This window comes from Lentzea alba, assembly GCF_047445655.1.
GTDB classification, from domain to species: Bacteria; Actinomycetota; Actinomycetes; order Mycobacteriales; family Pseudonocardiaceae; genus Lentzea; species Lentzea alba_A.
The window spans coordinates 57,078-113,398 of record NZ_JAJAEG010000028.1; the positions used below are offsets into that span (position 1 = coordinate 57,078).

The 56,321-nt window shown below is 68.2% G+C and carries 56 protein-coding genes, 1 tRNA gene and 1 pseudogene (2 of these 58 cut by a window edge); 23 read left to right on the forward strand and 35 right to left on the reverse strand.

Going from position 1 to position 56,321, the window contains the following annotated elements; genetic code table 11:
- From LFM09_RS36885 to LFM09_RS36900, 4 genes are all read right to left on the reverse strand, one after another.
- Window positions 1–169: the 5' portion of a hypothetical protein gene (locus LFM09_RS36885; protein ID WP_414101239.1), read on the reverse strand. It extends 152 nt beyond the left edge of the window; only the first 169 of its 321 coding nucleotides appear in the window; the start codon lies at window positions 167–169; its stop codon lies off the left edge, out of view.
- Window positions 160–816, reverse strand: coding sequence for a hypothetical protein (locus LFM09_RS36890; protein WP_414101240.1), 657 nt, complete (start codon window positions 814–816; stop codon window positions 160–162). The genes LFM09_RS36885 and LFM09_RS36890 overlap by 10 nt, the downstream gene beginning before the upstream one ends.
- A complete protein-coding gene (locus LFM09_RS36895; protein WP_414101241.1) occupies window positions 813–1,394 on the reverse strand; it encodes a hypothetical protein in 582 nt (193 codons plus the stop codon). Before LFM09_RS36895 ends, LFM09_RS36890 begins: the two co-directional genes overlap by 4 nt.
- A 447-nt stretch (window positions 1,395–1,841) precedes the next feature.
- Complete coding sequence (locus LFM09_RS36900; protein ID WP_414101242.1) at window positions 1,842–4,775, reverse strand: ATP-binding protein; 2,934 nt, start codon at window positions 4,773–4,775, stop codon at window positions 1,842–1,844.
- Window positions 4,776–5,014: 239 nt separating this feature from the next.
- On the opposite strand from LFM09_RS36900, the gene LFM09_RS36905 reads away from it, so the two are divergent.
- Window positions 5,015–5,176, forward strand: a complete 162-nt coding sequence (locus tag LFM09_RS36905; RefSeq protein WP_414101243.1) for a hypothetical protein — start codon at window positions 5,015–5,017, stop codon at window positions 5,174–5,176.
- Between the two features lie 115 nt (window positions 5,177–5,291).
- Here the strand turns inward: LFM09_RS36905 and LFM09_RS36910 are convergent, their stop codons facing one another.
- The 3 genes from LFM09_RS36910 to LFM09_RS36920 form a co-directional block, all read right to left on the reverse strand.
- Entirely contained in the window at window positions 5,292–6,203 is a 912-nt protein-coding gene (locus tag LFM09_RS36910) for a tyrosine-type recombinase/integrase (RefSeq protein ID WP_414101244.1), read from the reverse strand.
- Window positions 6,204–6,322: 119 nt separating this feature from the next.
- Entirely contained in the window at window positions 6,323–6,802 is a 480-nt protein-coding gene (locus LFM09_RS36915; RefSeq protein WP_414101245.1) for a hypothetical protein, read from the reverse strand.
- Window positions 6,803–6,915: 113 nt separating this feature from the next.
- Window positions 6,916–7,001: transfer RNA gene (locus LFM09_RS36920), tRNA-Leu, on the reverse strand.
- Between the two features lie 204 nt (window positions 7,002–7,205).
- Between LFM09_RS36920 and LFM09_RS36925 the strand changes: the two genes are divergently transcribed.
- The gene (locus LFM09_RS36925; protein WP_414101323.1) at window positions 7,206–8,126 is read left to right on the forward strand and encodes a squalene cyclase; all 921 of its coding nucleotides are present in this window, start codon (window positions 7,206–7,208) and stop codon (window positions 8,124–8,126) included.
- On the opposite strand, the gene LFM09_RS36930 is transcribed toward LFM09_RS36925, so the two are convergent.
- From LFM09_RS36930 to LFM09_RS36945, 4 genes are read right to left on the reverse strand one after another with little or no spacing between them, the layout of a single operon-like run.
- Entirely contained in the window at window positions 8,123–8,728 is a 606-nt protein-coding gene (locus tag LFM09_RS36930; RefSeq protein WP_414101246.1) for a response regulator, read from the reverse strand. The genes LFM09_RS36925 and LFM09_RS36930 overlap by 4 nt on opposite strands.
- On the reverse strand, window positions 8,725–9,888 hold the full coding sequence (locus LFM09_RS36935) for a sensor histidine kinase (RefSeq protein WP_414101247.1): 1,164 nt from the start codon (window positions 9,886–9,888) through the stop codon (window positions 8,725–8,727). Before LFM09_RS36935 ends, LFM09_RS36930 begins: the two co-directional genes overlap by 4 nt.
- Complete coding sequence (locus LFM09_RS36940; protein ID WP_414101248.1) at window positions 9,861–10,571, reverse strand: ABC transporter permease; 711 nt, start codon at window positions 10,569–10,571, stop codon at window positions 9,861–9,863. The genes LFM09_RS36935 and LFM09_RS36940 overlap by 28 nt, the downstream gene beginning before the upstream one ends.
- Window positions 10,568–11,452, reverse strand: a complete 885-nt coding sequence (locus LFM09_RS36945) for an ABC transporter ATP-binding protein (protein ID WP_414101249.1) — start codon at window positions 11,450–11,452, stop codon at window positions 10,568–10,570. The genes LFM09_RS36940 and LFM09_RS36945 overlap by 4 nt, the downstream gene beginning before the upstream one ends.
- A 251-nt stretch (window positions 11,453–11,703) precedes the next feature.
- Here LFM09_RS36945 and LFM09_RS36950 point away from each other — a divergent pair, with 251 nt between their 5' ends.
- Both LFM09_RS36950 and LFM09_RS36955 read left to right on the forward strand, forming a co-directional pair.
- The gene (locus LFM09_RS36950) at window positions 11,704–14,049 is read left to right on the forward strand and encodes a helix-turn-helix transcriptional regulator (protein WP_414101250.1); all 2,346 of its coding nucleotides are present in this window, start codon (window positions 11,704–11,706) and stop codon (window positions 14,047–14,049) included.
- Window positions 14,046–16,622, forward strand: a complete 2,577-nt coding sequence (locus LFM09_RS36955; protein WP_414101251.1) for a hypothetical protein — start codon at window positions 14,046–14,048, stop codon at window positions 16,620–16,622. Before LFM09_RS36950 ends, LFM09_RS36955 begins: the two co-directional genes overlap by 4 nt.
- Here the strand turns inward: LFM09_RS36955 and LFM09_RS36960 are convergent.
- Both LFM09_RS36960 and LFM09_RS36965 read right to left on the reverse strand, forming a co-directional pair.
- Window positions 16,603–17,490, reverse strand: a complete 888-nt coding sequence (locus LFM09_RS36960; protein ID WP_414101252.1) for a LysR family transcriptional regulator — start codon at window positions 17,488–17,490, stop codon at window positions 16,603–16,605. The two genes, LFM09_RS36955 and LFM09_RS36960, sit on opposite strands and share 20 nt — an antisense overlap.
- 15 nt (window positions 17,491–17,505) lie before the next feature.
- Complete coding sequence (locus tag LFM09_RS36965; protein ID WP_414101253.1) at window positions 17,506–19,044, reverse strand: serine hydrolase; 1,539 nt, start codon at window positions 19,042–19,044, stop codon at window positions 17,506–17,508.
- A gap of 58 nt (window positions 19,045–19,102) precedes the next feature.
- Here LFM09_RS36965 and LFM09_RS36970 point away from each other — a divergent pair, with 58 nt between their 5' ends.
- The 10 genes from LFM09_RS36970 (at window position 19,103) to LFM09_RS37015 (ending at window position 28,018) form a co-directional block, all read left to right on the forward strand.
- On the forward strand, window positions 19,103–19,666 hold the full coding sequence (locus LFM09_RS36970) for a TetR/AcrR family transcriptional regulator (RefSeq protein WP_414101254.1): 564 nt from the start codon (window positions 19,103–19,105) through the stop codon (window positions 19,664–19,666).
- Window positions 19,666–20,328 carry a GAP family protein gene (locus LFM09_RS36975; RefSeq protein WP_414101255.1) on the forward strand — a complete coding sequence of 221 codons (663 nt, stop codon included), beginning with the start codon at window positions 19,666–19,668 and terminating at the stop codon, window positions 20,326–20,328. Before LFM09_RS36970 ends, LFM09_RS36975 begins: the two co-directional genes overlap by 1 nt.
- Window positions 20,329–20,441: 113 nt before the next feature.
- Entirely contained in the window at window positions 20,442–21,539 is a 1,098-nt protein-coding gene (locus LFM09_RS36980) for a PucR family transcriptional regulator (protein WP_414101256.1), read from the forward strand.
- A 141-nt stretch (window positions 21,540–21,680) separates the two neighbouring features.
- The gene (locus LFM09_RS36985; protein WP_414101257.1) at window positions 21,681–22,274 is read left to right on the forward strand and encodes a DUF6801 domain-containing protein; all 594 of its coding nucleotides are present in this window, start codon (window positions 21,681–21,683) and stop codon (window positions 22,272–22,274) included.
- Window positions 22,275–22,304: 30 nt separating this feature from the next.
- Window positions 22,305–23,195, forward strand: coding sequence for a glutaminase (locus tag LFM09_RS36990; RefSeq protein WP_414101258.1), 891 nt, complete (start codon window positions 22,305–22,307; stop codon window positions 23,193–23,195).
- Between the two features lie 28 nt (window positions 23,196–23,223).
- Window positions 23,224–24,540 carry a M20/M25/M40 family metallo-hydrolase gene (locus LFM09_RS36995; RefSeq protein WP_414101324.1) on the forward strand — a complete coding sequence of 439 codons (1,317 nt, stop codon included), beginning with the start codon at window positions 23,224–23,226 and terminating at the stop codon, window positions 24,538–24,540.
- Between the two features lie 10 nt (window positions 24,541–24,550).
- Entirely contained in the window at window positions 24,551–25,336 is a 786-nt protein-coding gene (locus tag LFM09_RS37000; protein WP_414101259.1) for an SDR family oxidoreductase, read from the forward strand.
- A gap of 20 nt (window positions 25,337–25,356) precedes the next feature.
- Window positions 25,357–26,025, forward strand: a complete 669-nt coding sequence (locus tag LFM09_RS37005; protein WP_414101260.1) for a hypothetical protein — start codon at window positions 25,357–25,359, stop codon at window positions 26,023–26,025.
- Window positions 26,026–26,080: 55 nt separating this feature from the next.
- Complete coding sequence (locus tag LFM09_RS37010) at window positions 26,081–26,914, forward strand: alpha/beta fold hydrolase (protein ID WP_414101261.1); 834 nt, start codon at window positions 26,081–26,083, stop codon at window positions 26,912–26,914.
- Between the two features lie 15 nt (window positions 26,915–26,929).
- Window positions 26,930–28,018, forward strand: a complete 1,089-nt coding sequence (locus LFM09_RS37015; protein ID WP_414101262.1) for a hypothetical protein — start codon at window positions 26,930–26,932, stop codon at window positions 28,016–28,018.
- Here the strand turns inward: LFM09_RS37015 and LFM09_RS37020 are convergent.
- The 3 genes from LFM09_RS37020 to LFM09_RS37030 all read right to left on the reverse strand — a co-directional run bounded on the left by LFM09_RS37020 (window position 28,015) and on the right by LFM09_RS37030 (window position 33,044).
- Window positions 28,015–28,449 (reverse strand): hypothetical protein, encoded by a 435-nt coding sequence (locus tag LFM09_RS37020; RefSeq protein WP_414101263.1) that lies wholly within the window; start codon window positions 28,447–28,449, stop codon window positions 28,015–28,017. The two genes, LFM09_RS37015 and LFM09_RS37020, sit on opposite strands and share 4 nt — an antisense overlap.
- 187 nt (window positions 28,450–28,636) lie before the next feature.
- The gene (locus LFM09_RS37025) at window positions 28,637–32,287 is read right to left on the reverse strand and encodes a helix-turn-helix domain-containing protein (RefSeq protein WP_414101264.1); all 3,651 of its coding nucleotides are present in this window, start codon (window positions 32,285–32,287) and stop codon (window positions 28,637–28,639) included.
- A gap of 46 nt (window positions 32,288–32,333) precedes the next feature.
- On the reverse strand, window positions 32,334–33,044 hold the full coding sequence (locus tag LFM09_RS37030) for a helix-turn-helix domain-containing protein (protein ID WP_414101265.1): 711 nt from the start codon (window positions 33,042–33,044) through the stop codon (window positions 32,334–32,336).
- Between the two features lie 70 nt (window positions 33,045–33,114).
- Between LFM09_RS37030 and LFM09_RS37035 the strand changes: the two genes are divergently transcribed.
- Window positions 33,115–34,080 (forward strand): aldo/keto reductase, encoded by a 966-nt coding sequence (locus tag LFM09_RS37035; protein ID WP_414101266.1) that lies wholly within the window; start codon window positions 33,115–33,117, stop codon window positions 34,078–34,080.
- Here the strand turns inward: LFM09_RS37035 and LFM09_RS37040 are convergent.
- From LFM09_RS37040 to LFM09_RS37055, 4 genes are all read right to left on the reverse strand, one after another.
- Entirely contained in the window at window positions 34,047–34,259 is a 213-nt protein-coding gene (locus tag LFM09_RS37040) for a DUF5703 family protein (protein ID WP_030465938.1), read from the reverse strand. The genes LFM09_RS37035 and LFM09_RS37040 overlap by 34 nt on opposite strands.
- Entirely contained in the window at window positions 34,256–34,915 is a 660-nt protein-coding gene (locus LFM09_RS37045) for a YncE family protein (protein WP_414101267.1), read from the reverse strand. The genes LFM09_RS37040 and LFM09_RS37045 overlap by 4 nt, the downstream gene beginning before the upstream one ends.
- Before the next feature lie 133 nt (window positions 34,916–35,048).
- On the reverse strand, window positions 35,049–35,732 hold the full coding sequence (locus LFM09_RS37050) for a carbonic anhydrase (RefSeq protein ID WP_414101268.1): 684 nt from the start codon (window positions 35,730–35,732) through the stop codon (window positions 35,049–35,051).
- Window positions 35,733–35,782: 50 nt separating this feature from the next.
- Window positions 35,783–36,748 carry an aldo/keto reductase gene (locus LFM09_RS37055; RefSeq protein WP_414101269.1) on the reverse strand — a complete coding sequence of 322 codons (966 nt, stop codon included), beginning with the start codon at window positions 36,746–36,748 and terminating at the stop codon, window positions 35,783–35,785.
- Window positions 36,749–36,819: 71 nt separating this feature from the next.
- Here LFM09_RS37055 and LFM09_RS37060 point away from each other — a divergent pair, with 71 nt between their 5' ends.
- The 3 genes from LFM09_RS37060 to LFM09_RS37070 are packed head-to-tail and all read left to right on the forward strand — an operon-like array spanning window position 36,820 to window position 39,396.
- Entirely contained in the window at window positions 36,820–37,869 is a 1,050-nt protein-coding gene (locus LFM09_RS37060; protein WP_414101270.1) for an LLM class F420-dependent oxidoreductase, read from the forward strand.
- On the forward strand, window positions 37,866–38,693 hold the full coding sequence (locus LFM09_RS37065; RefSeq protein ID WP_414101271.1) for an undecaprenyl-diphosphate phosphatase: 828 nt from the start codon (window positions 37,866–37,868) through the stop codon (window positions 38,691–38,693). Before LFM09_RS37060 ends, LFM09_RS37065 begins: the two co-directional genes overlap by 4 nt.
- Before the next feature lie 10 nt (window positions 38,694–38,703).
- Entirely contained in the window at window positions 38,704–39,396 is a 693-nt protein-coding gene (locus LFM09_RS37070) for a histidine phosphatase family protein (protein ID WP_414101272.1), read from the forward strand.
- Here the strand turns inward: LFM09_RS37070 and LFM09_RS37075 are convergent.
- On the reverse strand, window positions 39,368–40,546 hold the full coding sequence (locus tag LFM09_RS37075; protein WP_414101273.1) for an RNA polymerase sigma factor: 1,179 nt from the start codon (window positions 40,544–40,546) through the stop codon (window positions 39,368–39,370). The two genes, LFM09_RS37070 and LFM09_RS37075, sit on opposite strands and share 29 nt — an antisense overlap.
- Window positions 40,543–40,917, reverse strand: coding sequence for a YciI family protein (locus LFM09_RS37080; protein ID WP_414101274.1), 375 nt, complete (start codon window positions 40,915–40,917; stop codon window positions 40,543–40,545). Before LFM09_RS37080 ends, LFM09_RS37075 begins: the two co-directional genes overlap by 4 nt.
- Before the next feature lie 105 nt (window positions 40,918–41,022).
- Here LFM09_RS37080 and LFM09_RS37085 point away from each other — a divergent pair, with 105 nt between their 5' ends.
- On the forward strand, window positions 41,023–41,472 hold the full coding sequence (locus LFM09_RS37085) for a YybH family protein (protein WP_414101275.1): 450 nt from the start codon (window positions 41,023–41,025) through the stop codon (window positions 41,470–41,472).
- 71 nt (window positions 41,473–41,543) lie between these two features.
- On the opposite strand, the gene LFM09_RS37090 is transcribed toward LFM09_RS37085, so the two are convergent.
- The 5 genes from LFM09_RS37090 to LFM09_RS37110 form a co-directional block, all read right to left on the reverse strand.
- Window positions 41,544–43,019, reverse strand: a complete 1,476-nt coding sequence (locus LFM09_RS37090; RefSeq protein WP_414101276.1) for a M4 family metallopeptidase — start codon at window positions 43,017–43,019, stop codon at window positions 41,544–41,546.
- A 366-nt stretch (window positions 43,020–43,385) separates the two neighbouring features.
- Entirely contained in the window at window positions 43,386–44,504 is a 1,119-nt protein-coding gene (locus LFM09_RS37095) for a site-specific integrase (RefSeq protein WP_414101277.1), read from the reverse strand.
- Window positions 44,501–45,538, reverse strand: a complete 1,038-nt coding sequence (locus LFM09_RS37100; protein ID WP_414101278.1) for a threonine aldolase family protein — start codon at window positions 45,536–45,538, stop codon at window positions 44,501–44,503. The genes LFM09_RS37095 and LFM09_RS37100 overlap by 4 nt, the downstream gene beginning before the upstream one ends.
- Before the next feature lie 83 nt (window positions 45,539–45,621).
- Window positions 45,622–45,993, reverse strand: coding sequence for a DUF4180 domain-containing protein (locus LFM09_RS37105; protein WP_414101279.1), 372 nt, complete (start codon window positions 45,991–45,993; stop codon window positions 45,622–45,624).
- Between the two features lie 92 nt (window positions 45,994–46,085).
- Window positions 46,086–46,316, reverse strand: a complete 231-nt coding sequence (locus LFM09_RS37110; protein WP_414101280.1) for a hypothetical protein — start codon at window positions 46,314–46,316, stop codon at window positions 46,086–46,088.
- 229 nt (window positions 46,317–46,545) lie between these two features.
- Between LFM09_RS37110 and add the strand changes: the two genes are divergently transcribed.
- Window positions 46,546–47,520, forward strand: a complete 975-nt coding sequence (gene add / locus LFM09_RS37115; protein WP_414101281.1) for an adenosine deaminase — start codon at window positions 46,546–46,548, stop codon at window positions 47,518–47,520.
- Here add and LFM09_RS37120 read toward each other — a convergent pair.
- The 5 genes and pseudogenes from LFM09_RS37120 to LFM09_RS37140 all read right to left on the reverse strand — a co-directional run bounded on the left by LFM09_RS37120 (window position 47,487) and on the right by LFM09_RS37140 (window position 49,539).
- Window positions 47,487–47,813, reverse strand: coding sequence for a hypothetical protein (locus LFM09_RS37120; RefSeq protein WP_414101327.1), 327 nt, complete (start codon window positions 47,811–47,813; stop codon window positions 47,487–47,489). The genes add and LFM09_RS37120 overlap by 34 nt on opposite strands.
- Window positions 47,813–48,022, reverse strand: a complete 210-nt coding sequence (locus LFM09_RS37125) for a hypothetical protein (RefSeq protein ID WP_414101328.1) — start codon at window positions 48,020–48,022, stop codon at window positions 47,813–47,815. Before LFM09_RS37125 ends, LFM09_RS37120 begins: the two co-directional genes overlap by 1 nt.
- Window positions 48,023–48,039: 17 nt before the next feature.
- Window positions 48,040–48,414: pseudogene (locus LFM09_RS37130) on the reverse strand (DUF4240 domain-containing protein); the annotation flags it as partial.
- 202 nt (window positions 48,415–48,616) lie between these two features.
- Complete coding sequence (locus LFM09_RS37135; protein ID WP_414101325.1) at window positions 48,617–49,255, reverse strand: DUF4240 domain-containing protein; 639 nt, start codon at window positions 49,253–49,255, stop codon at window positions 48,617–48,619.
- On the reverse strand, window positions 49,255–49,539 hold the full coding sequence (locus LFM09_RS37140) for a hypothetical protein (protein WP_414101282.1): 285 nt from the start codon (window positions 49,537–49,539) through the stop codon (window positions 49,255–49,257). The genes LFM09_RS37135 and LFM09_RS37140 overlap by 1 nt, the downstream gene beginning before the upstream one ends.
- Window positions 49,540–49,615: 76 nt before the next feature.
- Between LFM09_RS37140 and hrpA the strand changes: the two genes are divergently transcribed.
- Window positions 49,616–53,482 carry an ATP-dependent RNA helicase HrpA gene (gene hrpA, locus LFM09_RS37145; protein ID WP_414101283.1) on the forward strand — a complete coding sequence of 1,289 codons (3,867 nt, stop codon included), beginning with the start codon at window positions 49,616–49,618 and terminating at the stop codon, window positions 53,480–53,482.
- 18 nt (window positions 53,483–53,500) lie between these two features.
- A complete protein-coding gene (locus LFM09_RS37150) occupies window positions 53,501–54,055 on the forward strand; it encodes a hypothetical protein (RefSeq protein ID WP_414101284.1) in 555 nt (184 codons plus the stop codon).
- Window positions 54,056–54,310: 255 nt separating this feature from the next.
- On the opposite strand, the gene LFM09_RS37155 is transcribed toward LFM09_RS37150, so the two are convergent.
- Window positions 54,311–54,646 carry a winged helix-turn-helix transcriptional regulator gene (locus tag LFM09_RS37155; RefSeq protein ID WP_414101285.1) on the reverse strand — a complete coding sequence of 112 codons (336 nt, stop codon included), beginning with the start codon at window positions 54,644–54,646 and terminating at the stop codon, window positions 54,311–54,313.
- Window positions 54,647–54,670: 24 nt separating this feature from the next.
- Between LFM09_RS37155 and LFM09_RS37160 the strand changes: the two genes are divergently transcribed.
- Window positions 54,671–55,030, forward strand: a complete 360-nt coding sequence (locus LFM09_RS37160) for a YybH family protein (RefSeq protein WP_414101286.1) — start codon at window positions 54,671–54,673, stop codon at window positions 55,028–55,030.
- Here LFM09_RS37160 and LFM09_RS37165 read toward each other — a convergent pair.
- Complete coding sequence (locus LFM09_RS37165; RefSeq protein ID WP_414101287.1) at window positions 54,999–55,763, reverse strand: ATP-binding cassette domain-containing protein; 765 nt, start codon at window positions 55,761–55,763, stop codon at window positions 54,999–55,001. The two genes, LFM09_RS37160 and LFM09_RS37165, sit on opposite strands and share 32 nt — an antisense overlap.
- Window positions 55,760–56,321 carry the 3' portion of an ABC transporter permease gene (locus tag LFM09_RS37170; protein ID WP_414101288.1) on the reverse strand. The gene runs 440 nt beyond the window's last position, so only the last 562 of its 1,002 coding nucleotides appear in the window; the start codon falls outside the window, past its right edge — the gene reads right to left on this strand; it ends in the stop codon at window positions 55,760–55,762. The genes LFM09_RS37165 and LFM09_RS37170 overlap by 4 nt, the downstream gene beginning before the upstream one ends.

The window sequence follows — 56,321 nt, forward strand, 5'->3', positions numbered from 1 at the left end:
TCCGCAGCTCGTCGACCTCAGCGCGGTCTTGGTAGATGACCAACACGTCCAAGTCGTTCGGCTGGCTGGACCTCAAAGTGGAGCCGAACACCCACACCTGCAGGCCCGGAAACGTTGCAGCGCAACGGATCAGTTCGCCGAGCACCGGCCATCGCTCGGTCAGGTCCACGGTTCGCGGATCCTGTGGAGAAAGTCGTCGAGCGTGTAGAGCGGGACTCTGGCTTGCTGTGCACTATTCAATACGCGGGTGCCGAATCCCTGGGCGGAGGGGTTCGTGATGACGAACGCGTCCAGGTCGAGCTTCGGGTACTCTGCGAGCACCCTGCCGAAGTCGTCGTCGGTCAGCTCGTAGCGGTCGTGGATGACAATGGTCAGCGGTCTGAGTGGGGCAGTGCGGATGATCTGCCACGCCCGGTGACCACAGCGTTTGAGCTGGGTGACGACTCTGGTGGCGTAGAGCCTGCGGTGAAGATAGTCCTCGTCTGGGTGCGTGTACCTGCTGATGTCGTCGAAGTCCTCCACCGCTCGGCGGAAACCACCGAAAGTGTCCACGGCGACGCCGAGTTCGCGCGCTTCCTCGTATACATCGGGGTCGACGAGTCGACGAGTGATGATCACCATCTGGGTATCGGGCAGTTCGTCGACCGCTGCGTGCAGTGCCTCCGTGGTGAAAGGTGTCTGCGAGTCTGGCTCGACGCAGTAGCCGATGGCGTCGGATCGGCCTGGCCGACGTACGAGCAGGCCGTGTTCGCCAAGACGCTCCGCTGGCTTGGAGTCCTCCCGGAGCTTGCCGATCATCCAGTCGCGGATGCTCATTGGTCGTCCTTCAGAATCGTCGCCATCCGGCTTGGGAACTTCGTCGATCCTGGTGTCCAGTCGCCTCGTAGGTGCCTGTCCTCAAGCTCCTTGACGTGCACTGCGAACTCGTCGACCGTGCTTCTCTCGTCGGTGGTCAACAAGGCGCGGTTGGCACGGAGGAAGCGCAGGAGTTGCTGGTTGTTGGGGATGATCGACTCCCTGAGGTGCCGGCGCCATTGGTCGGCCCGCGCGTCATCGAAGAGGTCGTCGACCGGGCCGTACAAGCGGAACACCGCGTTGTTGGTGTCGAGGAGATCTTGGACCAGTGCTCGGGCAGCGGCTCTGGTTGCAAGAACCGGAGTTCCGTGGGCGAGCGCTCGGGCATCCTTGCTGCGCTGCTTCCACTCCTGCAGGACCTCGGACGGGTACTGCTCGGGGGCCTTGTCGATCATCGTGTGGCAGGTCGGGCAGAGCACGAGCACGTTGTCGGCTAGGGCCCGGTCGTCCCTGGAAAGGTTGGGGTCCTCGGCGGCGCGTGGCCCGTCAGGGCTTGCTGGAATGATGTGCGCCAGTTCGCCAACGTTCTTGTTCTCCATGAGTCCGTGCAGGTCGGTGCGGCAAGACGGGTTCTGACAGTGCCCGCCTGACTCCGACCACAAGAGGTCCTTTGTGGGTTGTGAGAACCTCACCCGGTTTGCTGCCACGTGACTCCCTCTGCTGTCTCGTGAAACTTACTGGCAGTACTTCCAGCGTGAACGGGATCTGTAAGTTTGTCTGGGTGGCATCGCCCCTCACGCATACGGGTGATCTTCACCGGCACCTACTCACAGGCCATGCAGGTCCAGCTGTCCGGATGTGGGTTGTGACCTGATGATCGAGGTGTGACTGGCGGGTGGACTTCGGAGTTGCAGCACGTAGGCGGTTGCGTTGCTTGCACATGACTCTCGCGATGTTCGTCGTCGGTATTGGTACGTTCGTCTGCGGGGACGAGGCATTCCAGGAGCGCTGCGAAGCGGCGTTCCGTCGCCTTCCACCCATCGACTTCATCGACCGGTGGTTCGGCTGATGTTGGCCGATCGGGACTCCGCGATGGCGCGCAGCGACTGGTCGGTCTGCGAACGCCAGCGCTGTGCCTGTTCCTTGTCGCCGACGGCCTCACAAGCTTTGGCTAGTGATGCGAAGACGAGTGCTCGATCGGCGAACTCGTCGCGGGGGAGCAGGAGTTCTGCGGCCGCGGTGAGACCGATGAGAGCTTGCCTGGCGTTTTTTCGCGCAAGGTGACCACGTCCGATGGCGAAGTGGGCCATTGCTTCTGCGTGCCAGTCATGCTCTTGCTGGAACAGCTTGACAGCACTTGCGAAGGCCTCGTCCGCCTCGTCGAATCGATCGAGGCGGTCAGCGACAGCGCCGAACTGTGTGAGGGCCTGGCCGAAGTCGACCGGATCGCGCTCGGGCGACAGCATCGCCATAGCCGCCTCGACACGCCACAGGGCCTCGTCGATCTTGGGATTCCTCAACTGGATCAACACACGGGAGATGGCCACCTGCGCCAGCGCGGTGCCGCGGTCGTCTGCGAGTGATCGGCAGATCTCCAGGTCCTGTGTGAAGTTGTGGAGGGCCTGGTCGTACTCCTTGAGTTCGTTGTGGACATTTCCGAGGTCGAAGAGAGCGTTGCCCTTGTTCTTGACGTCGTCGAACTCGTCGAAGTACTCGATCGCGAGTGCGATCTGTTCCTTGGCCTCGGCGCACAGACCGAGACCCTTGTAGGTGATCCCGAGGGTGTTGCGGGTGATCGCTTCGCTCCACCGGTTCCCGTTTGCGTGGCAGAAGTCCGCTTCTTCGGTCAGGGGTGGGATCGCTTCTCGGAGCCTGCCGAGGGCGCGAAGTACGTTTCCGATGTTGTATTGCACGGTCCGATAGCCGGTAGTGCCGTCGGAGCGGTCGCACAGGTCCGCCGCGCGCAGGTAGTGGTGGAGAGCTTCGTCGAAGCGGTTCTGCGCGCGGAGCACGTTGCCTCGCATGTTCTCCACGTCGGCGACCACGGACTGTGTGACCGCCGTGGCCGACAGCTCTGTGGCCTGGTCGCAGTAGCCGATCGCGGCCTTGAAATGCCTCAGTGAGCTCGCGGCTTCGGCACGGAGGACCAGCATCTGGGTTTCGATGTCGGTGAGCTTCGCTCGTTCGATTCCGGGATGCTTCATCGCGCGAAGCTCTCCGACTGAATCGAGGCCTAGGACTGCGAGATCGTCCATGGTGAGCCAGGCGTTGCGCATCTTGAGGTACTCGTGGAGCCACTGCACGGTGCCAACTGCGTCGAGGTGCCACTTGAGCTTCCGAGTCGCGATGTAGGTCGCACCCAAGATGTTGTCGAACCGGAGGTCAAGCCACTTCAACCTGGACCTGCGATGAGGAGATTCGAGGGTGACGTCGCACTGCCGCGTGCGGCGGAAGAGATCCCTCACGACCTCCTTCTGTATCTGATCGCAGACCGCACTGCCGTCATCAAGCAGAGCGCGTTCGTTGCTGTACAACCGGATCAGGTCGTGGAAGCCGTAACAACCAGGCGCGGCGGCGACTTCGATGAGGTTGGCCGTGGCAAGCCTTCTCAACATCTTCCTGGCCTTGCGCTGCGTGAGATCGACGACGACCTGCTCGGCAAGTTCGTCGTCGAAGACCTGGCCGGGGATGAGGCTGAGCCGCCGGAACAGCTGTCGATGGCCTGGCTTCAACCTGCGGTAGGACAATGCAAAACTGGCTCGAACGGCACGATCGCCTGCTTCGAGCGTGTCGAGCCGATCGTGCTCGTTGCGCAGCATGAATTCCAAATAGGCCAGACCCCACCCTCCGGAACTGGACGCGAGCGTCCCAGCGATCCGGATCGCCAGCGGCAACTCGCCGCACAGCCGGACGATCGAGGTTGTTGCCTCGACATCTGCCCGAACCCGTGCTTCCCCCGCAATCGAGACCATCAGGGCGATCGCCTCGTCCTGGCTAAACGTGTCGAGACGAAGGTGGTGAGCGCCCTCGAGGCCGAGCAGAGAGGTTCGGCTGGTAACCAGAACGGTGCAACCGGCGGAGCCGGGCAGCAACGGGCGAACCTGTTCCTCGTCGGCGGCATTGTCGAGGACCAGGAGCATTCTCTTGCCATGAAATGCGGTCCGGTACAGGCTGGTCAGGTAATCGTGATCGTCGGGGGCCTTGCCGTGGAACGCGTGCATGGCCTCAAGGAACCGAGACTGGATTACCGACGGGTCCACGGGCTTGCGTGCGGTGCCCTGGAGGTTCGCGTACAGCACGCCGTCGGTGAACTCTTCGCTGAGGGAGCGCGCGTGCCGAACCGCAAGCGATGTCTTGCCGACGCCTGGCTTGCCCGCGATCGCGACAACATGGGAACCAGTCTGGTCGGCTGAGGTGAAGCTGTGTAGTTCCCGCAGGTCGGCCTCTCGCCCAACAAAGTCGACGAGGACGGGTGGAAGCTGTGCGGGGGCGGGAGGTCTGGGCGCTGGGCGCAGCTTGTTGGTGAGCCATCGCCAAACCTGCGGCGTGTCCTCGAGCCACCTCTCCAAGGCCTGCGCGTCAATGGTGACGACCTTGTGCCAAACGCCGTCCTTCTGTTTCTGCGTTCGCCAGTCCTCCATACCTGGCCACCGGTGCATCGTGACGATGACCAGGGTGGTCTCGGCTGGAATGACTCCTTGCGGATCCGCAGACCGAGCCTTGTAGACGGCGTTGGCCTTCTGCCGCGGGTCGTTCTTCGTGCTGAGTTCCCAGCGAGCCTCGCCTTGGGGCACGTGCGCGGAACCTGGGGTCGCGCTGGTCGCACCGTCCCAGCCGTTGAACCGAAGTCCTTCTCGGGTGTCGAACCCGCGAGTTTCGGTGCATTCGGGAGTTTCGCGGAGCAGCCGATACACGAGATCGTGCAGCAAACTCGGTGCGTCGTCGTTCGAGCTGAAGACGTCGAGTTCGTAGGCGTCCACCAGATCTGGCCGCAACGACATGCAGGTGCTCCTCGCGAGACAAGGTGCGGTACAGAATGCCACAAGTACGTCGATGAGAATTCATCGGTGCGGGTCGGCGGGTGATGTCCACGAATTGTCAATGAATTGGTTGATCCACTCGGGTGCCTTGATGTCGGACAGATGCCATCCGCGTAGTGAGGCGCCGCTACGGCGTACATTGAGGGAGCTGCCGCAACCTGTGGTACGGCTGCCGAGGTGTGGGGATCCTGGGCATCGTGCAGGACCGCGTGTCGCGCGACCAGGGCCAGCGCGACCGAGTGGTACGGCACTACCTACAGCTGGTCAGGTACATCGTCGGCCGGTCGGCACCGTCCTGGCAGCCGACGTGGATCGACATAGGTCTTGTCGCGTACTCGTAGGGGGAATGACGTAGCCGACAGGCAGCATTTTCATAACGGGGAGGCCCCAGACTTGAAAGTCCGGGGCCTTGTACTCGTGCATGGCATAAGAAGCGCAGGGTTACGTTCGTGCCGATCACGAGGCTAGTGGATGCGGCTCGCCGGTCAGAGCCGCCAGGGCCGCAGCGACCTCGTTGATGCCGGCGCGTACATAGGTGGTGGTTGTGACGGCGTCGTTCTTGGTCTCGTGTCCTGCGTAAGCCTGTGCGACGGCGAGGCCGAACCTGCGCTCGACAAAGGTGAGCGTGGTGTATCGCAGCCAGTGAGTGGCGACCTGCTGTCGATCGGCCCACGGAATGTACTTGCGGCACCGCTCCCACAGTCCGTCGTATCGCCGTGTGGTGATGGGCTTGCCGTTGAGGTTGCGCAGCACGCGGCTGTCCGGCTCGAGGCACCCGCGCCGCTGCGCGTGATCGAGAAGATGCGCGATGAGTGTCGGCGAGGCTGGTTGCCAGCGGAATACGCCGCCCTTCTCCTGAAGTAGCAACAGGCACTGCTCCTCATCGATATCCCGGAGCCTGAGCTTCAGGGCGGCAGCACGCCGGGCGGCTGTCTCGAGGTGGAACCGCACGATCAGCGCGTCCAGGGCGGGGTCGTTTCCGGTCGAGTTGGCCACGTCCACGAGCTCGTTGATCTGCTTGGCCGGCAGGCCTCGGCGGTTGGAGGGCAGTCGGCGAGGTTTGGCGACCTTGGCGGCTGGGTTGCTCGCGGCGGTGATGTACTCGTCGATGACGGCGAACTTGTAGAGGCAGCGGAAGGCGGCGACCATGTGCTCGCCTGCGCAGTTGCCACCGCGCCCGTTCCTCCGCTGGACGCGGTTCTGCTTGGTGAGTTCGACGAGACCGGCGATCTCGGTCGCCGTGGGCTCGTCCAGGCGGCGTTCGCCCCATCGCTCCTTGATGCGGTTCCAGTACGAGCCGTAGACCCGGAGCGTTCCGGGTGTGACCGCGGCCTCGATAATCGGAATGTAGGCGGCGAAGGTCGGCACGTCTTTGGTCTCGGTTGGCGTTGACGTGAGGTCTTCGACGCTGATGCCGAGGCTTGACAACATCAGCCGTGCGGCAGCGAGCCGATCTGCTGAGGGTGCGACGGCAGGATCTGTGATCGTCATCGAGTAGTCACCTCGGAGAGTGCGCCGAAGTTCGTCTGCGCGAACTCGTCGAGAATTGATGCGTTGGCGAGAACGAGAACTGCGGTTCGAGAAGAGGAGACGAGCAGAAGGCGATGTCCTGGTCCCCAGGACATCCACCGGCGCATCGCCAGCGGAACTTGAATCAGCCCGCGTGACGTGACCTGCTGGGCAGTTCCTCGGCGTTCGCGGACGACGACCGTCGAGTCGCGCAGCACGAAGTCGAGCTCAGTACCCGCAGCCCACCGCAATTCGCGCAGGACCGACCGGCCGCTGACACGGCCATGATCGTCGATCCGGGCGAACTCGAATGAGAGCGAGGAAGTCGGTGGCGCGGTGCTTGCGAGATCACCGACGAACACTGGCTGGACTCCACCGGCCGCCGCACTGTCGCGGTCGAGTGAAGGCGGAGCCGCGATCGCGGCGAGGTCGAGCGTGCGGATGATCGGCTCAGACACAGGCCTCACCTCGCCCTGCGAGAGAGGTGTCCGAGCACGCCAAAAGCAGGGATCCATTTTCCTGGAACCCTGCTTCGACTGTGTTGCTGATACGGGGGAAACTTCCCCGCTGCTGGTGTCCGAGGGGGGACTTGAACCCCCACCCCCTTTCGGGGACTAGCACCTCAAGCTAGCGCGTCTGCCATTCCGCCACCCGGACGTATTTAGTTCTCCCGCGGCTCGCGCCGTGGTGTGTGCATAGATTACATGATCGTAGCCGGAGGCCAAAATCGGGTCCCGGTGCTGAGGTCTGTGCTGGTGGTGGGCGTGATCATGCAGGTCAGGGCGTGGTGATCGTGGTCGCGGGGCTTCTGGCCGGTGGCGGGTTGGAAGCGGGGCTAGGGTCGCGGCTGTGAGTGAGCTCATGGGGTGGTTGCTCGACTCCGATCCGGCTCTGCGGTGGCAGGTTGAGCGGGACCTGGTGGGGGCGCCGGTGGAGGTTTGGGAGGCGTCGCGGCGGCGGGTTGCTGTGGAGGGGTTCGGGGCTCGGCTGTTGGGGGAGCAGGGGGCTGAGGGGATGTGGGCTGGTGGGGCCTTCTTTCCGGCTGGGTACGACGGGAAGGAGGAGGGGCAGCCGTGGACCGCTACGACGTGGTCGTTGTGTTCGTTGCGGGAGTGGGGGCTGGATGCGGAGGTGCTCAGGCGGAGGCGGACGGTGGAGCTTCTGCGGGAGCACTGTCGGTGGGAGTACCAGGAGCTGCCCTATTGGGGTGGTGAGGTCGACTGCTGTATCAACTCGTGGACGTTGGCCAACGGGGTGTGGCTGGGGGCTGACGTTGGGCGGATCGCGGAGTGGTTTGTCGAGCATCGGCTTGGGGATGGTGGGTGGAATTGTGAGTGGGTTGAGGGGTCTGAGAGGTCGTCGTTTCATTCGACGCTCAACTCGTTGAAAGGGCTGCTGGCTTACGAGCAGGCCGGTGGGGGAATGGAAAGCGTCAAAGCGGCGCGGTTAGCTGGCGAGGAATATCTGCTCGAACGGCACCTGTACAGGCGGTTGTCCACCGGGGAGCCTGTGGGGGAGTGGGTGAGCACGTTCAGGTCGCCGGCGCGGTGGGGGTACAGCGTGCTCAACGCTGCAGAGTACTTCCGGGAGAGCGGGAGGAAGGATCCGCGGATGCATGAGGCGATCGAGATGATTCGGAACGCGCGGCAGGCGGATGGGACCTGGTTGCAGGGCGGGCGGCATCCGGGGCGGGTTTGGTTCGAGGTCGACGTCAGCGCGGGGGAGCCGTCCAAGTGGTTGACGTTGCAGGGGATGCGGGTTCTGCGGTGGTGGGACAGTTAGATCCAGCCGCGGGCTCTGGCGAAGCGGGCTGCCTCGTGGCGGTTTGAGGCACCGGTTTTGCCTACGGCGGAAGACAAGTAGTTGCGGACTGTGCCTGGGGACAGGGAGGCGCGGCGGGCTATTTCGTCGATCGGGGCGCCTTCCAGGGCTAGTTCCAGGACGTCTGCTTCTCGTGGGGTCAGGGGGCTGTCGCCTGCGCTGATGGCTTCGGCGGCCAAGGCCGGGTCCACGTAGCGGCCGCCTGAGTGGACGGTTCGGACGACGGTGGCCAGGACGTCGGAGGAGACCGTTTTTGGCAGGAAGCCTCGGACTCCGGCTGCCAGAGCTCGTTTCAGGTGGCCTGGGCGGCCGTGGCTGGTGACGATCATGGTTGAGCACGAAGGAAGCTCGAGAGCCAGGGCTTGGGCTACGGAGACGCCGTCCAGGTCTGGCATTTGCAGGTCGATCACGGCCACGTCGGGGCGGACCACGCGGGCGGTGGCCAGGGCTTCGGCGCCGGTTGCCGCTTGGGCCACCACCGAGAGGTCGTCTTCCAGCGACAGCAAGGCTGCCATTGCGCCTCGGATCAGGTGTTCGTCGTCGGCCAGCAGGATGCGGATCACGGGAGCTCCACGGTCAGCACGAAACGGTTCGGGGGCTCGCACACCGCGGTGACGGAGCCGCCCAGGGCGGCGATGCGTTCGTGCAGGCCGGTCAGGCCGCTGCCGAAGCGGAAGGCGGACAAGGAGACGCCGTCGTTGGACATCGTGAGAACCTTGCCGCGCAACGTGATCGTGCACGTGTGAGCCTCGCTGTGGCGCAGCACGTTGGTCACGCCCTCGCGGACCGCCCAGCCGAGGGCGCCAGCCGGCTCGCCGGAGATGTCCACCTCGCCGATCACGCGGCAGTCGATTCCTGCTGAGGCCAGCAACGAGCGGGCGCCGCCCAGTTCTACGGAGAGGTCGGCGGTGCGGTAGCCGGAGACGACTGCCCGGAGCTCGTCGAGGGATTCCTGGGCTATGCGGCGGACTTCCAGCATTTCGTCGATGGCGGTGGGGCGGCCGCGGCGTGCCAGTTGGGCGGCCAGGTCGGCTTTCAGGGCCACGACTGAGAGGTTGCGGCCCACCACGTCGTGCAGGTCGCGGGCGAAGCGGAGGCGTTCCTCGGCCACGGCCAGGTTCGCGCGGACCTCGCGGGAGCGGTCCAGTTCCCAGACCAGGCCCAGCATCCACAACGTCGTGCGGAACGCGAAGGCGACCAGCAGCAGCATCAGCATGGTGAAGATCGCGCGGCCCAGGTCGGCGGTGAGCAGAACGAAGACACTGCCGGCCAGGGATGCCAGGACGATCGTGCGCGGGCGGACCATCGCGGACAGGGTGGTGACCGTCAGGATCAGGAAGATCAACGCGACGCCGTCGGCTGGGCCGTCGGGTTTGCCCGGGGTGGTGTGGGTGAAGAAGAGTTCGCTGGCGGTCAGCACTGCGGCGGTGAACGCCAGGAAGATCACCGTGAGGCGGCGCGGGAACGGGGCCTTGCCCAGGTGGTGCTCGATGCCCAGGTGGACCAGTGGCACGCTCAGCGCGATGTGGATCAGCAGCGCAGCTCCCACGGCGATGACGGCGGTCGGCCGCACGTCCCGCGCCATTCCCAGGAGCAGCAGCGGTGGCAGCACCAGGTAGCCGACGTAGAACGTGACGCGGACGAAGACGTCGAACCGCGCCGCGTTGCCACGGGACCGCCACCAGCCGAGCAAGCTCACCTCCGAGGATCCCAGCGGAACCACCGGCGTACAGCGTAGATCCCCAGCGCGATCCACACCGTCAGGACGATCAACGGGCGCAGCACCGGACCGTCGGCCCAGCCGGCTCGCACCAGGTCGAGCACCGGCGTCAGCGGCAGCAGTCGCAGCACGGAAGCGACACCCTCGGGCACTGCGGACAGCGGGAAGAACAGCCCTGACCCGAGCAGGCACGCCACCAGGATCGGCAGCGACGTCACCTGTGCCATCTCGACCGTGCGCGTGAACGCCGAGGACGCCGCCGCCAGCAGCGCGAACACCAGAACGCCACCAGCCACGCCCACGAGCAGGAACCAAGGCCGCGACGGCAGAGCGGCCTCGGTCCACACACCGACGATCACCGCGAACAACGCCATCTGCCCCAAAGCGACCACAACGGACGGCAAGGACGCGCCGAACAGGATCTCCGGATCCGTGAGCTCACCAACGCGAAGACGTTTCAGGACAAGCTCTTCGCGCCGTGCCACAAAGGTCGTGACGAGGTTGTAGTACACCGCCATCAGCAGCACGAACCCGACCAGGCCGACGATCAGCGACACCCCGTCCGCGTCCGCCGCCGCCATCAGTGCCGGCGTGATCAGCAACGGCATCACGATCGAGTTGAACAGCGCCGTCCGGTTGCGCCAGAACAACCTCAGCTCAGCCTGCCCCACCGCCACGGCCCTCATGCCGCCTCCTCCGCGATCGCCAGGAACGCCTCCTCCAGGGACGCCGACCGAGCGTCCAAACCGGACAGTTCCACCGAATTGACATGAGCCCACGCAAGAAGCTCGTGCAACGTCTCCTGCAGGTTGTTGGTCCGCACGGTTACTCGCCCGCCGGCGTCGACATCCGCGACCACCGGCAGCGAAACACCGACCGGCGGCACGAACGAAACGCGAGCCGGGTACGCGTCCACCACCTCGGAAACCGTTCCCTGCGCGACGATCCGGCCCTTGTGCATGATCGCCAGGCGGTCGGCCAACGCCTGTGCCTCCTCCAGGTAGTGCGTCGTCAGCAGCACGGTCACGCCCTCGCGCAACAGCCCCCGAATCAGCTCCCACGTGTTGCGCCGGCTCTCCGGATCGAGCCCGGTCGTCGGCTCGTCGAGGAACAACACCTCGGGCCGCCCCAGCAACGCCAACGCCAGATCCAGCCGCCGCCGCTCGCCACCGGACAGCTGCTTCACCCGCACATCAGTCCGATGCGTCAGGTCAACAAGAGATAACGCTTCATCAACAGGGCGCGGAGAAGTCAACGTCCCCGCCCACATCTTTGTGGCCTCGGTCACAGTGAGGTCGGGTGGGAAACCGCCTTCCTGCAGCATCACGCCGACACGAGGCCGAACGAGAGAGCGCTCCCGAAACGGATCGTGCCCCAGCACTGAAACGGTTCCGGCCGCAGGACGTGAGAGCCCTTCCACAACCTCCACCGTCGAGGTCTTGCCCGCACCGTTCGTGCCGAGCAAAGCGAACATCTCGCCCCGCTCCACATCAAATGAGACGCCCCGCACAGCTTCGAAACCCCCGCTGTACCGGCGGGTCAGCCCCCGCACCTCGATCGCTGTCATAAGCCCACGATCTCGGGAAACACGTCCCAACGGCAGTGCCGCCACACACCAGAAAGCCATGACAGATGTCATGCGGGCTATCTGAGGGGTTTCCCCGCGTCCACACGAGACGGTCGCGCTCTCACCTAATCTCGTCCCAGTGGCCGACCCGGTCCAGCTTCGCCGCCGCCCGTGCCGGGCGCGGCCACCTCCGGGGTCCGGCGGGCGGCAGGGGTCCGCCGGGCCCCGTCCACAGCGAGGGGAGTCGTCACGTGCAGGAAGAGCTGCGCGGACGCCACGGGGAGCTCGCCGCACTGCGAGCCGCGTTCGAGGCCTCCGCCTCACGCGGGCGTCTCGCTGTCGTGCGCGGTGAGCCGGGGAGCGGACGTACCGAACTTTTGCGACAAGCCGCCGTGATGTGGCGGGCCGAGGGCGTGACCGTTGTCAGCCACCGGCCGAGATCACGGGCCGTCGTGCTGATCGACGACGCGGACGCGCTGCCGGAGCCGGTCCTCACCGCGACCGCCATGAGAATGCCCGGTTGCCTCGTCGTCGCCGTCTGCGCGGACCACGCCGAGCTGACCGAGGTCGCCGACGTCGTCATCGACCTGCCAACGTTGTCACACGACGTCGTCACGCAGCTGATCACCGAACGCGACCCGCTCGACGTGAGCGTCGTCGAAGCACTGAGAACAGCCCTGGGGCCGCTGTACGGCAACCCCGGCACGGTCTTCGCGACCCTCGACCAGGTCAACCTGACCCGCGTCGGCGACCAGGTCTTCCTCGCCGGCGACAGGATCAGCCTGCCCGAGAACCACCCGCTGCTCGAACACGTCCACGGCCTCGCCCACCGCGTCGCGCTGCTGTGCGTTGTGCGCCAGGGCATCGAGGTCAGCGATCTCAAGCTGTTGAAGGAGGACCTGACCGAATGCGGCCGCGCGCTGGACGAGCTCGTCGAGCGGGGTGTGCTCACGCCGGACCTCAAGGTGCTCTGTCCGGCCCTGGCCAACGCGATCATCGACCGGAGCGGCCAGGACGAGGTGCGCAGGATGCACGTCGCGCTGGCCGTCGACACCGCGGACCCGGAGCTGGTCGCGCTGGCCGGCCCGGACCTGCCGGACGCGCCGCGGAGGGCTCGCTGGTTGGCCGAGCGCGCGGTCGAGATCGAGGCCACCGATCCGGAACGGGCTGGTCGCTGGCTCGCTGCCGCCGTGCGGATGACCGCTGTGCAAGACCGCCCGTGTGGCCGCCTCTTCTTCGTCACGATCGCAACGCTCGTGCGCACTGGTCAGGACGACCTGATGCGCACCCTGCTCGACGAACGCACCAGCGAGGACTCCAGCACTGATGCCGCCGCGATGCTGTTGCTGCTCAACGGCGAAGAGTCGCACCAGAAAGGCGGCCCGGCGACCGCACTCGCACGGTGGTGGCTGGGCGAACAGCCCGACTGGACGCCACTGCCGATGAACACGCACGACGACGAAGCCATCATCACGAATGCCGAGCTGAACGCGATCTACCACGCGTTGCGCTTCGACGCCCAGGCTTGCCGCACGGCGATCAGGTTCGTCCGCGACGAACAGTCGCGGGAACGCTTCGACGAACTGACCGAAGCCGGCACGGCAGGTGACGTCGCAACGGTCCTGGAACTCGTGCTCGGCCCGCGTTACCGCACCCCGGACCACGGCCCGTTGAAGCTCTTCCAACGGGTGGTGCAGGAGTACGCCAGCGCTGACTGGACCAAGGCACTGCAAGCGGTCCGGCAGCTCGAACTCACCAAACGCCCGACGCCGGCCCACCACCACGGCCGCGTGTTCGCCGGTGCGATCCACTCCGCGCGCGGCGAACACCGGCAGGCGTTCAGGTGGCTCGCAAAGGTCAGCCGTGCCACGAGGTACGCCCCGATGCGCGCCATGGTCGAATGCGGCTTGCTGCACCGCGCGGGTGACTCTCAGGACGCGGTCAACCTCGCGTGGCGCACGCTGCGCCGCGCGAAGCAGGCCGGCGTGCGGCCCGGTGTCGGCCGGCTGATGCTGCAGGCACTCCAGATCGCCCTGCGCAACAACGACATGGCGATCGCGCGCACGTTGATGACCGAGATCACCGAACTGCACCGGCAGGACGACTGCCGCTGCACGCTGCAGATCCTGTTGCTGGCCAAGGGTTTGCTCTACCGCGACCCGGCCGAGGCAGCTCGCGGCGCGGAGGTCGTGCGCAAACGCGGCCACCGCCCGGACCTGCTGTGGGCGTGCAACATCCTCGCCCAGTTCTGCGACGACCCGCGCCCGATCGTGCGGGAGCTGCACGCCATCGCGAAGGAGGGCGGATCGTCGTTCCTGTTGCCCGCCAGGGTTTCCGCGCTGATGCGGCGGTTCGGGGTCGCCGCGCCGCGCACCACCGCGGCTCCGAGCGAGCTCACCGGGACCGAGCTGCGCATCGTGGAACTCGTGCGCGCCGGGCAGACGAACCGCCAGATCGCCACAGAGCTCGAGGTCAGCGAGAAGGCCGTCGAGCACCACCTCACCCGCCTGTTCCTGCGCACCGGCGTCCGGTCGCGCGTCGAACTGGCGGCCGCGAGCCTCGCAGGCAGGCTCGACGACCGGGGAGTCGCCGGATGACCGGAACCTTGAGCCACAACGAGACCACCGCGTCGAACCTGGTCGCCAGGGACGACGCCCACACGAGCGTGGTGTGGCCGCTGCTGTCGGGGACCACGCGGCTGGTGCTCGTCACCGGGCCCGCGGGCATCGGCCGCACCGCTCTCCTCAACGAGGTCCGGGACACGCTCGAACATCAGCGTGTGCGCACAGCAGACGTGCCACTGCTGCGCGCCGACCGCAACCGCCCCCAGGCTGTGGTCGCCCGTGTGCGTGAGGAGATGGCCCGGTGGTCACGGCCACCAGTGCTCTTTCTCGACGATCTGCACCGCCTCGGCCACGACGTCCTGCGCGCGCTGCTCGACGCCCTCCCGCAGTTGGCCACCTGTGTCGTCGGTAGCTACCGCACGCCCGTGAAGCTCGAACACACCGATCTGGCTGATGCACTGCGCACGAGCATGCTCACCGAGATCGTGCCGTTGGCGCCGCTGAACCGGTCCGAGGTCAGCCTGATGTTCACCGGTCTGCTCAACGTCTCCGGGGACCCCGAGCTCGTGCGCACGCTGCACCACGACAGCCGCGGGGTCCCAGGCCTGGTCGATCTGGCGGTCGACGGGTACCTGCGCGGCGGGGCGCTGCGGATCATCGACCGCACCGCCTACCTGGTGGACGAGCCGCGCGGCACTGCCCATCGTCATCCGGCGGTGGAACGGATCCGGCTGCTCGGCGAGGCCGCGTGGCAGACCGCGAAGGCGATGGCGATCCTGCACCCGCTCGGACCGGCCGCCGAGGAACTGCTCGGCGACACCCGCGCGTTGCCGGAGCTCGAAGCCGAGGGTCTGATGGTTCGGCACGACGGGTGGCGGTTCCGCGCGCCGGTGCTGGCCAACGCTCTCGCGGCGAGCCTCGGTCCGTACGAACGACACGACCTCGGATGGCGCGCGGTGAGTGCGATCTGGGAGGGCCGTGCCTGGTGTGCGAACCCCGGCTACCTGCCGGACCGGCTGATCGACGCGGGCGGGTTCGCCGACGGCAAGCGCGCCGCCACCCAGCTGCTCGCCGCGGGCAAGGCCGCCGTGGTGCACGACCCGAGCGCACGGCGTTGGCTGCGCGCCGCCGCAGATCGCGCCACCGATGACGCGCAACGGGCCGAAGCGCTCTTCATGCACGCCGTGGCGTGCGCGTTCCACAACGACTTCACGACGGCGATGGCCAGCGTCGACGCCGCGCTCGAACACCCGGACGACTTCACCGCGGACCAGCTGCAGGAGCTGTACCTGATCCGGCTGGTGGGCATGTGCGCGGCGGGGGACAGGGCCGCGCTGCGCAAGGTCGCCGACGGCAGCTGGCGTTCGTTGCCCGGTGGCACTTCAGCGCGATTCATCGGCCGTGCGGTGGCGATGTGCTACACGGACCGTTGGGACGAGGCCGCGACGTTGCTGTCCAGCACCCGTGGCATGTGGCGGCTGGGCAACGCCGCGACGGTGACGTTCGGCGAGCTGTTCGGCATGAGCGCGGCGTTGATGTCCGGGCGCATGGCCGAGTTCGAACGGGTCGTCAGCGATCCCGGTCTGTGCCCGCTCTACGCCGTCGAACGGCATCGGCCGGCGCTCCAGTCGGCGATGGCGCGATGCCTGCTGCTGGCCGGTGAGGCGAACCGCGCCGCACGGTTGCTCCCCAAGCCGACGGAGGCAGCCGACCTCGCGCTCTTGCACGTCGCCGACGGACATTGGGACGACGCGCTGGGACACGCGCGGAAGGCGCTGGTCACTGGGTCGACGCTCGGTCAGGTCGCGGCGCACACGGCGTTGGCGCGCGACCTCGCCACGATGCTCGTCACACGGGCGAAGCTGACCCGTGCGCGCGAGGTGATCGCCGACGCGCGCGCAGGCCAGAACGTGCTGCCACACGTGCTGGACGTGCCGGAATCAGATCTCGAACTGGTGCTCGGTGTGCGGGACAAGTCCCGTCGTGTGCTGCAACGCGGGCTGGCGTTCGCCGCACAGCACGCGATCGTGATCGCCACCGACGAGCTGGAGCTGCGGCTCGCGGTGATGTCGCTGGAGGACGGTGACCGCGAGGACGCCGAGTTCCGGGTGGAACGGCTGGCCGACATCGCCGAGACGATGGACACCGGCCGCGCACACCGCAACCACCTGCTCGCGCGTGCCGTGACGTGGCACGACCTGGCGGCGGCTCAAGAGGTGCAGCGACTGGTTGTCGAACGCGACCAGCCCTACGAGATCGCGATGACGCAGACCGCGTTGGCGACGCACGGGTTCGCGACTCCGCACATGCTGCGCGAGGCCTACGAACTGTTCGGCACCCTCGACGCGTTGCTGCCTCGCGCGCTGCTGCGGCACCTCATGCGCGAGCACGGCGTCGCAGTTCCTGGCCGTGCGGCGACAACGGCCGAACAGGAACGGCTGCTCGCCTCTCTCGTGGCGGAAGGTCTGACGAACCGCGAGTTGGCGGGTGTCCTGCGTACGACCGAGAAGAGCGTGGAAGCGAAGCTGACCCGCCTGTTCCAACGCACCGGTTACCGGTCACGGGTAGAACTGGCGACGGCGATGCTCACGGGTGACTACCACTGACGAGCGCGTCCACCACCACGGACGCCGGCTCGGACAGGTTCAGCCATGCCACGACGATCCGGCGCCTCTCTCGTGAACCGCCTCGCACGTGAAGCACCCGCACGCCGTGAGGAACGGACGACGCAAGAGACTCCGGCAACGTCGTGATGCCCGCCCCGGACGCGACGAGCTGAAGCTTCGCCATCCAGTCGCGGGCCATGTGCGCGACCGTCTGCCGTTCGTCCAGGCCCGGCCACACGCCGAGGCCAGGCGGCGGGCTCGCGATCCACGCCCACCCGCGCAGATCCGCGACGTCCACGGAGTCCTTGTGCGCCAACGGATGCGTCGACGGCACGGCCAGCAGCAGCTCACGTTCGTCGAGCACCTTGGTGCGCAGCGCGGGCGTCTCGTCGTCCAATGGCTGCGGCGGCTGCGTCTCCAGTACGGCGAGATCGACGGTCCGCGCCCGTAGTGCCCGCACGAGAGAGGCGGTGGTGCCCTCGCGCGTGGTCACCGTCAACGCCGGATGGCTGCGCCTCAACGCAGCCAACGCACTCGGGACCAACGCGCCGCCCGCGCTCGTGAACCACCCGAGCCGCACGGTGCCCGCGGTCGCCGGCAACCCGGACAGCTCCCGGCTCGCGGCGTCGAGTTGGGCGAGCACCAGACCCGCGTGCCGCAGCAGCACATGCCCGGTATCGGTCAGTTGGACGCCATCGCGCTGACGATCGAGCAACGGCGCCCGCACGACCCGTTCGAGCGCGGCGATCTGCCGGGACACCGCGGCCTGCGGATAGCCCAGGGCCTCGGCGGCCGAGCTCAGCGTGCCTCGCTCGGCCACCTCCTGGAACACCCGCAGGGCCACCAGCGGAACCGCCGTCAGATCCATGCACTCATCTAAGCGTCAGCCGTTCAAGAACCGAGCGAGCGGCCACACCCCGTCCGACGTGTTCCCGATGACCGTGCGGGTCGTCCCCGTCTCCGGGTCGTGCGTGGTCTTGAACGACACCCCGGCGTCCCAGCCGACCAGCTGCACCTGGCTGGTCGAGCCGTGCAGCCAGAAGCCGAGGCCGTAGCGCAGCTTGTCCTCGGGGATCTCGCTGTGCGGCTTCACCATCTCGGCGACCCACTTCTCGGACACGATCCGCCCGGCGAAGAAGGCCTTCCAGAACGCGTTGACGTCGGCCGCCGTGGTGTAGATGCCGCCATCGCCACCACCGCGGATGGGCAGGTGGAACACGTTGGTGCGCCACTCTCCGTCGATCGGCAGATACCCGATGGCCGTGCGCTCGCCGAGGGAGTCGGACCGGAGGAACTCGGTGTCGGCGAGACCGGCCGGCTCGCAGACCTGCTGCCGCACCAGATCGTGGTAAGGCACGCCGCTCGCCCGTTCCGCGATCAGGGACAGCACGACGTAGCCGCCGTTGTTGTAGGCGAACTCGGTGCCGGGCGGGAACTTCTGCGGGAACCCGTCGAGGATCGCCACGTACTGCTCGATGTCGCGCAGGTTCTGCACGGGCACCGGCAGGATGTAGTCGTTGATGTCGGTGATGTTCTCTTCGTCGAAGTAGTCGCCGATGCCGGACCGGTGCGCCAGCAGCTGCCCGACGGTGACCTCGTCGTCGATCAACGGGAGGTCGTCTTCGAGGATCTCGCGTGCTTTCGTGTCGAGGCTCAGCGTGCCCTGCTCGATCAGGCTGACGACGGCCAGCGCCGTGAAAGCCTTGCAGCCGCTGGCGATCGCGAAGCGGGTGTCCACCGTGTTCGGGATCTTGTAGCCGCGGTGCGCCATGCCCCACGCCTTCTCGAACACCTCCCGGCCGTCGTCGACCCGGACCACGCCCGAGAAGTCGTGCGTGCGGGCGAGGTCGTCCAGCTCTTGTTCCATGCCGGCAACGGTGACACCACGTGGGCCGTGATCGCTCGTCATTTTCCGGTGAACGGGTTGCTGGTCCTGGGTCATCCGGACGTGGGCGCGGATGCGGTCGCGGTCCTCGGGGAAGGAGCTTTCCCACGTGTCGTTCAGGTCGAACCACTTCGGCGGCTGGCCGGCCTCGCCGCTGAGCGGCACGTCCCGGCTTACGACGGCGCCGTAGGACAGGCTCAGCGTCGGCGCCCAGTCGGCGCGGAAGGAACGGACCGCCACCGCGGCGGGCACCGGCAGCAGGTCGGCCGTCACCCCTGTCTCCTCGGCGAGTTCACGGGCGGCGGCCGCTCGCGGTGTCTCGCCCGGATCGACCGTGCCGCCGGGCGGTACCCATCCGCGCCAGCGGTGCCTCACGAGCAGGACGTGGGTGCGGGCCGGGTCGGTCACCCACACCTCTGCCGCGAGCGGGACGGCCAACGGCTGATGGTCGCGCAGCCACGCCAGAGCGTCGTCGAACTCCACGGCGGCAAGGTGAGCATCGGCGATCGCTGCCGCCACGGTGAACTTGTCGATCACGTCACACAGCCTAGGGCCGACTTGCGGTTCGTTAGATTAAGATCGTAATCTCACGGTCGTGCCAAAACACGCGGATCCCGTCGAACGCCGCCGGCAGGTGGTCGAGGCCCTCTACCGGGTCGTCGACGCCGAGGGGCTCGACGCGGCGAGCCTGCCCAGGATCGCCAGGGAGCTGAACGCCACCACGGGCTTGCTGCAGAAGTACTTCCACAGCAAGGACGAGCTGCTGCTGTTCGCGCAGGACCAGCTCGTCGAGGAGCTCACCGAGAGCGTGCAGGCGGTCCTGAACCAGGAGGGGAGCCTGCAGGACCGCCTGCACAAGGCGTTGTGCGCCATCGCGCTGATCGACAACGCGGCGCGCGCACGGGTGTGGTTGGCGTTCGCGGCGCGTGCGGCGGCGAATCCCGTGTTGCTCAAACGGCATGTGGAAGGTGCACGGGAGATCAGGGAGCTGTGCCGGCAGGTGTTGGAGGCGGCGGGGCTCGACGGGCAGAACGCCGTCGGGCTCGCCGCCCTGGTCGACGGGGTGACGGCGCAGCGGGCGCTGGAACCGCAAGTGATGACGGCGGAGGTGGCGGACAAGGTGATCGCCGACCACCTCGCGCGAATCTGGGGGGACTAATGACACTGGGGCTGGTGGCGGCGCTGGCGGGGCTCGCGTTGCTCGACTCGACGAGCATCGGCACGTTGTTCATCCCGATCTGGCTCATGCTCACGCCGGGTCGACTGCGCGTGCAGCGCTTCGGCGTCTACCTCGGCACGATCACGGTGTTCTACTTCGCGGTCGGCGTCGCGATCGTGCTCGGCGCCTCGCAGGTGATCGACCACCTCGACGGCAAGGTCGCGCTCTGGGTCCAGCTGGTGATCGGTGTGTTCCTGTTCGTGATCAGCTTCCGGTTCGACGGCAAGAAGAAGCCGGACACCGGCAAGTGGCAGCAGCGGCTCAACACCTCGACCGCGGGCCTCGCGGGCATCGCGCTCCTCGCGGGGGTCGTGGAGCTCGCGACGATGCTGCCGTACCTGGGGGCGATCGGCATGATGAGCGCCGCGGACCTCAGGCCGGCGCAGATCGGGTTGCTGCTGGCCGGGTACTGCCTGGTCATGATCGTGCCGGCGGTGCTGCTGCTCGGTGGGCGGATCGCCCTGAAGAGCAGGATCGAGCCGTTCCTCAACCGGATCAGCGCGTGGTTCGCGGAGAAGGGGGCGAGCACGACGGGCTGGATTCTCGGGATCGCGGGGTTTCTGGTGGCGCGGGACGCGGTCGCGAGGCTGTTCTTCCTGTAGTGCGTCCGGTTGGCTGAACGACCGCGTTTCGTTTTCCTCCTACACTCGCGAGGATGACTCAGCTGGACGATCCACGCCGATCGGTCCCGCGGGAGCTGGCACCCTTGCTCCGAATGGAAGTCAAACCCGTTTCGGTCAGCATTTTCGACGCGATCGAGAAATCGATTCCGGAATACAGCCAGTTCAGGGACAACGTAGTCGATGGCATTCGACAGGCGTTGGTGAAGTTCGTCGACATGATCGCGGAGCCGGATGGCGAACGGGATCCGCACGACGACATCCACCGCAAGCTCGGTGCGTGGGAGTTCAAGTCGGGCCGGAGCCTGGACAGCCTGCAGGCGGCGTACCGGATCGGTGCGCGGATCGCGTGGCGGCACGTGTGCGGGTTCGCTGAGCAACGGGAGCTGTCGCTGCACCTGATGTCGGTGCTGGGTGAGGCGATGATCGCCCACGTCGACGAGCTCGTCAGCCTGTCGGTCGAGGGATACGCGGCTGCCCAGGCGAGTGCGGCGGGCACGTTGGAACGCAAGCGGCGCAAGCTGATGGAGCTGCTGGTCGGTGATCCGGCGAGCAACTGGCAGGCGGTCCTGGAGGCGGCGGAGGCGGCGCAGTGGCCCATGCCTGATCGCCTCGCAGCGGTTGCTCTTGAGCCGTCCGCCGCGCCTGCTGACGACCTGCCGCCGGACGTGCTGGTCAACTTCGAGGACGCCACGCCGTACCTGCTGGTGCCGAGTCCCACGAAGGTGAAGCTCTGGGTTCGGCAGGCGTTGCCGGGGTGGCGTGCGGCGGTAGGGCTGCCGGTGGCTCCCGCGAACGCGCGCAGGTCGTTGGCCTGCGCACGCCGGGTGCTCGCCCTGAAGCGCGAGAAGGTGCTGCCGGACCGGCCGGTGCTCGACGCGGCGGACCACCTGGTCGAGCTGACCGTGCTGGCGGACGAGTTCCTGGCCCGGCAGCTGGCCGAACGGGCGCTGGCGCCGCTGGACCCGTTGACCGAACGGCAGCGCACGAAGCTCGCCGAGACGTTGCTCGTGTGGCTGTCGGCGCGCGGTGGTGCGCCCGAGGTGGCCGCGCGGCTGCAGGTGCATCCGCAGACCGTGCGCTACCGCGTGAACCAGTTGGACGAACTCTTCGGCGACCGAATGCACGACGCCGAAGAGCGGTTCAAGCTGGAGCTGGCCTTGCGCTCACACTATTTGTTGCAGCGCGACTGACAAAACACGAAAAGCCATTTCGTACGCAGGTGACAAAAGTGCGATTTCTCTTGCCTCGAGGAATCCGGTCTCGCTACTTTACCGGCGAGTAAAGCAACGCCTTCTTGCAGTTCAATGTCGTACTCCTGGAGGTCCCTGCACATGAAGACCGGACTATTCGCGCGTGCCGCCGCCGTCGTTCTGGTTGCCGGAGCGCTGAGCGTGGCGACGGCCGGCACGAGCTCGGCCGCGACCGCCGAGCTGAGCATCACCTACTCCTGCCAGTTCTCCGTCGCCGGCACCCACGACGCGCCCACCACGGTCACCTCGTCGGACCTGCCGGACTCCGCTGCCGTCGGGGTGCCGACCGCGCCGGCCGCGACCTCGGCGACCAGCACCGTGAGCGACGACGTGCGGAACACCCTGTGGTGGATCGGCGGCCGCTCGGTCGACGGCACGATGACCACGAACATCACGGTGGACAACGCGGGCGCCGTGCAGACCCTGACGTCGACGTCGACCATCCCGAACACCCCGGTTCCCTCCTCGGGCACCTTCCAGGTGGTCGCCACCGGCACGCTCCCGGCGCTGACGCTCGCCAACGCCGGCACGACCACGATCTCCCTCGGCGACGCGAACCTCGCGTTGACGCCGCGCTACGCCAACGGTGAGCCGACGTGGATCGGCGTCGTCCAGGTCCCGTGCACGGTCAAGGCGGGCCAGGTCACCAAGTTCTACGAGTTCCAGGTCGCGTGACGCTCCTCGTCCCGTGATGGGATGGGCGGCATGGAGCTCCAGCAACTGGTGAGCAGCATCGCCGCTGATGTCACACCGGATGGCGCCGTCGCCGACTACATCCCGGCGCTCGCCAGGATCGACCCGCACGCCTTCGGCCTCGCCGTCGCCACACTGGACGGCGAGGTCTTCGGCGCGGGGGACTTCGAGACGCCGTTCTCCATCCAGAGCATCTCCAAGGCGTTCATGCTGGCCCTGGCCCTCTCCCAGGGCGACGACGTCTGGTCGCGCGTCGGCCGTGAGCCGTCCGGATCCCCGTTCAACTCGCTGGTCCAGCTGGAGACCGAGCAGGGCATCCCGCGCAACCCGTTCATCAACGCCGGCGCGCTCGTCGTCACCGACCACCTGGGCTACGGCGCCGCCGACAAGCTGCTCAAGTTCCTGCGCCGGGAGAGCGGCAACCCGGACGTCGACGTCGACCCCGAGGTCGCGAAGTCCGAACTGGACCATTCCGACCGCAACCGCGCGCTCGCGCACTTCATGGCCTCCTACGGCAACATGCGCAACAACGTCGACGTGGTGCTGCACGAGTACGTCCGGCAGTGCTCGATCGAGATGAGCTGCGCGGACCTCGCGCGGGCCACCCTCTTCCTGGCACGTCACGGCGTGCGCAACGACGGCACGCGCCTGCTCGCGGTGAGCGGCGCGAAGCGGGTCAACGCCGTGATGCTCACGTGCGGCACCTACGACGCCGCCGGCCAGTTCGCCTACCGGGTCGGCCTGCCCGGAAAGAGCGGCGTCGGCGGCGGGATCATCGCCGTCGTGCCCGGGAAGTGCGCGATCGCCGTCTGGAGTCCGGGGTTGGACGCACGGGGCAACTCCGTCGCGGGCCTCGACGCGCTGGACCGTTTCACCACTCTCACAGGCTGGTCGGTGTTCTGACTGGTGGTAGGAAGACTGGGTGAGCACATTGGGGAACGCACTGGCACAGGCAGAGGACGAGGTCGTCACCCTCGTCAGCGAGCTGATCAGGATCGACACCACGAACACGGGTGATCCCGCGACGCTGGTGGGGGAGCGCAAGGCCGCCGAGTGGGTGGCGGAGAAGCTCGAAGAGGTCGGTTACGAGACCACGTACGTCGAGTCCGGGGCCAAGGGCCGCGGCAACGTGATCGCGCGTCTCGCGGGCTCGGATCCGAGTCGCGGCGCGCTGCTGGTGCACGGCCACCTCGACGTCGTGCCCGCCGACGCGAGCGAATGGTCTGTGCACCCGTTCTCCGGTGCCGTGCAGGACGGGTACGTGTGGGGGCGCGGCGCGGTCGACATGAAGGACATGGTCGGCATGACGCTGGCCCTGGCCAGGCACTTCAAGCGCAACAACGTCGTGCCGCCGCGCGACATCGTGTTCGCGTTCCTCGCCGACGAGGAGGCCGGCGGGCTCTTCGGGGCGAAGTGGCTGGTGGAGAACCGGCCGGAGCTGTTCGAGGGCGTCACCGAGGCGATCAGCGAGGTCGGCGGCTTCTCGATCACACTGAAGGACGACGTCCGCGCCTACCTCGTGGAGACCGCCGAGAAGGGCATCCGCTGGCTCAAGCTGCGGGTCAAGGGCACCGCGGGCCACGGCAGCATGATCCACCGCGACAACGCGGTCGCGAAGCTCGCCGCCGCCGTCACGAAGCTCGACCAGCACAAGTGGCCGCTGATCGTGCGCCCGTCGGTGCGGGAGTTCCTCGACGGCGTCTCGGAGATCACCGGGCTGGACTTCCCCGAAGACGACATCGAGGGCTCGATCGGCAAGCTCGGCGCGCTGTCCCGGATGATCGGCGCGACGCTGCGCGACACCGCGAACCCGACCATGTTGTCCGCGGGCTACAAGGCGAACGTGATCCCGTCGACCGCCGAGGCCACCGTCGACTGCCGGATCCTGCCCGGCCGCGAGGAGGCGTTCGACCGCGAGCTCGCCGAGCTGCTCGGTCCCGACGTCGAACGCGAGTGGGTCGGCCTGCCGCCGGTCGAGACGACGTTCGACGGCGCTCTCGTGGACGCGATGACGGCGTCGATCATCGCCGAGGACCCCGGCGCCCGTGTGCTGCCGTACATGCTGTCCGGTGGCACCGACGCCAAGTCGTTCCAGCAGCTCGGCATCCGCAACTTCGGCTTCTCACCGCTGAAGCTGCCGCCGGACCTGGACTTCTCCGGCCTCTTCCACGGCGTGGACGAGCGCGTTCCCGTTGACGCCCTTAAGTTCGGTGTGCGCGTGTTGGACCGTTTCCTGCGCAACAGCTGAGGAGAACGTTGTGTCCACAGTGGATTTGACGGGTCAGGTCGCGTTGGTCACCGGCGGCGCGGGCGGGATCGGCGCAGCCGCGGTGCGCCGGCTCGCCAAGCTCGGCGCACGGGTGGCGGTGCTGGACCTCAACGCCGCTGGGGCACAACGGATCGCGTCGGAGGTCGGCGGGATCGCCATCGCCGGTGACGTCGTGGACCCGGCCACGATGCCGGCCGTGGTGAAACAGGTGGAGGGCGATCTCGGCCGGCTCGACGTCGTGCACCTCAACGCGGGCATCGGCGGCGGGCAGGCCGGGGTCGACGACGCGTTGGACGTCGAGCGGTACCGCAAGCTGGTCGGGGTCAACGTCGACCACGTCGTGTACGGCGTGTGCGCCGCCGTGCCCGCGTTGCGCAGGCAGGGCGGCGGGAAGATCGTGATCACCGCGTCGCTGGCCGGGCTGGCGGCCATGCCGGCGGATCCGTTGTACACGCTGACGAAGCACGCCGTCGTCGGGTATGCGCGGGCCGCCGGCAAGGCGCTGGAGGCCGACGGGATCACGGTCACCGCGCTGTGCCCCGGGTTCGTCGACACGCTGCTGCTCGGCGCCGCGAAGGAGGAGTTCCACGCGGTGTCGTTCCCGCTGCTGACGCCGGACGACATCGCCGAGGCGCTGCAGACCGTGCTCGGCGAAGGCGCCGCGGGGGAGGCCTGGATCATCCAGCCCGGCGGGCAGGCGTCGGCGTACCGGTTCCGCGGTGTGCCCGGTGTCGCCGGCCGCACGCCACCCGATGTGGTGCTGGGACGCGCCTGATCGACACGCGCCCTGCTGTAATGCGCGGTGTGGAACCAGCGTGGCGGCGGCCCACCCGCGGCGAACACCGGTGGCCGGCCTCGCTCGCGGTGCTGGCCGTGGTCGGTTTGCAGCTCACCCTGCCCGACGACCTGATCGGCGTCACGCAGTGGCTGATGCCGGGCGTCGAACTGGCGCTGTTCGCCGTCCTCCTGGTGGCCAACCCCGGCCGCATCGAACGGGACTCGTCGGTGCTGCGAGCGGTGAGCCTGGGACTGATCGGCGTCATCAGCGTGGCCAACGCCTGGTCGGTGGCGCTGCTCGTGGACTGGCTGATCACCGGTTCCGGTGGTCAGGACGCCGCGACGCTGCTGCGGTCGGGCGCGGCGATCTGGCTGACGAACGTGATCGCGTTCGCCCTCTGCTACTGGGAGCTGGACCGAGGCGGCCCGGCGGCGCGGTCGGCGGGGGAGCAGGACCTGCCGGACTTCCAGTTCGTGCAGATGAGCGATCCGTCGCTGGCACCGGCCGACTGGGAACCCCGGTTCGCCGATTATCTGTACCTGTCCTTCACCAACTCGACCGCCTTCAGCCCGACCGACGTGATGCCGCTGTCGCGGTGGGCGAAGCTCGCGATGATGCTGCAGTCCGCCGTGTCGCTGGTGACCGTCGCGCTCGTCATCGCCCGCGCGGTCAACGTGCTGAAGTGACTTTCCCGGTTCTGTCTCGTTAGGACGAACAGACGAACTCGGCGAAGGGAAGACGATGGTGCGGCTGGAGGACGGGACCGAGCTCAACGTGGTGCGCACGGGCGACCCGGACGCGGAGATCACGATCGTCCTGGCGCACGGTTACGCGCTCGACCACCGCAGCTGGCACAAGGTCGTCGCGCAGCTCGCAGAAGAGTTCCAGGTCATCGCCTACGACCACCGCGGGCACGGCAAGTCGGCCGCCGCCACCAAGGAGACCGCGACGATCGAACAGCTCGGCGAGGATCTGGGGGAGCTGATCGAACGGGCTGTGCCGAGCGGTCAGGTCGTGGTCGTCGGGCACTCGATGGGCGGCATGGCGGCGCTGGCGATGGCCGAACGGCGGCCGCGCCTGTTCCGGCAACGCGTGCTGGGCAACGTGTTCGTGTCCACGGCGGCGAGCGGACGTTCGGAGACGTCGCTGGCGTGGCCCAAGGCGGTGGGCAAGCTCGTGCGGGAGCTGGAGCGGGCGTTCGGGCCGATCGTGCGGGCGGTGCGGGAGAAGATCGAGCCGACCAAGACCGCGGGGCTGCGGTGGTGGCTCTTCGGCGACCAGCCCGACGACGCGGACGTCGAGCTCACCGCGGACATGGTGTGGGGACAGTGGCCCGAGACGGTGGCGTTGTTCCGGCCCGCCGTCGACCGCTACGACCGCGAGGCGGGACTGACCGTGGCCAAGGAGAAGGCCGTCGTCGCGGTGGTGGGGGACGAGGACCGGCTGGTGCCCGAGTCGGACGCGGCCAGGTTCGGCGGAACATCGGTCATCCTGGCCGATGCCGGACATATGCTTCCCCTGGAACGGCCCGCGGAGATCGCCAACCTGATCCGCGAGGTGGCCGCGCGGGCATAGCTTGGGGGAGCTCCGGTGCAGTACCTGGAACCGCGGACGGACGTGCCTGCGAAGGACGACTGGTCGACCGGCCTGATCCTGCAGGACCTGCGGTGGGGTGCCCGCGCGCTCGGCGCAGTCGCGCTCGTGGCGGGTGCCGGCGCGGCGGCGTGCTTCTTCCTGCCGACGACGCCCGGCAACGTCGGAGCGCTGGTGATTCTTTCGCTTGTCGCGCTGACGTGCGGGCTGGCGCCGCTGATGTACCGGGTGGAGACCCGTCCCCGACGGCGCGGCCTCTTCGACGAGCCGTGGCGGCGCCTTCCGGCCACCGTCGCGGAACGGGACGACAGTGCGACGGATCGCGTGCTGCTCGACGGGCTGGTGCTGAAGGGCTGGTTCGACGACCTGCCGGACATGGTGCTGGAACGCCAGGAGGTCTTCGTCTGCGGACCGGACGCCGATGGAAGGGCGGTCGTCCGCGCCGCCGGGTTCGCCAAGTGGCACAACGCCAAGGCCGACACCGGTGAGCACACCGCTCGCGAACGGGTCGAACGCCCACTCCTGCGCCCGCTCGACGACGAGGCGACCTTGCGGGCGTACAAGGGCCTGCGGTGGGGTGCCCGGTCGTGGCTGTGGTCCGCCGTGCCCTGCGGCGTCGGGGGAGCGCTGGTCCTGCTCAGCCTGTTCCCGCTCGCGCCCGCGGGCCTGGTGACCGGTGGTCTGCTGCTGGTCCTCGGCCTGCTCGGCATTCCGACCGCGATCGAGGTGGGCCGCTGGTACCGCGACGCCGTCGCTGCCGTCGACAACTCGTGGCAATGGACGCCGGTGCCGATCACGCTGTTCCCGTGGAAGCCCGGTCAGCACGTCGCCGGGCTCGCGGACCTGCCGGGAGGGCTCGCGCTGGTCCAGTTCGTGGTCCCGGAGCTGGACGTGATCGCGAACATCGCCGACACGGGTGTCATGTGGATCGCGGGCACGCACGGTGACGTCATCGCGGTGGGCGTGCCGAAGGTGCCCGTGCTGACGTTCGCCGCGGTCCAACGCGATCGGGATGTCCCGGAGGAAGACCCGATCCCGTGGATTCAGCGGCTGCGCACGCCTGACTTCAGCGGCCTGCCGCGCTAGGCACGGGCGCGGCGCCGGCCGGGCGGCCTGCCGAAGAGCCGTACGTGCTCGTCGACCAGCCAGTCCTTCAGCGGCGCCCACTCCGGGTGGTGGTTGAGCACCAGCAGCCGGTGCATCCACCAGTTCGGGTCGTCGTGGCGGGGGAACGCGGCGAGCCACGCGGCGCGCTCGTCGGCCGACAGGCCCCACAGGTGGGCGAGCTGGCCCTGGGCGTCGGTGTCGAGCTGTGCCGTCACCTGTCCGTTCTCGGTGTGCCACTCGGCGCGCAGCTCGCGCAGCACGGCGATGGCCTGTTCGTCACCTTCGGCGGCGGTGACGACGACTGTGTGCAGGCCCTGCGCCGCGGCTTCGGCGAGCAGGGCACGGGCGGACGTTTCGTCGTGCGGCAGTGCGCTGTGCGCGACCCCGACTTCATGCGGCACGAGCTCCATGACAACGAATCTGATCACATCAACAACTAATCCGGTAGATTTTATTGCTTCAGTGTTGACTGAAGACTCGCCTCTGCCCGGTTGCACGTCGCAGTTGGACGAACGTTGTTGTAAGGCGCCCTGGCATCGACACCACACAACGTTTTCGCACTACAAAGGGCGTCGAGAGGAACGGTGAGGATGTTGTTCAGCAGAGAGGCCTCGGCTCGACGCCGGGGAAGTAGTGCTCCCAGCGCTGAGTGGACAGGTGCGCCGTCGTAGTCGCGCACACGCGGGAGGCCGTGGCCTCCACGTCGATGTCCCACACGCGAACCGTGCGGTCGGTGCCGGTCGTCGCGATGGTGTGGCCGTCGGGCGCGAAGGCGACACCCCACAGCCGATCGGTGTGACCGTGCAGCACGGCGCGCTCCGTCGGGTTCGCGGGGTCGCGCACGTCCCACACGCGCACCAGGTCGTCCGTTGTGCCCGCCGCGATGAGAGTGCCGTCGGGGGAGAAGGCGAGGCGCTGCAGCGGCGCGCCGTTGTTCGGCAGGGTGCCGAGCTTGCGGGGCTGGGCAGGGTCGCGGATGTCCCACAACGTGGCTGTGCTGTCCATGTTCGCGAAGGCCATGAGGTCGCCGTGGATGACGACGCTCATGACCACCGATCGGCCGGCCTGGCCACCGCGCTGAATGGGGCGCGTGTTGTCGTCGGTGCGGATGGTCGGGTGAGCGCGCGGCTGTGCGGGGTTGCTGACGTCCCACAGCTGCAGCTCGCGGCTGCCTCCCGCGACGACGAGGGTGCGGTCGTCCGTGGTGAAGTGCATCTGCTGCACCACCACGACGTTCGGGATCGACGGGACCGAGAACTGGCCCACGCGGACCGGGGCGGCCAGGTTCGAGACGTCCCAGAGCTGGACCGCGCCGTTGTGGTCCGCGGTGGCGAGGAGCTTGCCGTTGTTGCTGAACTTGGCCGCGGAGACCCAGTCGGAGCCGGTCGGCACGTCCGAGAGGCGGCGCGGCGCGGCGGGGTCGACGGTGTCCCAGATCGTCCTGCCGGTGCCGGTGGAGGCGAAGAGCGCGTCGCGGTGGGGGTGCGCGGCGACGGTGATCGCCTCTTTGTCCGGCTCCAGCGGGAGTTGGCCGATCTCCTGAGCGTGGCGGTCCTCTGGCCGCCACAGCCTGACGGTGCCGTCGGAGGAGGCGGTCGCGAAGAACCTGCCGCGCCGGTCGTAGACGAGGTCCCACGCGGTGTCGGTGTGCTGGGGGTGGGGGAGGTTCGCGAGGTCGAGCAACCGGACCTCGCTGTCGGTGCTGGTCGAGACGAGGTAGCGGCTGTCGGAGCTGAACGCGAGCGACCACAGGGTGTCGGTGTGGCCGGACATCTCGGCGACGACGCGGAACGTCTTCGGATCGCGCACGTCCCACAGCTTGGTGCTCTTGTCGCCGCCGCCGGTGGCGAGAAACCGGCCGTCGGGGGAAAACTCCAGGGTGTGCACCGAGAAGACGTGTTCGGTCGCGGAGCCGATCAGGCGCGGGGTGCGGGGATCGGCGACGTCCCACAGCCGCACGTCGCCGTCGCCGGCGCCGGTGGCCATGACCTTGCCGTCGGGGGAGAAGGCGACGGCGTCGATGGAGGCCTTGCCGCCGTACGGGTCGACGGTGGCGAGACCGGCTCCGGTCGCGAGGTCCCAGAGCTTGGCGGTGCCGTCCCACGACGCGGAGGCGATGACGGTGCCCGCCGCGTTGAGCGCCAGGTTGTGCACGAGATCGGTGTGCGCCTCGATGGTGCGGACCAGGGTGGCGCCGGACGGGGAGAGGGTCCAGACGCGGACCGTGCCGTCCTTGCCGGCGCTGACGAGGGTGCGCGCGTCCTTCGTGAGCTGCACGGCCTGGACCTGACCGTCGTGGCCGCTCACGTGCGCCTTCTCGACGGGGTTGCGCGGGTCGTGGACGTCGTAGAGGCGGATGAGGCCGTCCCAGCTCGCCGTGACGAGCAGCGTGCCGTCGCTGCTGAACACCATGTGGTGGGTCGCGTCGTCGCCGGCGTCGACGCGGCCGAGCTCGGCGGGGTGGTTCGGGTCGGCGAGGTCCCAGAGGATGATCTTCTTGTCGTCACCGACCGTCGCCATGACCTTGCCGTCGGGGCGGAACAACGCGTAGGAGGTCGCGTCGGTGTGGCCTTTGACCAGCGTGACCTGCGGGGCGGAGAACGTGCTGAGCAGCGCGTCGCGGGCGGCGGGCAGGCCGGTCAGGCGGTAGGCGGCGAGCCTCAGCTGGGAGGCGAGACCGGGGTCCTGGTCCTGCAGCACGTTGGCCTCGGCGATGGCCTTCTGTGCGAGCGCCATGGTCTGTTGCTCGGTGGTCTGCCGTTGCGCGCGCACGGCGAACACGGTCGCGGTCGTCGCCACGAGCAGTAGTGCGGCCAGTAGCGCGACGACGCGGCGCAGGTTGGTGGTGCGGCGCTTCTCGGCGACCTGGTGGCGTTCGGCAGCGGCCTTGCTGGCGTCGAGGAACGCCTGCTCCTGGGCGTTGAGGGCGGAGGGTTCCCTGGCGGCCCAGTCGGAGGTCTGCGCCAGCGGCACGCCCCGGTAGAGCGAGCCGGGGTCGCGGTCGTGCGCCTCCCAGTCCGCGGCCGCGGCGGTGAGCCTGCGGTGCACGCGCATGTCGTCGCGTGCCTCGGCGAGCCAGTTCGTGAGGCGTGGCCAGCTGCGGATGACGGCTTCGTGGCTGATCTCGACGCTGTCGTCGTCGACGGTGAGGATGCGCGCGTTCGCGAGGTGTTCGACGACCTCGTCGGCCGCCAGCTCGTCGCGCCTGACGCGGCGTTTGGTGTCCTCGGTGCCCTCTCCGGGGTTGACCAGGCGCAGGAACACTTGGCGCGCTTGGGTTTGCTGCTGTTCGTCGAGTCCCGTGTAGGCGAGCTCGGCGGTGTTCGCGACGGCGCGGGCGATGCCGCCGCTCTCGTGGTAGCTGGTGAGCGTGAGGGTGTTGCCGCGCTTGCGTTGCCACGTCTCCAGCAACGCGTGGCTGACGTGGGGGAGGACCCCGGGTTCACCGGTGGCGTCCGCGATGAGCCGGGCGACGAGGCCCGTTTCGAGTGCGCAGCCGACCTCGACGGCGGGCTGGGTGATGGCCTTGCGCAGCTCGTCGGTCGTCATCGGGCCGACCACGACCTGGGCTTCCTCGATGGCGGCGACCAGTGCGGGGTAGCGGGCGCAGTGGCCGTAGAAGTCGGCGCGCAGGCCGATGACGGTCTTGCCGGTGCGTTCGGTGAGCGCCGCGATGAACTCGTCGCGGTGGGGCAGCGCGAAGATCTCCTCGAACTGGTCGACGACCAGCATGTTCTCCGTCTGGGGGAGCGCGGGGTGGGTGCCGGGGGTGATCAGTTCGCCGTCCTTGCGGGCGAGCAGACCGGCCCGCAGCACCGACGACTTGCCCGACCCGGACGCGCCGACGACGAGAACCGTGTCGTGGTGCTCCAGCTTGCCCAGCAGCCGCCCGACGAGCCGCTCGCGGCCGAAGAACCGGTCGGCGTCCTGTTCGGTGAAGGCCTTCAGCCCGACGTAGGGGGAGTCGGCGGTGGGTTCCTCGGTGTCGGCCTCGCCGATCTCGCGCCAGCGCTGTTCCCACAGTTCCTCGTCGCCGCCGCAGGCCCGCACGAACGCGAGCGCGACCGCCAGGCTCGGTAGCCGCTGGCCGCGTGCGGCGTCGGCGAGGGTGCTGGCGGAGTAGTGGGAGAGCCGGCCGAGTTCGCGGTAGCCGGGGGAGCCGGCTTTCTCGCGGAGCTTGCGGAGGTCGAAGGCGAACTGTTCGACAGGCCCGGCGAAGGGGTCGAGCGGTCGTTCCGGGCGAGGCATGACGGAGATTCTTTCATCCGTGTCTGGCTCATCATTCTCTATAGCTTCAGTGTTGACTGAAGTAAGTCACCAACCGGTGTTCGTCTTCGCCTGGAAGCAAAAGCGTCTCGAACGCCACGACGAGGTCGCCCCAACGCTCGGTGCCGGTCGTCGGTGGGAGAGCGGCGGCGGTGTCGTAGCGGTCCGTGAACGCGGCGCCCGCGGTGATCGAGAGTTCGAACGCGAGAGCGATCGCGCCGTGGTCACCGAGGTCGGCGGCCGCTCGCAGTGCGGCGGCGCGGTCGTTCGCAACGGTCTCCCAGTCCGGGTAGAACTCCCTGCCGTGCGGGCCGAACGCGAACCGGATGACGTTCTGGGCGTCGATGAGCTTCTGGAACGTGGCGGTGCACGCGAGGACGTCGCCGGCGGGGTTGAGCACGCAGGCGGGGGTGGGTTCGAGGGCTTTGAGCAGCGCTTGGACGGTGGGGCGCAGGGGAGCGGGCGGCGGTGGCTGGCAGGAGTTGTCCGCCTTGATCAGCCGGTACAGGTGGACGCGCTCGTCGGCGGTGAGGTCCAGTGCGTTGGCGAGTGCGACGAGGATCTGGCCGGAGGGGGAGCGGTCGGTGCCGCGTTCGAGGCGGGTCAGGTACTCGACGCTGATGCCGGCGCGCTCGGCCAGCTCGCCGCGGCGTAGTCCCGGGGTGCGGCGGCGGGTTCCGGTCTCTGGTGGTGTGGTCGCTTCTCGGCGTGCGCGCAGGAAACGGCCCAGGGCGTTCATCGTCTTCGAGCTTAGAGGGGCCCTGAGCGGGTCTCCCTACCGGTTTCGGTGCCGGGTGATGCTGTGGATCATGCGATACCGACTGTTCGGGCGGACCGGTCTGCGGGTCTCCGAGATGTTGCTCGGCACGATGACGTTGCGTTCGGTGGAGGACGCCCGGCGGGTGATCGACGTGTACGCCGACGCCGGTGGGAACTTCCTCGACACGGCCTCCGCGTACGGGGAGAGCGAGGAGGTTCTCGGCGCGGTGCTGGGGGAGCGGCGGGACCGGTTCGTGGTGGCGACGAAGTACACGTTGTCGCGGGACGCCGGCGATCCGAACGCGGGCGGGAACCACCGCAAGAACCTGGTGCTGTCGCTGGAGCAGTCGTTGCGGCGGCTGCGCACGGACTACGTGGACGTGCTGTGGGTGCACCTGTGGGACCGGCACACGCCGGTCGAGGAGACGATGCGGGCGCTCGACGACGTCGTGCGGGCGGGGAAGGTGCTCTACGTCGGGGTGTCGGACGCGCCGGCGTGGTTCGTGGCGCGGGCGAACACCCTGGCGGAGTGGCGGGACTGGACGCCGTTCTCGGGGTTGCAGGTGCCGTACAACCTGCTGCAGCGCGATGTGGAGCGGGAGTTGCTGCCGATGGCGTCGGGGCTGGGGCTCACCGTGGCGGCGTGGGCGCCGTTGGCCGCGGGGAAGCTCTCCGGCGGCACTTCGCGGTTCGATCGGCTCACCGGGCGCGAGGAGGCTGTGGCTTCCGAGGTGCGGGCGGTCGCTCGTGAGCTGGGCGCGACGCCGGCTCAGGTGGCACTGGCGTGGGTGCGTGCGTCCGGTGTGTTGCCGCTGGTCGGGGCAAGGACTCCGGAGCAGGTTGTCGACTGCCTGGGCTCAGGCGGGGTTGTGCTGCCGCCGGAAGCGGTCGCGCGCCTTTCGGCCGCGGCCCCGTTCGAGCGGGGCTTTCCGGCGGACTTCATCGCCGAGTGCGAGGCGAGCCCGTTCGCGTTCGGCTCTGGTCAGGTGATCAGGCCGGGCAGCAGTGCGGGCTGACGTTTGCGACGGAGCCAGACCTTGCGGGAGCCGTCGCCGTAGAGCAGCGTGCGGGAGAGTTCCCAGCCCGCGAACTCGGCGTGGATGGCCAACTGCGTGGTCGCGGTGCGGCGGGAGATGCCGGGCGGCAGACGCAGCGGCCGGTACTCCCAGTCCCCGTCGATCACCCCTTCGTTCATGGCGAGATCACCTGTATCCCTCCGTTGTCGCCGGACGTGACCGTTACGCGTCCGGTCTCCTGGTCGACGCTGACGGTGTTGGGCTGACGCACGGTGGAGAACCGGTGCTTCTCGGTCGGTTCGCCACCGGCGACGTCGAGTCCGACGACCTCGTTCCGCTCGGTGAGCGTGATCCACGCGATGTCGCGCTTGGCGTCGTAGGCGATGCCGTAGGGGCTGCCGGGGACGGGGTAGCGCTGGCGCATGATCAGAGGGTTGATGGAGAACGCGATGAACTCGCCGCCGCGGGTGTCGACGACCAGCAGCCTGTTGAACCGGTCCGGAACCGCGTTCGTGGCGCCGTCGCCGGCCCTGAGGCCGGGCCCTCGGGTCTCCGCGCCCTTGTCGTCCTTGGTCATCTCGAACACCGCGCTGCGCAGCTGGTCGAGCTCGACCTTGCGGCCGTTGACCTCGAACCTGAGCGTGGTGTCCCCGGCGGTGAACGGCTTGCCGCCGGGGGTGATGGCACCGGGCGGGGTGCCGGTCTGGGCGGGGGAGTCGGCCGGCAGCGCGGCTTCGAGCTTTTCGGCTACCTGCAGCGGATCCTGTGACGTCTCGCTCTGTCCGCACGCAGCCAGAGTTGCGGTGGTCAAGAGCAGTGCAGCGAGCCGGCGCAAGATCGGGTCCTCCTGAGGTACGTCGTGGTCTACCAGCATCCACGACGTTCGTCCGGAGGTCACGTAAGGGGTGGGGTGAAACCCGATCGGCCTCTTTGTGCAGTTATCTCTATTGCTTCAGTGCAGACTAAAGCTAGTGCTTGTCGAGTTTGACGACCCGACCTGAACTCAGGTCATAAGAAGCAGCAACGAGGCCGAGGGCGTTCCTGGCCACGGCGTCGCGAATGATCACGCTTCGTTCCTGCAGGATCTCGGCGGTGCGGCGGGCCTGTTCGGCGACGCAGGCGGCGAGGAACTGGCGTTCGTCGGCGCGCGGCGGGGTGGCGCGGACGGCGGGTTCGATGGTGCGGACCAGGGTGCTGATGTCGCCGGTGACGTGGCCTTTTCCGCGGACGACGTCGATGGTGGCGCTGACCGCGCCGCAGCCGGCGTGTCCGAGGACGACGACGAGCGGGACGTGCAGGTGTTCGACGGCGTACTCGATGCTGCCGATGACGCTGGAGTCGAGGACCTCGCCGGCGGCGCGGATGGTGAAGATGTCGCCGAGGCCGTCGTCGAACACGATCTCGGGTGGGACGCGGGAGTCCGCGCAGCCGAGGACGCACGCGAAGGGGTGCTGGCCGTCGACCAGTTGTTCGCGCCAGTGGCCGGTGGCGTGGGGGTGGATCTGGCGGCCTTCCACGAACCTGCTGTTGCCTTCGAGGAGGCGGTTCCAGGCGTCGTCGGCGGCTTTGGGGTCCGCGGCTGCGGCGGCGGGTGTGGTGACCAGGGCGGTCGCGGTGAGGCCGACGAACGCGCGGCGTGTTAATTCGGGCACGGCGCGCAACGTAGACCTACTCCGTTCGGCCTAATGTCGCGGGGTCCCGTTCAGGGCATCGGGCGTTCGGGATAGCCGAGCTCGATGGCGCTGACGTCGTCCAACGCCGCCCTGATCGCGGGCGGGAGGGTCAGTTGCTCGGCTTCCAGCGACGCGATGAGCTGGTTCGTGTCCCGGGCACCCACGACGGGAGCGACGACACCGGGCCGGTCGCGCACCCAGGCCAGTGCCACGCACAGCGCCGAGGTCCCGAGTCCGTCCGCGGCGGTGGCGACGGCCTGCACGATCCGGGCGGCGCGTTCGTTGCGGTGCTGTTCGACGTAGCCGGCGAAGTGGGCGGAGGCGCCGCGGGAGTCCGGTGGTGTGCCGTTGCGGTACTTGCCGGTCAGCACGCCACGGCCGAGCGGTGCCCAGGGCAGGAGTCCGAGACCGTGGTGCAGCGCGGCGGGTGCGACCTCGCGTTCGATGCCGCGTTCGAGCAGCGAGTACTCGACCTGGGTGGAGATCAGCGGGAACGTCGACGGCGTCATGACGGCGGTCGCGAGCTGCCATCCGCTGTAGTTGGAGATCCCCGCGTACCGTACCTTCCCTGACGAAATCGCCTGGTCCAGCGCCGACAAGGTCTCCTCGACGGGCACGTTGGCGTCCCAGGCGTGGAGTTGCCAGAGGTCGATGTGGTCGACGCCGATGCGTCGTAGTGATCCGTCGAGTGCGTTGAGCAGTGCCCCACGCGATGCGCCGCCACCGAATGGTCCTTCGGTGCGGCGGGCGACGGCTTTGGTGGCGAGGACGAGCTCTTCGCGGGGGACGACTTCGCCGAGGAGGCCGCCGAGGATGCGTTCTGCTTCGCCGTCGGTGTAGACGTCGGCGGTGTCGATGAGGGTGCCGCCGGCGTCGGCGAAGGCCATGAGCTGGGTGGCGGCCTCGTCCGCGTCGGTGTCGCGGCCCCATGTCATCGTGCCCAGTGCCGTCCTGGACACGCGGAGGCCGCTGCGGCCGAGGTATCGCTGTTCCACGTGCGCGATGCTAAGGGGTGATCATCGGCTGAGCCTGGCAATCGGTGTTACTGACCGGTAGGGTCTCGCCCGTGAAGCTCGGACTGAACCTCGGATACTGGGGCGCCGGCAACGACGCCGCGAACCTTGAGCTGGCCAAAGAGGCCGACCGCCTCGGCTTTTCGGTGGTGTGGGCCGCGGAGGCCTACGGCTCCGACGCGCCGACGGTGCTCGCGTGGGTGGCCGCGCAGACCGAACGCATCGACGTCGGTAGCGCGATCTTCCAGATCCCGGCGCGGACGCCTGCGATGGCCGCGATGACCGGTGCCACGTTGGACACGTTGTCGGGTGGCCGGTTCCGGATGGGCCTGGGTGTGTCGGGTCCGCAGGTGTCGGAGGGCTGGCACGGTGTGCGGTTCGACAAGCCGTTGGCGCGCACGCGTGAGTACGTGGAGATCGTGAAGAAGGCTCTCACGCGCGAGAAGCTGCGCTACGAGGGTGAGCACTACACGCTCCCGTTGCCCGATGGTCCCGGTAAGGCGTTGCAGCTGACGGTGCACCCCGTGCGGGAGAAGATTCCGATCTACCTGGCGGCGGTGGGTCCGAAGAACCTGGAGCTCACGGGTGAGATCGCGGACGGCTGGCTCGCGGTGTTCTTCTCGCCGGAGCACTCGGCGGACTCGATCGCGTCGGTGAAGGCCGGGCGGGAGAAGGCCGGTCTGACGATGGACGGCTTCGACGTCGTTCCGACGGCGCCGTTGATCGTGGGCGACGACTGGAAGGCCTGCGCCGACCCGGTTCGCGCGTATGCCGCGCTGTACGTGGGCGGTATGGGCTCCCGGAAGCAGAACTTCTACAACAACCTGATGGTGCGCATGGGTTTCCCGGATCAGGCCGAGGAGATCCAGGAGAAGTACCTGGCCCGCGACTACGCCGGTGCCATGGCGGCGATCCCGCTGGAGTTCCTGGACTCCACGTCGCTGCTGGGCCCGAAGGAGCGCATAGCAGACAAGATGAAGGCGCTCGCTGCCGCGGGGGTCACCACGCTGTCCGTTTCGCCGATGCTGCAAGATCTCGAGCAGGGGATCGCGGGCCTTCGCACCGCGGCCGAAGCTTTGGATCTGGCAGGAGTGGGTAGTTGAGCTGGTTGCAGGCTCTGGTCCTCGGACTGGTCCAAGGACTGACGGAATTCCTGCCGATTTCCAGCAGTGCGCACCTGCGCATCACGTCGACGTTGTTCTTCAACAACGACGCGGGCGCTTCGTTCACCGCGGTCATCCAGCTGGGTACCGAGGTGGCGGTGCTGATCTACTTCGCCAAGGACATCGGGCGCTTCATCAGCGCCTGGTTCCGCGGCTTGTTCAACGCCGAGGCGCGCAAGGAGAAGGACTACAAGCTCGCCTGGTACGTGATCATCGGTTCCGTGCCGATCTCGGTTCTCGGTTATCTGCTCAAGGACGAGATCCGGACGTCGGCGCGGAACCTGTGGATCACCGCGACGATGCTGGTGGTGTTCGGTCTGCTGCTGGGTCTGGCTGACCAGCTGGCGAAGCACCAGCGTGACGAGTTGCGGATGAAGGACGCGATCGGGATGGGTCTGGCGCAGGCGCTGGCGCTCATCCCGGGCGTGTCGCGTTCGGGTGGCACGTTGACGGCGGGTCTGTTCCTGGGTCTGACGCGTGAGGCGGCGGCGCGGTACTCGTTCCTGCTGGCGATTCCGGCGGTGTTCGGGGCGGGGTTGTTCTCGATTCCGGACGTGCTGGAGCGCACCGGTGAGGGTGTGCAGGCGTCGATTCCGCAGATGATCGTGGCGACGCTGATCTCGTTCGTGGTGGGGTACGCGACGATCGCGTGGCTGCTGAAGTACGTTTCGAAGCACTCGTACTCGGCGTTCGTGTGGTACCGGTTGATGCTGGGTCTGGTGCTGATGGGGCTGCTGTCGATGGGATTGCTGCAGCCGATCTAAGGTGGGTGTCGTGGCCACTGTGATCCTGCTTCGACATGCTCGTTCGACTGCCAACGGTTCCGGTGTGCTCGCCGGGCGGTCGTCGGGTGTCGGTTTGGACGAACGCGGGCAGGCTCAGGCCACGGCTCTCGTCTCGCGTTTGAAGGACGTTCCGGTCGCCGCTGTCGTGTCGTCTCCTCTGCAGCGTTGTGAGGAGACGTTGGCGCCGTTGCTGGCGGATCGGGAGCTGGAGGCGGTCGCGGAGCCGGATGTGTCCGAAGTGGACTACGGCGCGTGGACCGGCAAGGCGTTGAAGGACCTGTTCAGCGAGCCGTTGTGGGCGGTGGTGCAGCAGCACCCGTCCGCGGCTGTTTTCCCTGAGGGTGAAGGGCTCGCGCACGTTCAGGCGCGTGCTGTGGCTGCGGTGCGCGCGCATGACGCGCGGATCACCGAGGAGCACGGTCCTGGTGCGGTGTGGGTGCTGTGCTCGCACGGTGATGTGATCAAGGCTGTGCTGGCGGACGCGTTGGGTGTGCACCTGGACGGGTTCCAGCGGATCGTGGTCGATCCTTGCTCGATCTCGGTCGTGCAGTACACGCAGACGCGGCCGTTCGTGTTGCGGGTGAACGACAACGGTGGTGACCTCACCGGTGTGGTGCCTCAGGCGCCGCCGCAGGAGGAGCCGTCGTCGGACGCTACTGTGGGCGGCGCGACCGGGACCTGAGGTAGCGCTGCTCGGGCACGCTCAGCGTCCGTTTCGCGGCCTTCTCGTACTCTTCGCGTGCCTGGTCGTGTTCTCCTTGCAGGTCGAGGAGATGTGCTTTCACGGCGTGCACGCGGTAATGGTCGAGGTCTAATGTGGACAGTTCTTGTAGTGCTTGCTGCGGTCCGTGGACCATCGCGACCGCGACGATCCGGTTCAGCGCGATCATCGGGCCGGGTGCGGTGACTGTGAGCAGTTCGTAGAGGCCGAGGATCTCGTGCCAGTCGGTGTCTTCGGCGGTTTTGGCGTCCGCGTGCACGGCCGCGATCGCCGCCTGCAGCTGGTACGGGCCGATTTCCGCGGTGTTGAGGGCTTTCTGGATGAGTTCGGTGCCTTCGGCGATGGCGGTGTGGTCCCACTTCTCGCGGTCCTGCTCCGCGAGCGGGATCAGCGCGCCTTGGGCGTCGGTGCGGGCGGGCCGGCGCGCGTCGGTGAGCAGCATCAACGCCAGCAACCCGGCGAGCTCACCGTCGTCGGGCCTCCTGCGGTGCAGCTGGCGGGTCAGCCGGATCGCTTCGGCGGTGAGGTCGACCCTGACCAGGTCGTCGCCCGAGCTCGCGGTCGAGCCCTCGGTGAAGATCAGGTACAGCACGTGCAGCACCGCGGTCAGGTCTTTGGGCGCCCGGAACTTGGCGCCCTTGACCTTCTGCTTCGCGCGGCTGATCCGTTGTGCCACCGTCGCTTCCGGCACGAGGAACGCCCGCGCGATCTCCGCCGTCGTCAGGCCTCCGACCGCTCTGAGCGTGAGGGCGATCTGCGAGGCCGTCGTGAGGCTTTCGTGGCAGCACAACGCGAGGATCGTGAGCGTGTCGTCCTGCGCCGGCACCAGGTCCGGCCGTGCGGGCGTGAGCGCGACGACCTTCTCCTCGCGTTGACGCCGTGCCGTGTCCGACCGGTACTGCTCGATCCACCTGCGGCTGGCCGCGGTGATGAGCCAGCCCTTGGGGTTGTCCGGCACGCCTTGTTGTGGCCACTGCTGGGCGGCCCCGAGCAACGCCTCCTGCACGGCGTCCTCGCACACGTCGAACTGCCCGTGCCGGCGCACGAGCACGCCGAGGACCTGCGGCGCCAGCTCACGCAGCAGGCCCTCGATGTGTGGCGTGGTCCTCACATGTCGTCCAGCATCGACATGTCCCACACCGGCCGGACCTCGATGCCGTCGTTGTGCACGTCGGGCAGCGTCGCGGCGTGGGCGATGACCTGGTCGATCGTGTCGGCCTCGACCAGGTAGAACCCGGCCAGGTACTCCTTGGCCTCGGCGAACGGCCCGTCGGTGACGACGACCTCGCCGTTGCGGATGCTGACACCCTTGCCGGTCTCGGGTCCGGGAAGGCCTTCGCTGACGACCAGTTCCCCGGACGCCCGCAGCTTGTCGGTGAGGTCGTAGTGCGCCTGCCCGAACTGCATCTGCTGCTCGTCGGTCAGCTTCTCCCACGCGGCCCGCGACTTCGGGTTGCTGTAGATCAGGATCAGGTACTTCACGTCGGCCTCCGCTGGCTCGGCTGCAAAAAATCTTCTCACCGCCATGTCGAGACCGCGGGCCGTGCCTCGACATCGGTGTGTCAGCCGACCTTGGAGGTTTTCGAGATGACTCACACGCTGGTGCAGGACGAGACCGCGATCCTTGCGCTGTTCACCGACCTGGAGGAGGGCATGAGGGACCGCTCGCCTTCGCGCGTCGTCGCCCGCTACGCCGAGGACGCGGTGACGTTCACGCTGGCCCCGCCGCTGCGCAACACCGGCCTGGACGCCCGCGACCCGGAGGCCGTGGCGGGCTGGATGGCCGGGTTCGACGGGCCGATCACGATCGAGCACCGTGACCTGTCGGTGGCCGTGTCCGGCGACGTGGCGTTCGTGCACGGGCTGGCGCGGATGGCGGCGGTCCCGGTCGGATACCCCGAGGGGTTCTCCATGTGGATGCGCACGACGGTGGGGCTGCGGCGGCGGGACGGGCGGTGGCTGGTCGCGCACGAGCACAACTCGACGCCGTTCTACATGGACGGATCGTTCTTGGCGGCGACCGACCTGGAGCCGTGAGCACAGAAAAACGCCGGGGCCCGGACCGTGCAGGGGGTGCGGTCCGGGCCCCGGTCTTCTTGGTGGCGGGTCTACTTGACGTTCACCGCTGCCCAAGCCCGGTTGACCGCCGCGTACTCGGCGCTGCCGGCGCCGTACAGGTCGGTCGCCGCCGCGAGCGTGCCCGTGCGGGCCGCGGCGTACTTGGTGCTGGAGGTGAACTTCGTGGTCAGCGCGCGGTACCAGATCTTCTCGGCCTTGGCGCGGCCGATGCCGGTGACGGGCTGGTTGTCGATCGTGGGGGAGTCGTAGGCGACGCCGTTGATCGTCTTGGCGCCGCTGCCCTCGGAAAGCAGGTAGAAGAAGTGGTTGGCGATGCCCGAGGAGTAGTGCACGTCGACGTTTCCAGCACTTGCGGACCAGTAGTCGAGGCTGCGGCCGTCCTTGGAGGGCTTGTCCATGTAGCGCAGCGGTTTGCCGTCGCCTCGGATGTTGATCTTCTCGCCGATCAGGTAGTCGCCGACGTCGGCGGCGTTCGCGGCGTAGAACTCCGTGGTGGAGCCGAAGATGTCGCTGGTGGCCTCGTTGAGGCCGCCGGACTCGCCGGAGTAGACCAGGCCCGCGGTCGCCGAGGTGACGCCGTGCGACATCTCGTGCGCCGCGACGTCGATCGAGGTCAGCGGGTTGCGGTTCTGCGCGCCGTCGCCGTAGGTCATGCAGAAGCAGGAGTCCGACCAGAAGGCGTTGCTGTAGTTGTTGCCGTAGTGGACCTTGCTCAGCGCGCCGACGCCGTTGTTCTTGATGCCGCTGCGGCCGTGGACGTTCTTGTAGTAGTCCCACGTCTTCGCGGCGCCGAACGCCGCGTCGACACCGGCGGTCGCCTTGTCGGTGTAGGTGCCGTTGCCCCACTTGTTGTCGGCGTCGGTGAACAACGTGCCGGTGCCCGAGGAGTTGTTCAGGTTGTTGACGGCCTGGTTGCCGCGGGCCGGGTCCTTGAGCTGGAACGTGGAGCCGGACTGGGTCGTGGAGAGCGGGACGGTGCCGCTGAAGGTGGACTGGCCGGTGCCCTCGGCGACGTGGATGTCGTCGTAGGTCAGCAGCGTCTCACCGGTCTTGGCGTCGGTGAACGTGTGCAGCTCGCTGGGCGTCTGGTCGTCCTTGACGCTGTGCTTCACCGTCTCCCACGCGAGCACCGGGGCGTGGTCCAGCGCGAACACCACGAGCTTCGCGTCGCTTGCGGCGGCGATGGTGGGCGCCGAAGTGTCGAGGCCGGCGAGGGAGGCCTCGTTCGCCTTCGTGACGCCCGTGACCTTGCCGGCCTTCTGCGCGACGACCAGGTCGCCGCCGATGACCTTCAGGCCGTTGAGGGTCCGGTCGAACCGCAGGTGATGCGTGCCGTCGGCGTCGCGCACGACGTCACGCGGCACGAGCTGCTCACCGCCGGAGAGGCCGAGGGCGGTGGAGGTCGTCCCCGCCGGCTCGGCCGCTTGTGCTCCGAACGTGCCCGTGGCGGCCAGCGCCGCCGCGGACATCAGGGCAGTCGTGATGCCCAGGGTTTTGCGCTTCATGAACGCTCCTTGTTCCGGTGCAGGGGGCGTTCGCTCCGGCGTTACAGGGGTGCCGGGTCGAACTCCGTGGAACAGCCCGACCATCGTCGCGATGACCGGGCGTGGTGATCGTATTGCGCTGAGTGCATGGGAAGGGGCACTCCCAAAGTGCGAGATTGCTTCACGAATTGAGCTGCTTCGCTGGTCAGGAGATCGGCTTTTGCCCGAATGGTGGAACAAAAGAGCAGCTCAACCAGCGTGGAAACACGGCGGAAACTTTCGGGGTCGCGCGTGCATTCGGGGGAGCCTGCTGATCTTTTTGGTGCAGCCCTACCGGCGGGGATCTTGTTTAGAGTTAACCGCCCGCGATGAGACCTGGCTCACAAATCACAGGCCCAAACGGGTGACCGCGTTGTCTTCCAGCGGGTTCGCGGTCCGGATGTAGCGGTGCACGGTGCGCGGATTGGTCCACCGCCCCTGCCGCATGATCTCCCGGTCGCTCGCCCCGCCCAGCGCCGCCTGCGTCGCGAATCCCGCCCGCAGCGAATGCCCGCCGAACAACGCCGGATCAAGCCCCGCCTTCTCCGCGTACCGCTTCACCAGCTCGGCCACCGCGCGCCCGGACATCGCCTTCCCGCCGACGCCACCGTGCCGGTTGATCACCGGGAACAGCGCGCCCGCGTGCCGGGTCTTCTCGTAGCCGTGGCAGCGGTGCAGCCCGGTCTCGCTGATCGGCCTGTTGTCGAGGACGTCCGCCCAGTCCGCGAACGCGCACACCGGACACGTCGGCCGCCGGCTCCCGCGCGGCAGCACCACCATCTGCTGATGCTTGCCCGTCTGGTCCGTCTTCGTCGTCCCCAGCCGGATCAGCAGCAACGGCTCGTGCGTGCGCGGATCCACCTCCACCGACACGTCCTCGAACTCGATCTGCGCGAGCTCACTTCGTCTGAGCGCCCCCGCGAACCCCACGAGCAGCAGCAGGGCATCCCGGGTACGTGCGGGTCCTTCGTCCGGGCGTTCGCTGAGGAGCGCCTCAAGAGTGTCGAGCAGCACGGGCCGTTTGCGCCTGGGCTGCGACTTGCGTGTGCGCCGGATACCTCGCAGCGTCAACCGCACGACATCGCTGCGCGTCGGGCTCGGCAACCCGTTCGCCGCGTGCACCGCCGAGATCGCCGCGGACTTCCGTTCCAGCGTCGAAGCCCCGAACGCCGGCGACCCGTCCGCCTTCACCGTGTCCGCCGCGGCCGCCAGATACACCGCCACGTCCAGCGGATCCGCCGGCAACGCCTGCCGGTTCTCCGCCTGGCACCAGCCCGCCCACGCGATCCAGTCCGACCGGTACGCCCGCACGGTGTTCGGCGACTGCGCGCTGCGCAGGTAGTTGCTCAGCGACGCCGCCTGCTCGTCGTCGAACCGCTGACGCACCTTCGCCAGCGCGTCCACGTCGATCAGCACCGAGTGCGACACCCGCACCAGCGCGTGCTGAACGGGTTCGGGCAGGCTCACACCCGCGATGGTAGCCCTCTGATCAACTCCGCGACCTCGCGCGGCGTGAACTCCAGCGCGTTGACCCCCACGCTGATCTCGAAGCTGCACCGGCGTTCGTCCGGATTGCTGCGCGCGTACAGGAACAGCTTGATCCCGGTCTCTTCGCTCAGGTTCTCCATCGCCTGCTGGGCCTTGTCACGCGGCATCGGCAGATGGACGTGGAACAGGGGAGTCAGCGGCGTTTCCGGCGTGGTGTGCGCGAACCCGTCGTCGTTGATCGCCTTCGCCAGCTCTTGGGCGTGGCTCTTGAACTCCCGCATCCGCGGCAGGTTCTCGTCCATGCCCATCAACGCGATCGCCGCCAACGGCCACGCGTCCGCGATCGCCCCGCCCAGCCTGCGCCGCCACACCTCCGCGTGCCCGATCGTCTCCTCGTCACCCGCGAGCACCGCGCCCCGGACACCTTCGAGTCCTTTGTAGAGCGACACGTACACGGTGTCGAAAAGCCCCGCGACGTTTTGTTCGTACGCGGTCTGCGCCTCCCAGATCCGCGCGCCGTCGCAGTGCGTTTTGACGCCGTTCTGCTTCGCCCACCGGGTTTGCGCTTCGAGCTCCTCGAACGTCGGCAGCCGGCCGCCGATGTCGCGTTGCGGCAGCTCGATGACGATCGCGGCGAGCGGTTCGCGGACGGCCTTCAGGTCGTCGAGGGTGAGCAGCGCGTGGCGGTCGCCCGCCGGATGGAACCGCAGCCCGTGCACCGCGCTGTACCCCTGGTTCTCCCACACGTGCAGATGCGACTGCGGATGCCCCGCGAACGCGTGCTTCTTCGTCGCCTCCGCGTGCACCCTCAGCGCCGTCTGCTGCGCCATCGTCCCCGACGGGAAGAACAACGCTTTCGGTTTGCCGAGCAGGCCCGCGACCCGTTCCTCCAGCTCCCGCACCGGATCCTCCGGCGCGGTACCCGGCGTGACCCGCTCGGCGAGCCTGCGCAGCACCTCGTGCGGGGACCGGCGCGGGCCGGCGTGGTTCGACAGCGAGCGACGGATGTCCATGCCCGCGAGCCTACTTGTTGCAAGTAATTGGCAATAGACTCTCTGTCGTGGTCAGACGGCTGCTTTGAGTGACGCCTCGCGGTTCAGGCGGCCGCTTTGAGCCGCGCATCCAGCTCTGCCTCGTCCGCCACGAACCACAGCTGCCGCCCCCGGTTCGACTCGTACACGAAGTCCCGCAACGCCGTGCTCGCCTCCACGTGCCGCGCGATGTCCCCGACCACCACGACCCGGAACCCGTACTGCTGCAGCTTCTGCACCACCGCGCCCGCGACCCGTGTGCGCAACACGAAGAAGTCCTCGGTCAGGCGCGCCACCGGCAACACCAGCCACTGCACGTCCTGACCCCACAACGTGGCCATGAGGTCCACAGCGGACTGCTCGTCACCGATCGGCGGCCCGTCCGGCGCACACATGAGGACCGTCGCGCCGTGGCGCGTCTGCACAACATCAGGCATGGCCCGGAACTTAGCCGCGCCCGAGGCTCGCTGTCGCGGCGAATACCGGACAGCGGACGATCAAGGGTTTGCCAGGGCCGGACATCGGACGATCAAGGCTTGCCAGGGTGAGCGCACGCGAGCGGCATCTCGCTCGCCGCCGCCGAACCCGGGGTGCGTGCGGCGGTTGGGCTGGTCGGCGGACCGAGAACCTCACGCGCGGCGCGGCGACCGTGACGGTTCCGGTGCGGTTCCTGCTGCAGTGAGACGACCAGCTCGTCGCAGACCTCCATGTCGTCCGCACCCCGCGCTCCGCCTTCCTTGCGGGGGAGGCGGTTGATCATGTTTTCAGGACATCTACCTGACGGCGTCAGGCGTGGATCCGGACAGAGTTCACCCGTCCGGGTGGCCCGCTGCCGTGCCGAGCCCCCGCGCCGTGCTGAGCTCTCGGCCGTGCTGAGCCCTGCGGCGGGCCGAACCCCGCAGCCGGCCGTACTCCTCGGCGGGCCGTACTCCTCGGCGGGCCGGAAAATGCCGGGCGCGCGGTGAGGGGGCTGGGTAGCGTCGCGCCACATGCGTGATCTTGCGACGTTGCCCAAGGCGCACCTGCACGTGCACCTGGAGAGCACGGTGCGGCCCGGCACCCTGGTTGAGCTCGCGGACGAGCACGGGGTCGAGGTCGCGCCGCTCACCGGGCCGTTCGACGGGTTCGGGCCCTTTGCCGCGCACAACGGGCTTGTGCGGGACTGCCTGCGGCGGCCGGAGGACTTCAGCCGGATCGCGTTCGAGTTCTGCGCCGAGGAAGCAGCGCAGGGGACTCGGTACGCCGAGGTCACGTTCACCGCGGCTGCGCACGGGGAACGGCTCGGGGATCCGGACATGCCGCTCGAGGCGGTGCTCTCCGGGCTCGCCGCAGGACAGGCCGCCCACGGCATCGAGTGCCGTGTGATCGTGGACCACCCCAGGAGGCGGTCGGTCGCGCGGTTCGCGGACTCGCTTCGGCTCGCCGTCGCACACCCGATGGTGGTGGCCATCGGGATGGCCGGGGCGGAGGACTACCCGCTCGGGCCGTTCGCCGCCGTGTTCCGGGCCGCGAAAGAAGCCGGCGTCGGGCTCGTGCACCACGCGGGGGAGAGCTGCGGGGCGCCGAGCGTCGCGGAGGCGGTGACCGTCGGGCTCGCCGACCGGATCGGGCACGGGTTCCGGGCGCTGGAGGACCCGGAGGTCGTCGCGCTGCTCAGGGATCGTGCCGTTCCGCTCGAAGTGTGTCCGTCGTCCAACGTCGCGCTGGGACTGGTCGAAAAGCTCTCCTCTCATCCGTTGCCACTGCTGATGGACGCAGGGCTGACCGTCACGCTCAGCACCGACATCCCGGCCTCGACCGGCGCCACGCTCACCGGCGAGTACGAGTCACTGCGCGACGAGCTCGGGTTCGACGACGACACCATCGCGGAGATCGCGACCAACGCCGTCGACGCCTCCTTCGCCGCCGAAGCCACGAAAACCGAGCTGCGTCACGACATCGCCACCTGGCGCGCCGGCTCGTAACAGACCAGGCCGTGCCGGGCCGCCAGCAGTGCCACCAGGTCCAGCACCTGCTGGCGGCCCGGCCACACCACGTGCACGATCACCGCGTCCGCGCCGACGGTCAGCGCCTCGTTCCACGACACCGGCGACGCCGGGTCGGGCGAGGTCTGCCGCAACTCGCGCACGAACGCCGCCACCGCCGTGTCGAACGCACCCAGCGGCGAGGACCTCAGCTCGGCATACCGGGCCGCCGCCTCCGCTGAAGACGCCGGGCCAGGAGCCCGCCACACGGCAACGTCCACGGGCACATCCATCACGCCACCTTCCCGAACAACGCACCCAGCCGCGGAACCCGCGCGGAGACCTCCGCCGGATCCGCGAAATCCCACCGCTCACCCACCGGCTCCGGCGACACCAGAACCCGCAGGCCACGAGAGTCCAGAACAGACTCCAGATCACCGTCGAACGCCTCGGCCGCCCGTAGTCGAGGCCCTCCCAGGCCGGCCAGTCGTCGTCCGCCCACGCGTGCACGCCACCACGCGAAGCCAGCAACCGGACGTGCGGCACATCTGCCAGCGCGTCCGGCGACGAGACGACCGCCTCGAACACCGCACGACCCTGACCGACCAGCCACGCCTGGAAGTAGAAGAACCCGTCGTCCGAGCACAGCCCGCCGCAGATCACGTCGGCCGCCTGCCAATGCGCCCACGTGTCCACCTGCCGCCGCACCTCGTCCAAGCGCAGCGCGAACTCCACGGCCTCCTCGGGAGAGGAGAGAGCGGCGGCCAGCCACTCCAGCCGCTGGTCCTGGTTGGAGGTCTCGACAGCAGACCTCTCGACCAGGGCCCAGAACGCGTTCAGGTCCATGCCCAGCACGCTAGCGAGGGGGTCTGACAATTTTTGGAGCCCTCGCATCGCCGCAGGTCAGGGCGCCTTTGCTGGCTCACAGGCTGGTCCTCGCAGCCGCAGCAGGTCATGGATGGTCCGGCCTCGCCGGATTCAGACCGGCACGGCCAGTCCGCAGGCCAGCGGGGGCGCGGCAGGCGGACGCAGAGGTTCGCGGGGTCGGCGGGCATCAGCGTGAGTGCGGACGCCAAGGGTTCGCGGCACCGGCAGGTCAGGCCGCCTCCTCCATCCCGCGAGCCAGCTCCCACAACCGCGGCAGCCGCACCGCCGCCTCCAACGGCGAGTCCACGTCCCACACCGCGCCCGAGAACGGATCCGCGTCCGTCACCCGGACCCGGCCCAGCACCGCGAGCGCGTTGTCCAGCGAACGGCCCGTCGCCGTGAAGAACGCGTCGTGCGCCACCTGCCCGAGGCCCTCCCACAACGGCCACGCGCCATCAGGCCACGACTCGGCGCCGACCGCCAGCAAAGTCCGCACCGCCGGCACGTCGGCCAGCGCGTCCGGGCACGCCGCGACCGACGCCAGCACCGAGCGGCCCAGGCCCACCAGCCACCACTGGAATGCCAGGAATTGGTCCGCGGAACACAAGCCGTCACACACGACATAAGCCGCGTGAAAGTGTGCATACGTGTTCACGCGACCACGTGACGCGTTTAACAGCGTCTCGAAACCGCAAATGTCGGCAGGCGGCAGCAAAGCCAGCTGCGACGACAGCCACGAGGAACGTTCCTGCTGGTCAGAGGTAACTGAAGCGGATCGGTCGAGAAGTCCCCAGAAGACGTCGAGGTCCATACCCGCAACGTTATCGGAGGGGTCTGACAATTTTCGGCCTGCGCCGATCGGGGGCATCACGCCGCTTTCTCGAACAACGCCCACAACCGCGGAATCCGGTGCGCGATGTCGACCGGGTTCTCCATGTCCACGTCCTCACCGCCGGGCGACACGTCCGACGCCCGCACCTGCCCCCGCGACGACAGCAGGTCGTTCAACGAGCCGCCGAACACCGCGAAGTCGGCGATCTCACCCGCCGGCGACAACACCAGCCGCACAGACCTCCACGCGCGCCGTTCGTCCAGGTCAGACGTCGCGGCAACCGAGTGGCCGACCAGCTTCCCAAAGCCCCCGGCATCCACACCGGCAACGCTGGCGACGGGGTCCGGCAGTTATTGACGCGAGCGATCGCGGCCGTCTGGATATCCTTGAGCGCAAATGGACACCCCGCTCGCTGAACTGCACAAACGCCTGCCCGAGCTCATGCCGCGTGATCAACGCCGGCTCGCCAGGCGCCTCGACGGCGTACGCCGGGTCAAGGACCCGCTCGCGCGCAAGAAGATCACCGAGGAGATCGCCGCCCAGATCGACGAGGCCGCGCTCAAGGTCGCGCTGCGCAGGGAGTCCGTCCCCAAGATCAGCTATCCCGAAGAGCTGCCGGTCAGCCAGCACAAGGACGACATCAAAGCGCTGATCGAGAAGCACCAGGTCGTGATCGTCGCCGGCGAGACCGGCTCCGGCAAGACCACCCAGCTGCCCAAGATCTGCCTGGAGCTCGGCCGCGGCGTCACGGGCCAGATCGGCCACACCCAGCCGCGCAGGATCGCCGCCCGCACAGTGGCCGAACGCGTCGCCGAGGAGCTGAACACCAAGCTCGGCGAGACCGTCGGCTACAAGGTCCGGTTCACCGACCAGTCCGGCGACGACACCCTGGTCAAGCTCATGACCGACGGCATCCTGCTCGCCGAGATCCAGACCGACCGGACCCTGTCCAGGTACGACACGATCATCATCGACGAGGCCCACGAACGCAGCCTCAACGTCGACTTCCTGCTCGGCTACCTCAAGCAGCTGCTCCCGCAACGCCCCGACCTCAAGATCGTGATCACCTCCGCCACGATCGACCCGCAGCGCTTCAGCCAGCACTTCGAGAACGCCCCGGTCATCGAGGTCTCCGGCCGCACCTACCCCGTCGAGACCCGCTACCGGCCGCTCGACGAGGACGACGACCAGACCCAGGGCATCATCAACGCCGTCCACGAACTGCAGGCCGAAGGACCCGGCGACGTCCTCGTGTTCCTGTCGGGAGAACGCGAGATCCGCGACACCGCCGACGCCCTCAAACAAGAAGACCTCAAGAACACCGAGATCCTCCCGCTCTACGCGCGCCTCTCCGTCGGCGAGCAGCACCGGGTCTTCCAGCGGCACACCGGAAGAAGGATCGTCCTGGCGACCAACGTCGCCGAGACCAGCCTCACCGTGCCGGGCATCAAGTACGTCATCGACCCCGGCAACGCCCGCATCTCCCGCTACAGCCACCGCCTCAAGGTCCAGCGCCTGCCGATCGAGCCGATCAGCCAGGCGTCCGCGAACCAGCGCAAGGGCCGCTGCGGCCGCGTCAGCGAAGGCATCTGCATCCGCCTGTACTCCGAGGAGGACTTCGAGGCCCGCCCCGAGTTCACCGACGCGGAGATCCTGCGCACCAACCTGGCCAGCGTCATCCTGCAGATGACCGCCATCGGCCTGGGCGACGTCGCGAAGTTCCCGTTCATCGACCCGCCCGACAGCCGCAACATCAACGACGGCATCGGCCTGCTCCAGGAGCTCGGCGCCATCAACGCCGCCGAGAAGAAGCTCACCCCGACCGGCCGCAAGCTCGCCCAGCTGCCCGTCGACCCGCGCCTGGGACGCATGGTCCTGGAGGCCGACACCACCGGGTGCCTGCGCGAAGTCATGGTCATCGCCGCGGCGCTGTCCATTCAGGACCCCCGCGAACGCCCCGCGGACCAGCAGGAAGCCGCCACCCAGCAGCACGCCAGGTTCGTCGACCAAGAATCCGACTTCGTCACGTTCCTCAACCTCTGGGCCTACCTCAAAGAGCAGCAGAAGGAGCTCAGCGGCAACCAGTTCCGCAAGCGCTGCAAGGCCGAGTTCCTCAACTACCTGCGCGTGCGCGAGTGGCAGGACATCTACCTGCAGCTGCGCCAGGTCGCCAAACAGCTCGGCATGCACCTCAACGAACAGCCCGGCGACCCCCGCAACATCCACATCGCGCTGCTGTCCGGCCTGCTCAGCCACATCGGCGTCAAGGACATCCTCAAGAAGCAGGCACCAGGCGAGAAACGCCGTCCCATGACGGAGTTCCTCGGCGCCCGCAACGCCAAGTTCGCGATCTTCCCCGGCTCCGCGCTGGCCAAGAAGCCCCCGCAGTGGGTCATGGCCGCCGAACTGGTCGAGACCAGCCGCCTGTGGGGCCGCATCGTCGCCAAGATCGAACCCGAATGGGCCGAACGCCTCGGCGAGCACGTCGTCAAACGCCAGTACTCCGAACCGCACTGGGAAACCAAACGCGGCAGCGTCGTCGCGCTGGAGAAGGTCACGCTCTACGGCGTCCCGATCGTGGCCGGCCGCAAGGTCAACTACGGCCGCATCGACCCCGAACTCAGCCGCGAACTGTTCATCCGCCACGCCCTCGTGCAGGGGGAGTGGACCACGCACCACAAGTTCTTCCACACCAACCGCGCGCTGCTCGAAGAGGTCGAGGAGCTCGAGAACCGCGCGCGGCGCCGGGACATCGTCGTCGACGAGGAGACGCTGTTCGAGTTCTACGACCAGCGCGTCGCCGCGGAAGTCGTGTCAGCGCGGCACTTCGACTCGTGGTGGAAGAAGCAGAAGGACAAGAACCAGCTCACCTTCACCAAGGACATGCTGGTCAACGACCGCACCGACGTCAGCCCCGAGCAGTACCCGGACCAGTGGAACCAGGGCGAGCTCACCCTGCCGCTGAGCTACCACTTCGAACCCGGCACGAAGAACGACGGCGTGACCGTCCAGCTCCCGCTGCCGGCGCTCACCACGCTCGACGACGACGCGTTCTCCTGGCAGATCCCCGGTCTGCGCCACGACCTCGTCGTCGCGTTGATCCGATCGTTGCCCAAGCAGATCCGCCGCAACTTCGTGCCCGTCCCCGACGTCGCCACCGCCGTGCTCGCCCGCATCACCCCTGCGGAAACGAGCCTGCTCAACGGCGTCGAACGCGAGCTCAAGGCGCTGACCGGTGTCACCGTGCACCGCGAGGACTGGCAGTTCGACGCCGTCCCCGACCACCTCAAGCTCACCTTCCAGGTCGTCGACGAGAACAACCGCACGCTGGCCGAGGGCAAGGACATCGCCGCGCTCAAGGAAAAGCTGCGCGACGAGGTCCGCGAGTCGCTCAGCCAGGCCGCCGGCCACCTCGAACGCACCGGCCTCACGACCTGGGATTTCGACACGCTGCCGCGCACCATCGAGCAACGGCAGTCCGGCATCACCGTCACCGCCTACCCGTCCCTGGTCGACCAGAGCTCCGCCGTCGCGATCAAGGTCCTCGACACTCCAGGACGGCAGGCCTACGCCCACCGCCGCGGCGTGCGCAGGCTGTTGCTGATGGGCATCAACTCGCCCGTCAAGCACCTGCAACGCCACCTCGACAACGCCGCCAAGCTCGCCCTGACCCGCAACCCCCACGGCGGCGTCGCGAACCTGCTCGCCGACTGCATCATGGCCGCCGTCGACCGCCTCATGGGCGAACCCGCCTGGGACCAGAAAACCTATGCGGCGCAACTGAAAAAGGTCCAGGCCGCGCTCAACGACACCACCTGGGTCGTCGTGCAGGAAGTCCGCAAGGTCCTCGAAGCCGCGCACGAGGCCGAGCTGAAACTCCACGGCCTCAAAGGCGCCCCCGACTCGGTCGCCGACATCCGCGCGCAGCTCAACTCACTGGTGTACAAGGGATTCGTCACCAAGACCGGCTACGACCGGCTGCCGGACCTCGTGCGCTACCTCAAAGGCATCTCGCGCCGCATCGAGAAACTGCCCGAGAACCCGCGCCGCGACCTGGAATGGACCGACAAGGTCCACCAGGTCCACGCCGAGTACCGCGAACTGCGCGCACAGACGCCCGCCGACGAACCCGCGCCCGAGCTCGACGAGATCCGGTGGATGATCGAGGAGCTGCGCCTGTCGTACTTCGCCCAGACCATCGGAACCCGGTACACGGTCAGCGACAAGCGCATCTTCAAGGCATTGGACGCGGTACCGCTGTGAGCGGCGGTACCGTGACGCATGGACGTGAACCCAGGTAAGAAGAGTTGGGTGGTCGGCAGCGGCGGCGGCGACACGTTCACCCTCTACGTGCGCGACGCCCTCGGCATCAGCACTCCCACCGCCGACGCGATCCCGCGCCTCACCCCGCCGGTCCCACGCGTGGACGACCCCGAGGCCACCGAACGCGTCACGCGGGGATGGGACCGCTGGTGGGAGCAGTCCCTGCCCTCACCCGGCTCCCAGCACGTGCGCGGACGCTGGCCCGTCGGCCTGCCCGAACACCTGCACGACGCCTTCCTGCAGTGGAGCGGGGACCCGTCCTCACCGGAAACGACCAGGCAGCGCGACGAGGACCGCCAGCAGTTCTCGGAACTGCTCAACGAGGTCATCGACCAGCTCACCGACGAGCTCGGGCACCCGCCCCTGTTCTCGCTGAGCATGATCGAGATCCCGGTCGAGGGCCAGTTCTGGCGGCGCCTGAGCAAGGACACCGTGCTGGTCTCGGAGAACCTCAAGCGCTCCCGCAACGTCATCGCGCCACTGGAGTCGGTGATCCGCGACCTCGCCGAGTAGCGCCTCAGCCCTCCAGCACAAGCTTCGACGTGGTGCCGGCCACCCGACAGGGCGCCGATGCGCAAGGCCGAACACCTGGGTTCGCGATCCTGGCAGCCCAGCACGAAGGCAAACGGCTGCTGATCCAGACCCTCGAACCCCACTGCATCACGCCGCCGCCGAGGGGCTGGAGACCGACGCGATGCTCGAGTTCCTGCACAGGTTCATCGACCCGCTGCCCTCAGGACAGGCCCTCAACAAACGCCTCGCACTCGACTAGCCGCCCAGCAGCGCCTCACCCGTGCGGTACAGCTGATCCAGCAACGGCCGCAGCAGCACACCCTTCGACGTCAACGCATACGACGTCCGCACCGGGAAACCGGGGGAGCGGGAGCACGACACCAACCCCTGCGCCACCAACGACTCCAGCCGCTCCGTCAGCACCTTCGCGCTCAACGACGGCAGCCCCGCCCGCAACTCCGAGAACGACCGCGGCCCGTCCAGCAGATCCCGCAGCACCAGCGTCGCCCACCGGCCGCTGATCGCCGCCAGCGCCACCTCCACCGGGCAGTCCGCCGACGGCCGGTCCCAGGTCACCGTTTGGTGACCCACTTCAGCGAAGGCAACGCTGTCAGCATGCACCCCATCAGTGTGGCCCACGCGTTCGCCGAAGCGTTCAACGCCAAGGACCCTCACGCCGTCGACGCCGTCTACGAGCCCCGAGGGCTGTTCGTGCCCGAACCCGGCCAGACGGTCAGCGGAGCCGCGCGGCAAGCCGCCAACCAGCGGTTCCTCGACCTCGGCCTGCCCATCACCCTCAACCCCCGGCACGTCTACGAGCACGACGGCATCGCGCTGCTGATCGTCGACTGGACCATCGGCGACGTGACAGGCACCGCCACCGACGTCGCACGCAAAGGCGCGGACGGCCGGTGGCGGTACCTGATCGACAACCCGTTCGGGACTAGCCCGGCGGCTCCATGGCGCCGGTCATGATCGCCACCGCGTCGGACATGGACACGGACTTGGGATCCACCACCGCCTTGCGGCGCCCGAGGCGCTGGATGTGGATCCGGTCCGCGACCTCGAACACGTGCGGCATGTTGTGGCTGATCAGGATCACCGGCAACCCGCGGTCGCGCACCTGCAGGATCAGATCCAGCACCGCCCGCGACTCCCGCACACCCAGTGCCGCGGTCGGCTCGTCCATGATCACCACCCGGCTGCCGAACGCCGCCGCCCGAGCCACCGCCACGGCCTGGCGCTGGCCACCCGAGAGGGTCTCCACCGCCTGGCCCGGGTTCTGGATCGTCATGATCCCCAGCGCGTCGAGCTGCCGGCGCGCCTCCTCCCGCATGCCCTGACGATCCAGCATCCGGAACACCGACCCCAGCACGCCCTTGCGGCGCCGTTCGCGGCCCAGGAACAGGTTCGCCGCGATGTCCAGCGAAGGCGACACCGCCAGCGACTGGTGCACCGTCTCGATGCCGGCCCGCCGCGCGTCGATGGGCGTCGAGAACGACACGGGGGAGCCGTCGACGAAGATCTCGCCCTCGTCCGGCACCACCGCCCCGGCCAGCGCCTTGATCAGCGACGACTTGCCCGCGCCGTTGTCCCCGATCACCGCGAGGATCTCACCGGGCAGCAGCTCCAGGTCCGAGCCCGCCAGCGCCGTCACCTTCCCGTACCGCTTGACCAGGCCACGAGCCTGCAGCACCGGCGTGGTCATGCCTTCACCTTCCTGATCCACTGGTCCAGCGACACGGCCACGATGATCAGCACACCGACCGCCATCGTCTGCCACAGCACGTCGACCCCGGCCAGCGCCAGGCCGTTGCGGAACACACCGACGATCAGGGCGCCGATCAGCGACCCCACCACCGCGCCACGGCCACCGAACAACGACGTCCCGCCGATCACCACGGCCGTGATCGAGTCCAGGTTGTCGGTCTGCCCGGCCTGCGGCGACGCGGAGGCGATCCGGCCGATCAACGTCCACGCGGCCAGCGCGTACACCAGACCGGCGGTCGCGTACACCGAAAGCAGCACCCGTGCGGTCCGGATGCCCGACAGGCGGGACGCCTCGAGGTCGTCGCCGGTGGAGTAGACGTGCCGGCCCCACGCGGTGTTCTTCAAGACGAACGCCATCGCCGCCACCAGCACCACGAGCATGATCGAGCCGTAGGTGATGCGCGTGCCGCCGACGGTGAACGTCTGCCCGGTCCACAGCAGCAGCGACGGCATGTCCGTGCCGCGGATCGTCGCACTGCCCGAGTACCAGAGGTTC

Coding starts and splice junctions, on each gene's coding strand:
- LFM09_RS37090 (WP_414101276.1), bottom strand. CDS start 43,019: ATGAAGCGCAAAACCCTGGGCATCACGACTGCCCTGATGTCCGCGGCG.
- LFM09_RS37005 (WP_414101260.1), top strand. CDS start 25,357: ATGCGCGGTGTGGAACCAGCGTGGCGGCGGCCCACCCGCGGCGAACAC.
- LFM09_RS37020 (WP_414101263.1), bottom strand. CDS start 28,449: ATGGAGCTCGTGCCGCATGAAGTCGGGGTCGCGCACAGCGCACTGCCG.
- LFM09_RS37120 (WP_414101327.1), bottom strand. CDS start 47,813: ATGGATGTGCCCGTGGACGTTGCCGTGTGGCGGGCTCCTGGCCCGGCG.
- LFM09_RS37030 (WP_414101265.1), bottom strand. CDS start 33,044: ATGAACGCCCTGGGCCGTTTCCTGCGCGCACGCCGAGAAGCGACCACA.
- LFM09_RS36945 (WP_414101249.1), bottom strand. CDS start 11,452: ATGACAGCGATCGAGGTGCGGGGGCTGACCCGCCGGTACAGCGGGGGT.
- LFM09_RS37040 (WP_030465938.1), bottom strand. CDS start 34,259: ATGAACGAAGGGGTGATCGACGGGGACTGGGAGTACCGGCCGCTGCGT.
- LFM09_RS36975 (WP_414101255.1), top strand. CDS start 19,666: ATGACACTGGGGCTGGTGGCGGCGCTGGCGGGGCTCGCGTTGCTCGAC.
- LFM09_RS37105 (WP_414101279.1), bottom strand. CDS start 45,993: ATGCCTGATGTTGTGCAGACGCGCCACGGCGCGACGGTCCTCATGTGT.
- LFM09_RS36925 (WP_414101323.1), top strand. CDS start 7,206: ATGGGGTGGTTGCTCGACTCCGATCCGGCTCTGCGGTGGCAGGTTGAG.
- LFM09_RS36960 (WP_414101252.1), bottom strand. CDS start 17,490: ATGGATCTGACGGCGGTTCCGCTGGTGGCCCTGCGGGTGTTCCAGGAG.
- LFM09_RS37025 (WP_414101264.1), bottom strand. CDS start 32,287: ATGCCTCGCCCGGAACGACCGCTCGACCCCTTCGCCGGGCCTGTCGAA.
- LFM09_RS36940 (WP_414101248.1), bottom strand. CDS start 10,571: ATGAGGGCCGTGGCGGTGGGGCAGGCTGAGCTGAGGTTGTTCTGGCGC.
- LFM09_RS37010 (WP_414101261.1), top strand. CDS start 26,081: ATGGTGCGGCTGGAGGACGGGACCGAGCTCAACGTGGTGCGCACGGGC.
- LFM09_RS37135 (WP_414101325.1), bottom strand. CDS start 49,255: ATGCCCCCGATCGGCGCAGGCCGAAAATTGTCAGACCCCTCCGATAAC.
- hrpA (WP_414101283.1), top strand. CDS start 49,616: ATGGACACCCCGCTCGCTGAACTGCACAAACGCCTGCCCGAGCTCATG.
- LFM09_RS37110 (WP_414101280.1), bottom strand. CDS start 46,316: ATGATCAACCGCCTCCCCCGCAAGGAAGGCGGAGCGCGGGGTGCGGAC.
- LFM09_RS36895 (WP_414101241.1), bottom strand. CDS start 1,394: ATGGAGAACAAGAACGTTGGCGAACTGGCGCACATCATTCCAGCAAGC.
- LFM09_RS36985 (WP_414101257.1), top strand. CDS start 21,681: ATGAAGACCGGACTATTCGCGCGTGCCGCCGCCGTCGTTCTGGTTGCC.
- LFM09_RS37100 (WP_414101278.1), bottom strand. CDS start 45,538: ATGGACATCCGTCGCTCGCTGTCGAACCACGCCGGCCCGCGCCGGTCC.
- LFM09_RS36890 (WP_414101240.1), bottom strand. CDS start 816: ATGAGCATCCGCGACTGGATGATCGGCAAGCTCCGGGAGGACTCCAAG.
- LFM09_RS37035 (WP_414101266.1), top strand. CDS start 33,115: ATGCGATACCGACTGTTCGGGCGGACCGGTCTGCGGGTCTCCGAGATG.
- LFM09_RS36990 (WP_414101258.1), top strand. CDS start 22,305: ATGGAGCTCCAGCAACTGGTGAGCAGCATCGCCGCTGATGTCACACCG.
- LFM09_RS36980 (WP_414101256.1), top strand. CDS start 20,442: ATGGAAGTCAAACCCGTTTCGGTCAGCATTTTCGACGCGATCGAGAAA.
- LFM09_RS37160 (WP_414101286.1), top strand. CDS start 54,671: ATGCACCCCATCAGTGTGGCCCACGCGTTCGCCGAAGCGTTCAACGCC.
- LFM09_RS36955 (WP_414101251.1), top strand. CDS start 14,046: ATGACCGGAACCTTGAGCCACAACGAGACCACCGCGTCGAACCTGGTC.
- add (WP_414101281.1), top strand. CDS start 46,546: ATGCGTGATCTTGCGACGTTGCCCAAGGCGCACCTGCACGTGCACCTG.
- LFM09_RS37085 (WP_414101275.1), top strand. CDS start 41,023: ATGACTCACACGCTGGTGCAGGACGAGACCGCGATCCTTGCGCTGTTC.
- LFM09_RS37150 (WP_414101284.1), top strand. CDS start 53,501: ATGGACGTGAACCCAGGTAAGAAGAGTTGGGTGGTCGGCAGCGGCGGC.
- LFM09_RS37165 (WP_414101287.1), bottom strand. CDS start 55,763: ATGACCACGCCGGTGCTGCAGGCTCGTGGCCTGGTCAAGCGGTACGGG.